Source organism: Muricoprocola aceti (genome assembly GCF_025567005.1).
Classification (GTDB): domain Bacteria; phylum Bacillota; class Clostridia; order Lachnospirales; family Lachnospiraceae; genus Marvinbryantia; species Marvinbryantia aceti.
In genome coordinates this window covers 1-41,356 of sequence record NZ_JAOQKE010000023.1, presented here as the reverse complement: position 1 = coordinate 41,356, position 41,356 = coordinate 1, and the positions used below count along the sequence as shown (strand labels likewise).

Here is a 41,356-nt window from a genome sequence, read left to right as displayed (position 1 = left end):
ATTTTCACCAAGGGATAAGTGCGCCCTTTTTTAGTCCTAAAATATAATCAATATTTTTTAAATTTCTTATTGACATTTATTAGCTGGACTTTCGGTTTTTCGTGCATCGGATGGATTTTTTGCTGATAGCAATTTTTGCACCCGTAGGCTGCGCTGTTTCCGCTGCAGAGTGTAAAATCCCCTCCCTCGATTCGCAGAGGAAGTCCCTCAACCAGCGCATCGGCCAGTTTTTTGCGGGCAGTTGCATAAATCTGCTGAACCGTTGTTCTGGCAATACGCATATATTCTCCGCATTGCTCCTGAGAAAAACCTTCACGGTCAATCAGGCGAATGGATTCATACTCATCCACATTCAGGACAATGGGAGTCAGTTCCTCGCCGCCACGAACCGGAACAAAACCATCATTATCCGGCAAACAACAAACTTTTCTGCATTTTCTCGGTCTTGGCATAGATTCACCTCCATATTATTTGCGGCATATGCCATTTATACGACCATTGTACATCTCCTTTTCCTATATGTCAACGGAATTATTGACATATGCTATAAATTGTTTTATACTATGTGTATTCAAGGAGGTGTACCCATGGATTTTTCATCCTATTTTCCAATTTGGAACAAACTGACACCGACCCAACAGCAGATTTTGGAGCGAAATGCAGTTTTACGAAAAGTGGACAAAGGGACTGTGATTCACAACGGAACTGTGGAGTGTACCGGTCTTCTGCTGGTAAGAAGCGGACAGCTTCGTGCCTATATTCTTTCCGATGAAGGACGGGAGATTAGCCTCTATCGTTTGTTTGATCGGGATATTTGCCTGTTTTCCGCCTCCTGTATGATGAACAGCATTCAGTTTGAGATCACCATTGAGGCGCAGAAGGATACCACGATGTGGGTTATTTCTGCTGACACTTATCAGCGCATTATGAAAGAGTCTGCTGTGGTAGCTAATTTTACCAACGAAATTATGGCTACCCGTTTTTCTGAGGTTATGTGGCTCATGGAGCAGATCATGTGGAAAAGCTTTGATAAAAGGCTGGCAGAATTTCTGCTGGAGGAATGCAGCTTAGAGGAAACAAACATCCTCAAGATTACCCATGAAACCATTGCGGGCCACATGGGCACCGCCCGTGAGGTAGTTACCCGAATGCTTCGCTATTTCCAGAACGAGGGTATGGTGAAGCTGGCGCGGGGCACCGTGGAGATTTGTGAAGAAAGGAGATTGCAGGAACTTTCTGATACATAGAAGACCTGTATCGTTGATGATGAAAATCGTATTGCTCACCGCCCTCGGCGTTGGGGGCGCGACCATTTTTGGAAGTCTCATTGGCTTTGTCTTTCGGAATATCTCCCACAAATTCTCCGACATAGTGCTGTCCTTTGCGGCAGGTGTTATGCTGTCTGCGGCTGTACTGGGACTGATTCTGCCATCTCTCAATTATGGCGGAACCCATGGGCTCCTCGTTTCCATCATCGGGATCTTTACTGGGGCGGTGTGCCTGAATCTCATTGATAAGCTGGTTCCCCACCTGCATAGGCTGGTGGGAACCGATACAGAAACACACCACAGCACCAACCTTGACAAGGTATTGCTGTTTGTCACAGCCATCGCGATCCATAACCTGCCGGAGGGGATTGCCGCCGGTGTCAGCTTTGGAAGTGAAGACACGGCGCAGGCGATGATGATCGCCTGCGGTATCGCCCTGCAGAACATCCCCGAAGGCATGGTGATCATTGCGCCCATGCTGGCAGCAGGCGTATCCCCGGTAAAAACCTTTGTCTGCGCCATGGTGACCGGGCTGATCGAAGTCGTCGGTACGCTTCTGGGATATTGGGCCGTAAGCATTGCTTCGGCCATTCTCCCCTTTGCTCTGGCCTTTGCGGGAGGAACCATGCTCTATGTCATCAGCGATGAAATGATTCCCGAAACCCATGCCCACGGCAGCGAGACCGGAGCAACCTATGCGCTCCTGGCCGGATTCTGTGTGATGCTGGTCAGTGATTTCTTTTTGGGGTAAAGTGTGATTCAGATGTTTGAAATGTTTGCTGCAGTCAGAGGATGAAAATCCGCCGCATCTCTACCAAAATTGTTGGAGAGATGCGGCGGTTGTTTATTTGTCCATTCCGCAGGCCGTAGCCGATTCAATGAGACAGCGATCATTGGTCACAGCATCATAGAAACGGAAGCCGCCGGAGAAGTTATAGCAGTCAAAGCCGTTTCCGGCCAGGATACGACAGGCAATGTAGCTGCGCAGACCGCTCTGACAGATGACGTAGACAGGCTTACGCTTGTCCAGCTCACCCAGCCGCTCCCGCAGCTCGTCCACCGGGATGTTAAAGAAGCCGTCAATGTGTCCGTGTGCGAATTCTTCCACAGTGCGGGTGTCCAACAGAGTTATGCTTCCGTCACGAGGAAGACGATCTGCATCTTCCAGATGCCATTGTTTCAGAACACCGTTTGCGATATTCTCAACCATAAAGCCAGCCATATTTACCGGGTCTTTCGCAGAGGAATAAGGCGGTGCGTAGGCCAGATCAAGATCCTTCAGTTCCGTGGCTTTCATTCCTGCCCTGATAGCGGTGGCCAGCACATCAATGCGCTTATCCACACCTTCATAGCCTACGATCTGCGCACCCAGCAGGCGATAAGTCGCCTTTTCAAAGACCACCTTCATTGTCATGACTTTCCCGCCGGGGTAGTAACCTGCATGGCTCATGGGCGACAGGATAACCGTATCAACATCCAGCCCTGTTTTTCTGGCGTTGGTCTCATTTACGCCGGTAGTAGCGGCAGTCATGCCAAAGATCTTGATGACACTGCTGCCTTGGGAGCCGGTATAATGGCTGTCTCCGCCACAGATGTTGTCCGCAGCGATTCGTCCCTGTTTATTGGCAGGGCCAGCCAAAGAGATCAGAGCATCCTGCCCGGTGACGAAGTGCTTCACCTGCACCGCATCGCCCACGGCATAGATGTCGGAAATGGAGGTTTCCATTCGGTCATTGACCACAATACTTCCTTTAATGCCCAGTTCCAACCCGGCATCCTTTGCAAGGGTGGTTTCGGGAGAAACACCAATGGCCAGGATTACCATATCCGCATGGAGAGGCTGTTCGTCTTTCAGCAGCACATCCACGCCGCCGTCCCTTTCCTCAAACCCTTCTACGGTATGACCAAGTGCCAGCTTTACACCGTGCTTGCGCATTTCATTATGGATGAAAGAAGCCATATCGGCATCAAAGGGATTCATAAGCTGTTTTGGACGCTGGACAATGATGACATCCATCCCCAGCTCTCGCAGGTTTTCTGCCAGCTCCAATCCAATGAAGCCACCGCCTGCCAGTACAGCGGATTTGGGATGGTTTGCATTGATGTAATCCTTGATATGGAAGGTATCCTCAACAGTACGCAGGGTGAACAGCTTATCAAGACCTACACCGGGAAGCCGGGGCTGGGTAGGCTTGGCTCCGGGAGAGAGAATCAGCTTGTCATAGCTCTCCTCGAACTCCTCACCGGTTTCCAGATTTTTCACGGAAACGGTTTTTTCTTCAGGATGAATCGCTGTGACCTCATGGCGCACATTCATGTTCACACGGAACCGGGAGAAGAAGCTTTCCGGGGTCTGGAGGGTCAGATCCGACCGATCGGTAATCACATCACCGATATAGTATGGCAGACCACAGTTGGCATAGGAGATATACCCCGAGCGCTCAAAAACTACGATTTCTGCTTGCTCATTCAGTCTGCGAATACGGGCGGCAGCGGTAGCACCGCCTGCCACACCGCCTACAATGACAACTTTCATATTATCGTTCCACCTTTCCTGCATAAGCGGAAATTCCGCCTATGTTTTTCACGTTGGTATAACCCAGCTGCTGCAAAACAGCAGCTGCCTGGCGGCTTCTTGCACCACTGAGACAGTGTACAAAGATGGGGGTAGCTTTATTGTCAATCATGCCAGCCACTTTGTCAATGGACTGCAAAGGAAGATTTTTACTGCCGGGGATATGCCCCTGCCGGTATTCGTCGGGGGTGCGAACATCCAGCAGGACTGCGCCATCCGTAGTGCTATATTCTTTGACACCCTGATTGATGTCAGGGCCTTTCAGGAAATCGAAGAATCTCATCTTTGCACCTCCTTACAGCATGGCGAGAATCTGAGCCTTAGGTCTGGCACCGGTGACTTGATTGACAATCTTTCCGTTCTTCATAACCACCAGAGTGGGTATGCTCATCACACCGAACTGCATAGCCAGTTCCTGTTCCTCATCCACATTAATTTTAACAACCTTGATATCGGAGCGCTCCTTGGCAATCTCCTCTACCAGAGGAACTACCATGCGGCAAGGACCACACCAGGGAGCCCAGAAATCCATCAGGACGGGCTTGTCCGAGTTCAAAACCTCTTGATTGAAATTGTTTCTATTAACACTGATAGCAGACATATTTATGTCCTCCTGTTTTCTTTTTTATGGCTTTATTATATCCAGTAGTCGTTTCTTGTTCTGTGATTTTATCACTTATCGCCGGTGACTGTTTCACCGGGCCAACTATTAATTCCGCCGATCTCAATGATATTGGTGTAGCCCAGTTTCACCAGTTTTTCAGATGCCTGCTTACTCCGATTACCGCTGCGGCAGTATACCAGAATCAGCTGATCTTTATCCGGCAGTTCAGAGATATCCTCTGTGCCAATGGATTCGTTGGCAATATTGATAGCACCGGGAATATGCTTTTCGCTATATTCCTGAGCAGTACGAACATCGAGGATGATGTATCCGGTTTCCTCCTCCATCATCGTAATAGCTTCCTCCATAGTAATCTGTCGATAGGTTTTTTCAGCGGATTGCGTTGCACAACCAGAGAGAAGCAGTAAAGTCATTAAAATGGGAATGATTCTTTTCATGTGTATACCTCCATATTTTGAAGATAGGGCAGCCGTTTCCAGCTGCCCTGTTTCCTTTTTTATGTTCTTGCCATTCCGTCTACACTGAGCACAACGCCCGTGATATAGGATGCTTCGTCAGATGCCAGGAACACAAATGCATTGGCAATATCCTCCGGCTGACCCAGGCGGCGCAGAGGGATCTGCTTGATGAGCGGATCAATTACTTCCTTGGGAACAGCCTTCATCATATCGGTCAGGGTAATACCGGGAGCGACTGCATTCACTCGAATACCCTTCGGACCCAATTCTCGGGCAAGGGAAACCGTCAGGCCATTGACAGCAAATTTGGATGCGGGATAAGCAAAGCCACTGGGCTGGCCGTAAATGCTGACCATTGAGGAGGTGGAAAGAATAACACCTTGACCTTTTGCAATCATGCACTCACTGGCGGCTCTTGTAGCATTGAACACGCCTTTTACATTCAGATCCATAACCTTATCAAAGGTTTCCTCCGTATACTCGGTAAAGGGAGTGCTTTCGGATACACCGGCATTGTTCACCAGAATATCAATGCAACCGTATTTTGAGGCAGCTTCTCGGAACGCATTGCGGACAGATTCCAAATTGGACAGGTTAGGACTGATTCCCGCAACTGTTGCATCAGGGTACTTTTCTTTCAGCTGCGCAACCGCTTTGTCAGCAGAACCTTGTGAGCTTGCGGTCAGGATTACCGTAGCACCTTCCTTCAAAAATTTGTCTGCGGTAGCGTAGCCAATGCCACGGCTGCCTCCGGTGATGATTGCAACTTTATCTTTCAGTCTCATAAGAATACCTCCTTGTGTTTTGTATTTGTAGTATAACCTGTTTCGGAGGCGCTCTCCGTGATAAAATCACATTTTTCCAAGAAGGAATGATAGAAAAATCATGCCCGTGCATAAATAAAAAGTCACAGTCACGCTCCGATTTGAAGTGTAGACTGTGGTTTTTATTTTACAGGTTCTGCACTTTCAGCCATCTTGATGATTTCGGAATCATCAATTTTGCTTGGAGTGTATTCCAGAACATAAGTGACTTCCGGAGAATAAGTCCAACAGAGAAATGCCGTGTCATCTTTCTTGTAAAGAGCGCCCGGCCAGTCCTGAATCATCATTTCCTCACAGCTGTCCATACTGTCAACCGGGAAAAGCACACCCAGGGCTTCTGTATAGACCTGATATGTTCCCTCATACACCGGCATATGATTTATTTCCGTGTACTGCGGACATTCAAGCCATTGTCTCGACCCATGTGGAGACGGTAGTATTGATGTCAAGGAAATAAAATCAAGTGCCAGAAAGCGGCGTATTTTGGTGTGCTACCCGTCAAGTAGACAATTAAAAAAACAAAAAATATTTTCTGCCCGGTGTTATGCCGGGCAGTTTTTATGCTGCTTCCAGCAGATGCTTTTCATAATACTCCTGTGGAGTTAAGATACAAAGATTTCTTTGTACCCGCTTATTTGTGTAATAATCTATATATTCTTCAATTGCTTTTATCAGTTCGTCCTTAGTTTTGTACTTTTTCCCATAATACATTTCACGTTTCATAATTCCCCAGAATCCTTCCATAGGTCCATTATCAATGCATCTGGCAACTCTTGACATACTTTGGCTCATTCCGGCATCAATTATCTTCTGGCGGAAGGTTTTGGAAGTATACTGGTAGCCTCTGTCAGAATGAAAAAGAGGTGTTGCTCCAGGATTCGCTGCTAATGCCTTATCAAAAGTATTAAAGACGAGCGGATTATCATTATGATCACTGTATTCATATGCCACAGGGCGCTTTCCACACAGATCCAATATGACACTCAAATATATTTTCCCCTTTTTTTCGTCATCACCAGTTCCATATTTAAATTCAGACACATCTGTAAGCCATTTTTCATTAGGTTTATCTGACTTAAACTCACGATTTAACACATTTTCAGCAATATAAGCTGGGTCTGAAGCTGGTTTTGTGCAGCAATTATATCTGTGTTTTATATAAGACTGAACTTTTTTCTTACGACATACTCGCAAGACCCTTTTATCATTGACATTTATGTTATAATCATGTGCAAGAGTGTCTCTGATGCGTCTATAGCCCATATCAGGATGTTCTCCATGAATTTTAAGAACCTTTTCCGCTATAAGTTCATTAAGGTCATCATTTTCGCTGTTAGCATGATTTTTCCATTTGTAGTAGGCAGCTCTATTGATTTTCAGAATTTCGCACATAGTACTGACCGGATACTCAGAATGCTCTTCAGAAAGCTCCTTTATAGCAATATATGAATCATGATGTCTTATTCTGCGCAGTGTCACCTCCTCTCGATTTCTTCTAGTTTTTTTAATAAATCAATCTCTATTTGTTGTCGTTTCTTTTCTGCTTTCAATAGTCTATTCTCAGCTCTGAGTTTTTCCAATTCACTCAGTTCATCCGCTGATTTATTACGCCCACGACCGTCTTTAAGACCATCGACACCTTTTTTGCTATACTTATTTACCCATGAATAAACCTGCCCATACGAACAATTAAATTCTTTTGCAGTCGCTGAATAATCATTTGAATGCGAGACACAATGCTCAACTATCCTTATACGCTCCTCAAGAGTTGTCTTTCTTGACTTGATATCTTTTGCCATGAAATAATCCCTAACCTTCCGTGAATCAGTTAATTCCTCATGACTATTATACTGCTTTACCCACTTTAAAACAGTACTTTCTGCGTGAATACCGTATTTTACAGCGATAGATTCGAAAGAACCACCTCCGGATAAATAGTCAGAAACGACTCTTTGCTTAAACTCTGCGGAATATCTACATAGATTGCTATTGTGGCGATCAAGAGCTGTTTCTCCATGTGCTTTGAAAACTGCATTCCATCTTTTTACTGTACCGAGTACAATGTCATATTTCTTTTCTAGGGAATAAAAAGAAGCTCCCTCTTCATGTTCCTTTAACACCTTCAATTTGAATTCCTTACTATATTTCTTTTTAGACATAAAAATACTCCTCATATGATAGATTTTGGATATTTCCATTGTCTACCATATGGGGAGCATATCATTTCCGGGCTTTTTCGGAGGTTGGGATTTGAAGCCAGACTTCTGAAGAAGCTCGGTTTTCTTATATGGAAACATATCTACTGCAAAATGTATGTCAGGTTGTAACCTCGGATTAGATGTCACGATTTGAGGCAGTGGATTAGATGTCAGGCATTTTGGGATGATTTTTGGAAAATGAAAAAGGGTGACAACCAATCCGGCAACTCGACCATTTGGAGAGGGTGCAGGCAGTGGAATAGATGTTAAGAGAGGCTATACAAATCGAAAATAGAGGAGAACAAGATATGGAAAAACTAATTACAATATATAATACAGAATACGCTATCCCAGCAGTGTTTTCTTATTCCCAAAAACACGAAAAAATGCCAGCGGTGATTCTATGCCATGGAACAGGATCACAAAAAAAGAAGTCGGTAATTTGTTTGCAGAAATGTCCAAAAGATTATTGAGCATCGGCATTGCTTCAATTCGTCTTGATTATGCAGGATGCGGTGATAGTAAGGCTTGCCAAACGAAATTAAGCTTTTGTGGAGAAGTGAATGATGCAAAAAAAGTTTATCAGTATCTTTACACGCAGGACTTTATTGACTGTAACAATATTGGTATTTTAGGATTTAGTCAAGGAGCCCGTGTAATGGCAGAGCTATTAAAAGAAGTCCATTCGATAAAATTTGCGATAAGTTGGTCTGGTGCATGTCATGATGGTATAGGAGTGTTCAAAGGATGGTTCGATGAGTATTATCAAGAAGCATTGGAAAATGGTTATGCAAAGATACCGATGTTTTGGCGAGAGAACTTGCTGTTTTCAAAAAATTTGCAAAATAAAACTGCTTGTGTAAGCAGCCTAAAGATGATATTCTTTTCATAGGCAGTTGTTGGGACTAAGCCCGTGTTTGAAGTTTGTTATTGGTGGTACTTTAACAATACTATCTTGGGCCAATCCTGTCACTGCCTTTTTTAGAAAAAGTAAAAAGCTGCGCCACAGCCTTGGCAGGCCATCGCGCAGCGATTTTGTTCAATTTCAGTTTGTAGAATTGGAATAGAATAAGCAGGACATAGGGGAGTGAAAGCCTACGTCCTTATTTTTCTGCTACCTATCCTTAATATACATCTCAATCAATTTATTCAAAAACACTTCAAACCTTTTATCGTCTTCCTCCGTCCTTTTAGACGAACCTTTCAAATGACGTTTTTTCTTTGCGTTTCTGGCTTTCTTCGCTAGATATCGCTCTATCAGCATTTGATCTATATTTTCATTTGTATACCATTTACCGCTCTGATGGATACCATAAGCACCTTTTCCCAGAATCATTGCCGCGACACCATAATCCTGCGTTACAACAATGTCTCCTTTCTGGCACAGACTGACCAGTTTAAAATCTACTGCATCAGCACCGGCTCCCACTGTGATTACTTCACTGTAATCTGAATATAAAACATGGTTTGTATCACATAAAAGAACAACAGGGATTTCATATTTCTTTGCTGTTTTTTCTACGATTGACACCACAGGACAGGAATCCGCATCTACTAATATCCTCATTTTTTCTTTCCTTTCGTCAGATCATAACTTTCCCCGATCATCCGCCAGATATCTTTATCAGGAACAGAGCCATCCAAGATAATAGAATTCCAGTGTGTCTTGTTCATATGATAAGCTGGGATCACAGATTCAAAAGCATTTCTCCAGAACTCTCTCCATTCCGGATCACATTTTACATTTATCCATACATAACCATCTTTATCATAAATAAGCGCAAATGTTTTCTTATTTCCCTTATGACGCATAACACACCAGTTATCATCATGAAAAGGATAATCTTCATATACATCTTGAAATGAATGGCAATATTGTATTGCCTCCTGCCTTGTCTGCATAGTTTCCTCTTTTCTTAACCTTCCTCTCCCCGGATCGGAGCATAGAAGATTAACAAATCTATATACTTTTCTCCGTCTCCCTGTTCTCTATAATCATATCGGATCATATAATCCCGAATACTATATCCCCGATACGGATCAGATAGGGTATAAAGTTCTCTTGTTGTAAAATCAATCAGTGAGTACCCTGTGCTTTCCAGATATTCATCATTATCACTGTTTACCTGATCTTCATAAAATTCACACACCTTATCCAGACAATCCTGACACAATTGATCTTTGAGAGTTTCACAGTCTATCGTATCTATCTCTCCAAGGTGTATATTGGGTTCCGCAATACATCTATCCGGTTGAGAGTGTGTCATAATAGAACCATAATCCTCTCCAAAAGAATTTACCATTGTGCTCATATACCCAGAATCAATCTTTTCATTTCCATCATTATCATATTCTCGGATCCGGGTGTCAGTGACTGACATATCGGCCCAATGGATAATCCCAATTGAATCGAATTTTCTATAATATTCCAGAAGTCCACCAGCCGGTGTTCCGCAAATAAAGCATTGTTCTTTACCGATTGATGATTGAAGAGACAGTTCAAAGTCATCATCAGATTCATAATCCATCTGATCCAACTGTTGTTTTGTTGTTGATGTTTTTGCAGGCTGCGTCTGACAACCACAAAGAGTAATCCCTAATATAAGTACAAAGCATAAAATATTACTTCTTTTCATAAAAACCCCCGAAGCTGAAATAAGGACGTACTATGCCATCCCTCAGCACAGACGTCCTTATTTTCTAATAATGCCCTGTATATACGCTTTTACCAGCTCTTTTTGATGTTCATCCATCGCATTCCAGTCAGAAAGCATCTGTTTCTGATCTGCTGTTAAATCAGGAATTTCTTCATCACCTGCAAAAAACTGGGCAAGGGTGATATCGAATCCCTCACATATTTTCTCAAGAGTCTGAATCGTTGGAACACTCTTCCTGTTTAGCAATGTAGAAATAGATGACTGGGCAATTCCAGATTTCTGAGCGAGTCTGTACCTACTAAATTTCTTTTTTTCACACAACTGCTCAATCCTGGCAATAATATAGTTCTCAGTTTGCAAGTATTCTACACCTCATTTCCGATATGATACCCTTATTGTACTTATAATTAAGGAAACTTATCAGATTGTATATTCCAATGCAAAATACTTAGGTATAACGAAGTATACAGGTAAAAAAATAAGGAACTACATTAGTATATCATATTTATTCCCTGTTCTGCATCAATTTACTCATGATGGTCTGATATTATTACTATCGTTATCAGGAATATCTATGTATTTATATGCTGCCTGTACCGGAATCAGAACCGCATCCGAAGCAACCAGCGCATTGATCGTCATCATTCCCAGGCTGGGCATACAATCGATCAGAATATAATCGTATCGTTCTCTTATCATTTCGATATAATCCTTCATGATCATTTCTCTGCTCATTACATTTCCCAGTGTCACTTCCAAAGCTGATAGTTCAATATTTGCTGGTAACAGATCCACCTTTTCCTCATGATGAAGGATTCCGTCATCCGGTTGTATTTCTTCCTCATTGATCACCGCCAGCATGATGGTTGCCAGAGTAATGCCAATATCATCCGGTTCCACATATCCAAGACTGGCAGTCAGACTTCCCTGTGGATCTGCATCAATCAACAGCACTTTTTTTCCTTCTTTTGCAAGACCAATCCCCAAATTTACGGTTGTCGTGGTTTTTCCGACTCCGCCTTTCTGATTTGTAACAGCGATTACTTTACACATTCTTCATTCCTCCGTTTCTTATTTGTCCCAGTATTGTTCCATCCATATTTTTAAGATTGCTACGATTTCACGCTTCATCATTTCCGGCGTATAGTTGTTTGGAAAATATCTGTGAAGCTATTCATTTGTAAATGTGACTCTTGTTATTTCTCCTTTTTTTATTTCACTGAGAATTTCCTGCATCTTTTCTAAAGTCAGCTTTCCATCTTTGCTCAATTTTTTTATTCGCTGTGCCTGAGAAAGAGAGGGCACTGACTGAGCATAATCCATGGCTTCGATTAGCTGTTTTTGTTCCTTTTCCTTTAATGCTGCCAGTTCAACTGCCGGATTGAAGGAAATCAGTTCATCGTCTAACTGCTGTAAAAGCTCTGGAATCAGGTTCGTAAGAGTAATATATCTTTGCACCTGCTTTGGACTTTCACCTGTTTCTTCTGCGATAATTTCCACTGTTCTCTTTCCTTTTAAATTGTGGTCGATTTGGCTACGCGGTCTTCCAGCAGTCCTTTTCATAGCATCATTCTTCATTTTGTAAGCAAAAGCTTTCTCACTGTAACTGATCCGTTCCCTTTGAAGATTAGAATCCACCATTTTTATAATGGCTTCCTCATCGTTCATAACCCGAATGATCACAGGCACTTTCCGATATCCAAGTTGCTGTGCCGCATATCTTCTTCTGTGACCAGAAATGATTTCGTATACACCATCTGGTACCGGCCTTACGATTAGCGGATTTAAAACACCATATTTCTTTATGCTGTCTTTCGGAAGATGCATATCTTTATCATCTTCAACCTTGAATGGATGATCTTTAAAAGATCTGAGCCTTTCAATCTCAATTTCAATTATCTGTTCATCATCAAACCGAGTGGCTGCTTCTTTTCCTGCCATTGAACTCCTCCTTTTCCTATAATCCAAACAAAAAATGCCCGTTCAGATTAGATTCTTATATTTGAATCTGATCCAAACGAGCATCTCGCTTGCCATGCCTTAGCATGTCAAAGGAAGCTCCAGTGGAGGTTTCTTTGACTTAGCTACAGCTAATGAAATATTCTATTGTTTCAGCTAATAGAAGTTTACAGAAGTTCCTTTCAGAGAAGGATTTTACACCGCTTTACCCTGTTTTACATCCCCAATCTGAGGTTTCAACAGGAACGAACCCCGATGTTAGCAGGAAGTTCAAATTATCCCGTTTGCAAAACAGTATTTTTAATTAGCTGCCAGCTAACGAAAATCGTTTCAAATTAGCTGGAAATTCATTCCCTGCCTGCCTTTTCTTATCTCATCGAAAAGAAAAAAACGGCTCATGATATAGCATTTTCTGCTAATCATTACCGCTTTTTTAGTAACCGTCCCCTGCGGGAATCGAACCCACAGCTAGCGCTTAGGAGGCGCTTGTTTTATCCGTTAAACTAAGAGGACATTACCGATTTTTGGCTTAAACACTGGGTTTTTGCCACTTTGGTTCGGTAACCGTTTTATGATTTTCAGCTAATTTTAATTAGCTGGATATCATCAGATTATTCATTTTATTAACAGTAGAGCATCCGCCAGAATGGGGAAAGCCACGGCTCCTTCTTAGGAGGCACTTATTCTATACATTAAATTAAGAGAACTTATCACTCTATTCTTCCGGGAAGTTAATGTATCCCTGAAGCCAGACATTTCCCTTGAATCTGCGACCTACTTCTGGATCACCCAACAGATCTGCTTCATTAATGCAGACATCCATCTCAATATCATTACAAAGAACCTTCATCTGATACAGATATTCCTTGCTGCGCATATTTCTCACTTTATGATATTTCAGGATCTCTCCCATGATCTGGTAATGGTCGCATTCCATACCAAACGGCATAAAGAATGTATCTACGATAGAAAATACATCCTCTGTCTGAATTCTTCTGGAAATCATACTGTAAGTATCCATTTCTTCCAGTGTCAGGCTCTCAATCGCATCCTGATCTCCGTTCTTTGCAGCATTGATCATCTGGGAACGGGTATTCAAAGCTTCTTTATCCGAAAGCACCTGCTCCGCATCTTTATACATCGGGAGCAATATTTTGCCATCAGAAGCCAATGCCGTCAACGATGTACTCAGTCGATTTCCTACACTCCATTTTACAAGACATGCACGCATATAGTCAACTGTATTTTGCACGTAAAAGATCAGAGAAGTTCCCAGCCGGTTATCTTCACAGACACCGGCAAAGGAATCTTCTCCTCCATGCTTTTCAATGGACAAATCTTCTTCACTGCTGACTGTATCTGTATGAAAATACGGGAAATAATAGTCCTGATGAAATCCACTTTCATCCAGTTCTCCACACACAGCCAGACCGAGTCCAGGTCCGAATTCTTTTCTGTACTCTACAAATGCCTGTCCATGATCCAGTCTTACTGCATTTCGCGTATCACAATTAAGACATACATCCCTGATCAGTTCATCTATGCCTTTTCTGTCTTTTATGTTACTAAATCCTACGCTGCGCAAAAAACTGTGCATAAATCTATCTCCCGTTATTCACAAATACCATGCCATTAATGCTTTGGAACAATCTTTTCAATACCGCCCATATATGGCTGCAGTGCCTTTGGAATATTAACACTTCCATCTGCATTCAAATTGTTCTCCAGGAATGCAATCAGCATACGTGGTGGTGCTACTACTGTATTATTTAAGGTATGTGCCAGATACTTCTTGCCATCTTTTCCTTTTACACGGATTCTCAGACGACGAGCCTGTGCATCCCCCAGGTTAGAACAGCTTCCTACTTCAAAATACTTCTTCTGACGAGGAGACCATGCTTCAACGTCACACGATTTTACTTTCAGGTCTGCCAGGTCACCAGAACAGCATTCCAATGTACGAACCGGAATATCCAGAGAACGGAACAGATCTACGGTGTTCTGCCATAATTTATCGTACCAGATCTTACTTTCCTCTGGCTTGCAGACAACGATCATTTCCTGCTTTTCAAACTGATGAATACGATATACACCGCGTTCTTCAATACCGTGCGCACCCTTTTCCTTACGGAAACATGGAGAATAGCTGGTCAGAGTCTTTGGCAGCTCTTCTTCCGGTGTCATGGTATCGATAAATTTACCAATCATAGAATGTTCACTGGTTCCGATCAGATACAGATCTTCTCCCTCGATCTTATACATCATAGATTCCATCTCAGAGAAGCTCATAACGCCATCTACAACAGCACTTCTGATCATGAAAGGCGGGATACAGTACGTAAATCCACGGTCAATCATAAAATCTCTCGCATAAGCCAGAACAGAAGAATGAATTCTTGCAATATCACCCATCAGGTAATAGAATCCATTACCAGCTACTCTTCCGGCAGCATCCATATCAATTCCATCAAAACGTTCCATAATATCAGTATGATAAGGAATCTCAAACTCAGGAACCACCGGTTCACCAAATCTTTCGATCTCTACATTTTCACTGTCATCTTTACCGATTGGCACAGATGGATCAATGATATTTGGGATTACCATCATGATCTTACGGATCTTTTCTTCTACTTCTTTTTCATCAGCAGACAGCTCAGCCATACGGTCAGCCTGTGCGGTAACCTGCTTTTTCACTTCCTCTGCTTCTTCTTTCTTACCCTGGCCCATCAGCGCACCGATTTGCTTGGATAATTTATTTCTGTTAGCCTGCAGAGACTGCAGTTCATTCTTGATATCTCTGTTCTTCTGATCCAGCTCGATCACTTCGTCTACCAGTTCCAGCTTGGACTCCTGAAATTTATTCTTAATATTCTGTTTTACAACATCCGGATTTTCTCTTACAAATTTGATATCTAACATATTCTATCCCTCTCCGTATCATAAACATTCATTGAATATCATACCGCATTTTTAAATATTCGTAAAGGAAAATTTATGGTTCATACTATATAGTTATGTAAACCAATTTATGCTTCGTTAATTTACATAACTATATAATTCATATTATTCTATGTTATTCACAATTTCGTTTATTTATGTGTGAATTATGTGATTTTCTGGAAAAATTTTCTTTTTGTTTTGGCAAAAAGTCCTTATACTTTACATAACTCACAAATTACACACATTTTACCCACTTTTTGTGGATAATTCTCTTTTTTTATTTTATATATCTTCTTCTCTTTTTCTACAAAAAACGACTTTTTATTTTTTAATTCTACTTTTATTACGTTATTTTTACTAAATTATCAAAATACATGTTGAAAAACAATCTCATATTCAAAGTGCTATTCTTGTTTATAACTTACTTATTCACATGTAAGAAGCATATGAGAGTGCAAGTTTCTATAAAACAAAAAAAGTCATGCACATTTTTTTCTGTGCACAACTCTTTTTTATTCTACATACATATTTACCGCTTGTCTTAGTGCTTCCTTCTCTTCTTCTCCAAGAACAATATAAGACTCACCTTTTACAATTTCCTTAATATAAGTATAGCATCCTTCCCTGCTGTGGATCGCATTTAACACAAATCCACTATTTTCCTGATCTAACATGGCCAATGCAAAACTCAGCTTTCCGCCCATTTCTTTAAATGCATCGTATTTCACAATTGCTGTTTTATTCAGCGTATGAAGCTGTATCTCCTTTAACTGCCTGATCTGCTCCATATGATTTTTGCTGGATTCCATCAACATATCGATTTCATTGATATTTCTCAGAATCGTCTTTTCCAGAGAAATTCCATCTTTTCCACGCATAAAGCTCTTATATTTCTTCATAAAGCGATCAATTTTAAAAGAATTCTTGACCTGCAACACAAAAAGTATGACAATCATGACCATCATCAGGATAAGGATATATCCAGGATCGATGATCAGATCATTTAAAATAGAATTTTCCATGTTTTCTCCTCTTAATTAATGGATTCCAGTAAAAACAGTATTCTCTCCAGTTCATCATTGGAATAATACTCAATGGAAATCCGTCCTTTGTTATTAGATCTGTGATCCACAGTTACTTTCGTACCTAAAATTGCTTTGATCTTTTCTTCAATGTCCTTATAGATAAAGGAATTTACTTTCTCAGCCTTTTCTTTCTTTACTTCTGGCTTCTGAATCAGTTTCACCATTTTTTCTGTTTCTCTGACACTGAGTTTTTCATCAAAAATCTTCGTTGCAATATTATATTGCACATCAGGATCCTCAATGGTAATCAAAGTTCTCGCATGACCTGCAGATATCATGTCATCAATCATCATCTGTTGAACTCTCTTATCCAGTTTCAGTAAACGCATAGAATTCGTCACTGCTGTTCTACTCTTGGACACCTTTTCTGCGATCTCATCCTGCTTGAGGTGAAATTCTTCCATCAGATTCTTATATGCCATTGCTTCTTCAATTGGATTCAGATCCTCACGCTGAATATTTTCAATTAAAGAAATCTCCATTACCTGTTGATCACTATAGTCTTTGATGATAACCGGAATCTCTTTAATGCCAGCCATTTTTGCTGCTCGCCATCTTCTCTCCCCTGCAATGATCTCGTAATGATCTCCTTTTTTCTGTACGATCAGTGGCTGAATCACTCCATACTGTTTAATCGAATCTGACAATTCCAGCAGTGCATCTTCATTGAAGTTTTTTCGTGGCTGTTCTCTGTTCGGCTCCACTTCTGTAATCTTCAGTGTCTCGACACCTTTTTTCTCTACAATCTTCTCAATAATCACCGGTTCTGTCTCTTTTTTTACCGGTGCCTTTTTATTTCCCGCTGGAATCAACGCATCCAGGCCTTTCCCCAATCCAGATTTTTTTGCTACCATTCTTCTTCTCCTCTATGTATCACTTCTTCTGCCAGCAATCTGTAACTTTCTGCACCTGCTGACTTTGTATCATACAGATTAATCGGCATTCCATAACTTGGTGCCTCAGCCAGTCGGACGTTTCGTGGAATAATTGTTTTATAAATAGTCTGGTTCAGATTATTCTTCACATTCTCCACAACCTGAAGTGACAGGTTTGTTCTGGCATCATACATGGTAAAGACCACACCTTCCATCTCTAAAGATGGATTCAATCTTTCCTGTACAAGATTGATCGTATGAATCAACTGGGTCAATCCCTCCAGTGCATAGTATTCACACTGAATCGGGACTAGAACAGTATCTGCCAGACACATGGAGTTAATAGTCAGCATACTAAGTGATGGCGGGCAGTCAATAATGATAAAATCATAATTATCTCTAATAGGTGCTATTGCTTTCTGCAAAATATATTCCTTTTCTTCTTCTCCTATCAATTCGATCTCTGCTGCAGACAGATTGATATTAGATCCTATCACAGACAAATTTTCTATTACTTCTTTCTGCAGACAATCTTCCACACTACTTTCCCCTAAAAGTAGTTCATACACCGTGTTCTCAATGGCATCCTTATCCACTCCAAGTCCGCTGGTCATATTTCCCTGAGGGTCCATATCAATTGCCAACACTTTTTGTCCCGCTTCAGCCAGACATGCTGCAAGGTTGATTGCTGTTGTAGTTTTACCTACGCCACCCTTCTGGTTCGCAACTACAATTGCTCTTCCCATATCATTTATCCCCTTTTATTTCTACAGTTTCTAATTTTTAAATTGTTTGATTTCTATAAGAAAGTATATCATAGATAGAAAATGAAATCTATACAAAGAATAAATGTTTCACGTGAAACATTTATGAAAAATGATAACTGTTCAGAACTCACTGTTCTGTGAAGTATTTTGGCATGAAAATACCAAAATTTCGATATATGTATGCCAAATTTTCATTGCATGAGACGATTTTACTGAATTTTGCCCTCGTATCTATGAAAGCACTTAACAGATATGAAAAATGTTGTTTCACGCATCAAAAAATGTTTCACGTGAAACATTGAGACATTTTCGTATAATTTTCTCTTTTTTGAAAATTTCATTGTATACCTGGAAGAATTCGTTTATACTATAATTATATGGTAACTATTCAGAACCTACTGTCCCGCAAGGTACTAAACAGTTACGTTATATGATATAACATGTTTATCCAAAAATGGAGGATCTTATAATGAAGAAACGTTTAGAGACATTACTAAAGCTTGGTATCTTTGCTGGCATTGTTATGTACTTTGCTAACAAGTTTGTTGAATCTTCCGCTTTACTTCGAAAATTATTAAAAATTAATTCTGGTTATTATTATAACTGGAAACATGGTTCGATTTATTATACAAAACAAGGACATGGTGATCCACTTCTGCTGATTCATGATCTTTATCCAAGTTCATCCAGCGCAGAGTGGAATGAGGTAATCGAGGATCTTTCTCAGTCTCATACTGTCTATGCTATTGATTTACCAGGATGTGGCCGTTCCGCAAAGCCTCACATCACCTATGTGAATTACTTTTATACACAACTGTTATCTGACTTTGTAACTGACGTTATACAGGAGCCGACCGCTGTCACGGCCACAGGTATCTCCTCATCCTTTGCTACTATGGCAGCACATTTATATCCGGACAAATTTACCAAATTAACCTTTATAAATCCTCAGAGCCCATCACAGTTGGCAACGATTCCATTAAATACAGCCAAATTTACCAAATCCATTATGAATTGCCCTATTCTTGGTACTTTCCTGTATTATATTTTCTGTTCTGAGAATGAAATCGAATATAACTTTACTGAAGAATACTTTTATAATCCATTTCTGGTATCTTCTAAAGTTATGCATACTTACTATGAATCTGCGCATTGGAATCAGGGAAGCGGACGTTTTCTGCTCGCCAGCCTGCATGGAAATTATATAAATGCAAATGTGAATCTTGCATTTTCCAGTCTGACGCAAGATACTCAACTGATCTTTGGTAAAGAACTGGCAAATGCAGAAAATATTGCTGCATCTTACCAAAAGTTAAATCCAGTAACCAAAGTTTCTTATATTTCTAAGACGAAAATGCTGCCACATTTGGAAGCACCTGCGAAATTATTATCATTACTTTGAAATCTAGTACAGCGTACAAAAATTAACTATACTAATAGCGCAGAATGTATTTTCATTCTGCAAAGAAAAAAGAGGAGAATCATAAAATTTATGATTCTCCTCTTTTTCAGGGTATTTGTTTAAGACAATGGCTCTCTTGATGGCATTCCAGCTTTTCTTGGATATTTTTTTGCCGTTTTTTCATGCTTTTTTATGATTACCAGCGATCTTTCAATATCACTGCCTTCCAACTGGAATTTTACAGTATGATCCAGCTTACCTCCCAACAGGAAAATTGCTTTTTTTGCCTGTTCCAGTTCTTCTTCTATCTTTCCTGACTTATAGGAAACAAATATTCCATTCACTTTTGTATACGGTATACAATATTCGCTAAGAGAAGATAAATTAGCTACTGCTCTTGAAACAACCAGATCGAACCGCTCCCTGTATTCGGCTTCTTTCGCAAAATCTTCTGCTCTTCCATGTATTGCTGTAATATTGTCCAGCTGCAGTTCTTCTATGACATGATTTAAGAATTTTACACGCTTTCCAAGAGAATCCAGCAATACAATCTTCAAATGTGGAAAAGCAATCTTTAATGGTAATCCAGGGAATCCTGCCCCTGTTCCCACATCCATAACAGATGTTACAGCAGACAGATCCACCCCCCTTACCAAAGCAAGACTATCCTCAAAATGTTTTTGCAGAACTTCCTGAAAATCTGTAATACCAGTGAGATTCATAAAAGAATTCCATTCCACAAGCAATTCATAATAGCGTACGAACTGTTGCTGCTGCTCTGTGGATAAAGTCAGATTCATTTTTTCACAGTTTTCCAGAAATTTTGTCATATCGTATGATTCAAATTCCGACATAGTTACCTCATTTCTACTATTTTTGAAATCTATATATACATTACTTATATTGCAGATATTGTATCTATACAGATACAATATCTGTCGTTATTTATCATTTTATGTATTTTTATAGATACATTTTTATCTTTGTATACAAAGTGCTTTATATATACATTTTTATTTATTCTTCATGTCTCGGATGCCGATTCATCTGTTCCATATAGATCAAAAGGACAGAAATATCTGCCGGTGAAACTCCTGAGATTCTGGAAGCCTGTCCAACAGAAATTGGACGGAATAAATTCAATTTCTGCTGTGCTTCGATACGAAGTCCATGAATCTCTTCATAACAGATCGTTTCAGGGATCTTTTTGTTCTCCAGCTTCTTAAACTGCTCTACCTGCTTTAACTGGCGCTTGATATAACCTTCGTATTTGATATTAATATTCACCTGTTCATCCACACCACGATTTAGCAGTGGACGTTCCGGATCCAGTTCTGCCAGCATCTCATAATCCAGTTCCGGTCTGCGAATCAGTTCGCCAAGTGTCGTTCCAGTCTTCAGAGGGGTACTGTTATGTGCCTCAAGAAATGCCTGAACCTTTGGATTAGCTCCAATATTGAGATGTTCTACACGTCTGGTCTCTTCTGCGATCTGTTTTTCCTTTTCCAAAAGCTGCTGATAAGTCTCATCATCAATCAGTCCTATCTTATGTCCCAGAGGCGTCAGACGCTGATCAGCATTATCCTGACGTAAAAGCAGACGATACTCAGACCGGGAAGTCATCATACGATATGGCTCTTTATTATCCTTTGTAACCAGATCATCAATCAATACTCCAATATAGGACTCTGAACGGTCAAATACCACCTGTTCCCGACCAAGCGTCTTCAGTGCAGCATTAATTCCTGCAGCCAGCCCCTGTGCGGCGGCTTCCTCATATCCTGAACTTCCATTAAACTGTCCTCCACTGAATAATCCCTGAATATTCTTAAATTCCAGCGTTGGCTTCAGCTGTCTTGCATTGATACAGTCATACTCAATGGCATAGGCATTACGCACAATCTCTGCATTCTCCAGTCCTGGCACAGAACGATACATCTCAATCTGCACATCCTCCGGCAGAGAACTGGACATTCCCCCTACATACATCTCATTCGTATAACGTCCCTCTGGCTCTATAAATACCTGATGTCGGTTTTTATCTGCAAACCTTACCACTTTATCTTCAATAGATGGGCAGTAGCGTGGCCCGGTTCCTTCAATCATGCCGGAATACAATGGGGAACGGTCCAGATTGGCCCGAATGATCTCATGCGTCTTCTCATTAGTATAAGTCAGCCAACAGGATACCTGATCAATCTGTACCTCTTCCGGATCAGTAGAAAAAGAAAACGGCACTACCCTCTTATCGCCAAACTGCTCTTCCATCTTGGAGAAATCAATACTTCTTTTGTCAATACGCGCCGGTGTTCCCGTTTTAAACCGATACATTTCAATTCCATGAGCCTTCAGAGAATCTGTCAGATGATTGGCCGCCTGAAGCCCGTTTGGACCGGTGTAATTACTGATATCTCCGTAAATACATCTGGCTTTCAGATAAGTACCTGTACACAATACACACGCTCTGCAGTGATATACTGCACCGGAAAATGTTTTCACACCGGTCAGAACACCGTCTTCCACAATGATCTCTGTTACTTCAGCCTGCTTGATGGTCAGATTAGGCGTATTTTCCAGAGTTTTTCTCATCCTGCTGCTATAGTCACGTTTATCTGCCTGTGCTCTCAATGAATGCACTGCAGGCCCTTTAGAGCCATTCAGCATCTTAGACTGAATAAATGTATGGTCAATATTTTTTCCCATTTCTCCACCCAGTGCATCAATCTCTCTGACCAGATGACCTTTGGAGCTTCCGCCTACATTGGGATTACATGGCATCAGTGCAATACTGTCTACGCTGACGGTAAACATCACCGTTTTCAGCCCCAATCTTGCACAGGCAAGCGCAGCTTCACAGCCTGCATGTCCTGCCCCTACTACCACCACATCTGTAGTTACTTCTAAATGATTCATTTTCTTGTCCTCTTACTTACTTTCCCATACAGAATTTGCTGAAAATCTCATTAACCAGATCTTCTCCTACTGATTCTCCGGTGATGCTGCCAAGTTCTTCATATGCATTCATCAGATCAATGGAGAAGAAATCTTCCGGCATCTGATTCTGAATGCTTGTCATTACCTGTTTCAGACTCTCCAGCGCTTCTGACAGCGCTGCTTTCTGTCTCATATTTGTAATATATATCTGATCATTAAAAGAGAGATTCCCATCATAAAACATATCTTTGATCGTCTGCTCCAGCCGGTCAATTCCCTGTTCCTCTTTTGCCGATATCGGTATCACCGGCTTATCCAGCCTCTCACGGATCATCTCTTCTGTCGTCACCAGATCCAGATCCATTTTATTCAAAAGCACAATTGCCTTTCTGTCACGGATCAGTTCCATAATCTCTTCATCGTTTTCATCCAGTTGCGTGGAGGAGTCTGCCACATAAATAACCAGATCTGCATCTTTTGCATAGGTCTTTGCCTTTTTTACACCAATCTTCTCTACTACATCTTCTGTTTCCCGGATACCTGCGGTATCGATAATATTCAGACTGATTCCAGACAGACTCATCTGCTCTTCCAGCACATCTCTGGTAGTTCCAGCAATATCCGTTACAATAGCTCGTTCTTCCCCTAGAAGAACATTCAACAGAGAGGATTTCCCGGCATTTGGCTTTCCTACAATGACGGTTCGTATCCCCTCTTTCATGCGTTTTCCATTCTCAGCAGAAGCAATCAGTGATGTGATCTTTTCTATCCATTGCTCTGTCTGCTCTTCCAGCTGCTCCGGATATCCATCCAGACTGATATGTTCTGGATCATCCAGCGCTGATTCAATATAGGCAATATGATAAATAATCTTTTCCCGTATCTCCCTGACCGCTTTCAACACAGATCCTTTTAACTGACTGACAGAGCTTTTCAGTGCATATTCATTCTTGGCATTGATCACATCTATCACAGCCTCTGCCTGAGACAGATCAATTCTGCCATTCAAGAATGCTCTCTTCGTGAATTCTCCTGGTTCAGCCAGTCTTGCACCCTTGCGGGTTACCAGCTCCAGAATCCGATTCATGGCGTATACGCCTCCGTGGCAGTTGATCTCTACGGTATCCTCAGAGGTAAAGCTCCTCGGACCTCTCATAAGCATCACCAGGACCTCATCCAGAAACTCTTCTCCGTCTCTGATGTATCCATAATGTATCGTATGTGTCGGCATATCTGCCAGCTTCTTTCCATTTCTGGAATCATATATTTTATCTGCAATCTCTACCGCATCCGGTCCGCTGATACGTACAATACCGATACCAGAACTGGTCATTCCAGTCGAGATTGCTGCAATTGTGTCTGCGTGAAACATGAAGCACTCCTCCTAAAATATCTTAAACAGTATAGCAGATTTTATTTTATAATACAAACCACAAATCCTTATTTTTATTGCTTTTTCCGTATCTTCTGTGTTACACTGTTAACAACTCATTGAATTATTGTAACTATTCAGTACCTTCACAGTTACATATTATTATGATAAGGAGATTATACAAATGGGCACAACTGAAAATAATGAAAATATGGAAGAATTTGATACCGTCACTCTGGAGATGGATGACGGAAGCGAAGTAGAATTCGCAATCCTGGATGAATTCGAGATAGATTCTGAAAAGTTTGTATTACTTGGTGAAATCGAAGGGGACAGCGTAACAGATGATCCGGAACATATGTTATTCATGAGATCTGAAGCAGATGATACCTGTACCGATGAAGAGATCGTTCTCACCGTCATTGATGACGATGAAAAATACAACGCTGTTGTTGATTTCTATACCGAGCTTGACTAAGACAAAATGAGGGCGGGAACCATTGGTTCCCGCCCCATTGATTTAACGGTTATTATTTCTCTTTAATGTAACAACGACTTTACGGTAAGGTTCTTCTCCTTCACTGTGAGTAGTTACATAAGGATCGTTCTGCAGTGCAGAATGAATGATTCTTCTCTCGTAAGGATTCATCGGTTCAAGGAATACCGGCCTTCTTGTTCTCTTTACCTTGTATGCAATATTCTTTGCCAGGTTTTCCAGTGTTTCCTTTCTACGGCTTCTGTAGTTCTCAGTATCTACTTTCACACGTACATAACCAGATTTTCCTTTGTTGACTACCAGACTGGTCAGATACTGAAGAGAATCCAGTGTCTGTCCTCTCTTACCGATCAGGACACCCATATCCTCTCCGGACATCTCCACAGTCAATACTTCATCTTCAAATTCTACATGTACTTCTACTTCCATCTCAATGGATGCAAATACATCTTTCAGGAATTTTACTGCCTTTTCCTTTGCTTCTTCCTTTTCTTCCGGAGTCAGCGGTACAACTTTACGTTCTTTTTTTACTTCAACTGGAGCTTCCTGCACCGGTTCTGCTGCTGGCTCTGCTGCAACGGTTGTTTCTTCCTTTACTGCAACAGGCTCTTCCTGACGGAATTCTTTTCGTTCAGGTCTTTCTTTCTTTTCCTTTTTGAATTCCTTCTTGTTTTCTTTGAACTCTTTTTTCTCTTTTTTAAATTCTCGTTTTTCTTTCTTTGCAGGTTTTTCTTCTTTTACTTCCTCTTTCAGAATATCTTCCACTGCAACTTTCTTTCTTGCCTTGATGATCGCTTTCTTGCTTCCGAATCCAAGGAATCCTGTACTTCCTTCTTCGATTACTTCGTATTCGATATTATCACGGAATGTTTCCAGCTTCAAAGATGCTTCCAGGATTGCATCTTTCACCGTTTTGGCGGTGACGGTAATATATTCTTCCATTGTTCGAATCTCCCTCTACTTTTTATAGCTTTTTGCGTTCTTGTTCGTCTTTTCATTGTACTGCTCTACCATTCTTGCTTTGGATGCAATACTTCCAGGTTTTGCAGCCTTGTTATAATATTCTGTAGAATCCTTCATACTCTGAAGTCTCTTTTCGTTTTTGTTGCGAATAGCCTCTTCATCTTCCACTACCGGATTCTGAAGGTTCTTCAGGTTCTTCTTTGCCTGGCCACTGATATTTTCCGGACGCAGCCCCTGTTTAACGCGCTTCTCATTGTATTTTTCCATGTTCTGTTTTACCATCTCTTCGATGTCTACTTTTTCCATACGCTTATTTACAATGAGCTGAATCACGCATCTTACTGCCGAACTTGCTACCCAGTAGATACCGATACCAGTGGAAAATGTAAAGCAGAAAAATACAGACATCAATGGCATCATCGTATTCATGGTCTTCATAGAAGAATTCATTGCGCTGTTGGCATCATCTCCAGTTGTTTCCGGCTGAGGAATCAGCTTGGTATTCAGATACTGAGTCAGACCTGCAAGTACCGGAATCAGAATGGCAATGACAAGTGCCAGCCACTGATGATTTGCAAAACTGTTTTTAATAATAGCGAACGGTGAGTCTGTAATATTAATTGTTAAAAAGCTGTTTACATGTGCAGCCTGTGCTGCGGTCTGTTCGATTACAGTCTTATAATCCGGAAATTTATCTGCAAACGCCGCCCAGTTCGCCGGTGTCATACTATGCAGAATATCTACCACAGAATCACTGGTAAATCCTACTTTATCCAGATTTACTCTGGCATTGGTAGCAAAATCAGACAGAAATGTCTGCATCTGAGCAGATGCCAGTACATCATTTACCAGTGCGGTATACATCTCGTATACACTCTTTACATATGCAGGCACTTTCCAGATAACCTGATACATAGCGAACAGAATCGGCATCTGAATCAGCATTGGCAGGCAGCTTCCCATTGGTGAGATACCGTATTTTGCATACAGAGCCTGCTGTTCTTCCTGCATCTTCATCATAGAAGCCTGGTCTTTTTTGTTCTTATACTTCTTGGCAATTGCCTGAAGCTCTGGATTCATAACCTGTGTCAGCTTTGATGACTTCTGCTGTTTGATCGTCAGTGGAAGCATTAATACATTGATCACAATGGTAAATAAGATAATACACAGACCGATGTTCTGAATATTAAATGCCCCACTCAGGAATAAGTAAAGTGCATTAATGATAAAACCAAGAAGCGTGGCTACTGGTCCTATAATAAACACATTACTTTTGGTAAGTACTGTTGTTTTCAAATTTTTTTCCTCCTAAAAGATAAGAATTCATCCGGAACCGGATCGATTCCACCATGTGAAAAGGGATTACATCTTAATATTCTCCAGGCTGCCAGAATACTTCCTTTGATTGCACCGTGCTTCTGTATCGCTTCTAATCCATACTGCGAACAGGTTGGCACATACGGACATCTGGTTGTCTTCATCGGCGATAAATACTTCTGGTAAAATCTGATCAAAAGAATCAATAACTGTTTCATCTGATACCTAGTTTCCCTCCCAGGTGCAGTAATGCACTCTCTATTTCATGATAGCTTTTCTCCTTCGCGGAAGGTCTTACGATTACGACTAAATCGTACCCTGACTGAAATTGTTCTTCATTCAGACGGTAACTTTCTCTTACCAGTCTGGTAAGGTGATGTCTCACTACGCTGTTTCCTACTTTTTTGCTTACAGATATTCCCAGGCGATTCCTGGTTCCAGCATTCTGTAACGCATACATAATTAAATACTTATTTGCCTGCGATTTTCCCTGATGATATACCATCTGAAAATCACGATTCTTTTTTAAAGACTCTGAAAATTTCATATTTTCGTGTTTTTTCCCCTTAATATGAAGAAAAGGCCACAAAAATGCGGCCTATGCTGATAAAACTTTTCTTCCTTTTGCTCTTCTTGCAGCTAATACTTTTCTTCCGCCTGGAGTACTCATTCTGGATCTGAATCCGTGTACTTTAGATCTCTGTCTCTTCTTAGGCTGAAATGTCATCTTTGCCATAGTTCCGGGCACCTCCTTCTTCTAACCAAACATTTATCATTATTGGTAATTATTCTTCAATTTACGTAGAAAAACATCATTTCAATTATATTCATAAAAACAGGGTTCGTCAAGTAATTTATCTTGATTTATAAAAAAATTATCACAGCTTTTCAATCCGCCTGTGGTTGGGCGCACTCCTGCTGGTTCTCCAGTTTTATGTGGATCGTGTGAATATTCCCCACAAAGTTATCCACATTGTGGGGATAACTTGTGAATAACTCGGTGATAACGTGTGTATAAATAAATCTTGTCCACGAAATGCCTTGTATTTACGCATGTGGATGATGTGTACAGCTCCATTCACAAATTCACATTTTCCACTTCACAATCCACATGAGCCACATTTTTTTGTAAATAATGTGTGTATAACCACCATTTTTCCATAAAAAAGGGGTTTTACACATAATTATACACATTCCTTTAAACTTTTGATTGCGCATTAATGGAATTTGGTTTAATATTATAAACAGAGATTTTATGTGCAAAAGGAGAATTTTCATGAATGTAATAGAAGAAAACTGGGATGCTATTCTGAATCATGTTATGGTCGAACATGAAGTGTCAAAGGTATCCTTTGATACCTGGTTACAACCGTTAAAAGTCCACAGTTTTGAGAATAATATTGTAACTATTCTGGTCGATGACCAGATGAAGATCAATTATATTCAGAAAAAATATACGCTTCCTATAAAAGTAGCCATCGCCGAACTGACCGGTCTTGACTGCTCTTTGGACTTTATTCTTCCTGAAAATATAAAGACACAGGAAACAAAAGCGAAAGATGTGGAAAAAACAAATCTGCTTTTAGAAAAGGCGAATTTGAACCCACGTTATACTTTTGATACATTTGTGGTAGGAAAAAATAACAATTTTGCACATGCAGCTTCCCTTGCAGTGGCAGAATCACCGGGTGAAGTATATAATCCGCTGTTTATTTACGGAGGTGTTGGACTGGGAAAAACCCATCTGATGCATTCCATCGCCCACTTTATTTTAGACCAGGATCCGGAAAAAAAGGTACTCTACGTGACCAGTGAGACCTTTACCAATGAGGTAATTGACAATATCCGAAGCGGTAACAGTGCTGCTATGTCCAAATTCCGCGACAAATACCGCAATATTGATGTTCTCCTTATAGATGATATTCAGTTTATTATAGGAAAAGAATCTACACAGGAAGAATTTTTCCATACTTTTAACGATCTTCACAGCGCAGGAAAACAGGTCATTATCTCCTCAGATAAGCCGCCAAAAGAGATGATCACCCTGGAAGACCGCCTGAAGTCCCGCTTTGAATGGGGCCTGATCGCCGATATTTCCTCTCCGGATTACGAAACACGTATGGCCATTTTGAAAAAACGGGAAGAACTGGATGGCTATACCATAGATAACTCCGTCATCGAATATATTGCGACCAATGTGAAGTCCAACATCCGTGAACTGGAGGGTGCTCTGAACATTGTCGTTGCTTTCGGTAATTTAAATAAGAGGGAAATCAATCTGGAACTGGCCAAAGAAGCCTTAAAAAACATCATTTCACCAGATGAAAAGAAGGTCATTACGCCTGAATATATTCTCGATACCGTCAGTGAGCACTTCCATGTCTCCAAAGATGACATCAAGGGTTCCAAGAGAAATGCAGAAATCGTTCTTCCAAGACAGATCGCCATGTATCTCTGCAGAAAAATGACACAGATTAAGTATAAAGAACTGGGAACACTCCTTGGCGGCAAGGATCATTCCACGATTATCCATGGCTGCAAGACCATTGAAGATGAGATTGCAACAAATGATAATATCCGTAATACGGTAGATATTTTAATAAAGAAGATTAACCCAAATTAGAGTTATCCACACTTATCCACCTTGAAAAAGGGGAGTTTTGTGAGTTTCTCACATAGTTATACCGTCGTTTTTTCCCTTAAATACGGGGGAAAAGGCACTTATCTACAAATCCACAGACCCTATGACGACGGCTACTAATCTTTTTTAATTACATACGCACTAAGCTGAAAGGAGCATCGGCTATGAAAATCGTTTGTTCTAAGTCCGAATTAATGAAAAGCATTAACATTGTGATGAAGGCTGTGCCTTCCAAAACCACAATGCCAATTCTGGAATGCATCCTGATTGATGCTTCCAAAGGAGAAATAAAATTTACCACCAATGATATGGAGCTTGGTATTGAAACTATTGTAAAAGGAGAGATTGTGGAAAAAGGTGTGATTGCCCTGGAAGCAAAGCTTTTTTCTGAAATTATCCGTAAACTGGCTGACAGCGATATTACCATCTCGACAGATGACCGTTATCAGGCGTTGATAACCTGTGAAAATTCACAGTTCAACATTTCCGGTAAAGCAGGAGATGATTATCCGTATCTTCCTTTTGTGGAAAAAGATCATTCTATCAGTGTGTCTCAGTTTACTCTGAAAGAAGTCATTCGTCAGACCATTTTCTCTATTGCACAGAATGAAAATAACAAGATGATGACCGGTGAGTTGTTTGAAATCACAGATAATATCCTGAAAGTCGTATCTCTGGACGGTCATCGCATCTCAATTCGTAAAATCGAATTGAAGGAGAACTATGAAAACCGCAAGGTTGTCGTTCCAGGAAAGACACTCATCGAAATCAGTAAAATCTTATCTGGCGAAGTAGATGATGTTGTCAACATTTACTTTACCAGGAATCATATTCTGTTTGAATTCGATGATACAATTGCAGTTTCCCGTCTGATCGAGGGAGACTATTTCCGCATTGATCAGATGCTGTCCAGTGATTATGAGACCAGGATCACTATTAACAAAAGAGAAATGCTGAATTGTATCGACCGTGCTACGCTGCTGATTAAAGAAAGTGACAAGAAACCAATTATCATTGGTATTGATGATACCAACATGGAACTGAAGATTAATTCTCAGATCGGTTCCATGAATGAACACATTGCCATTGAGAAAGAGGGCAAAGATATTCTGATTGGATTTAATCCAAGATTTCTGATTGATGCTCTTCGTGTTATTGACGATGAGAATATCCATATTTATCTGGTTAATTCCAAGGCGCCATGTTTTATCAAGGATGAAAAAGAAAGTTATATTTACCTGATTTTACCGGTTAACTTTAATATATAATACCAGGGGAATAAATCAAAGACTACGATATCCGAATGTTTGATAGAATTGTGAGAGTGCGAAGCACGGAACAATTCGTGGTATTATAAACTGAGAAAGGAACAAAAATGGAAACCATAAAATTACGTGAGGAATATATCAAGCTTGGACAGGCTCTGAAGGCTGCCGGTTTGGCAGAATCCGGTGTGGATGCCAAGTTTGTCATACAGGATGGACTGGTGAAAGTCAATGGCCAGACAGAACTGCAGCGTGGTAAGAAGCTGTACGATGGTGATGAAGTGGAATTTGAAGGCAGCATCATCAAGATCGAAAAATAAGCTGGTGCATATATGATAATTGATTCTATAAAGCTTGAAAATTTCCGTAATTATCCATCGCTGAAGTTAAAATTCGATTCGGGGACCAATATTTTTTACGGAGATAATGCCCAGGGAAAGACTAATATTCTGGAGTCCGTCTATGTATGCGGGACGACCAAGTCACACCGCAGCAGTAAGGACAGGGAGATGATTCGGTTTGAACAGGAAGAATCTCATATCCGGATGAAGATCATCAGGGGAGGATCTCCGGTAAAGATTGATATGCATCTGCGAAAAAATAAAACCAAAGGGATTGCCATCAATGGTGTTCCGATCCGAAAAGCCAGCGAGCTGTTTGGTGTGGCGAATTTTGTGTTTTTCTCTCCGGAAGATCTGAATATTATCAAAAACGGGCCTGGGGAGAGAAGAAGATTTGTGGATATGGAGCTTTGCCAGTTAAGCAGAGTCTATATGCATAATCTGGCAAATTATAATAAAATAGTGAATCAGAGAAACAAATTATTAAAAGAGATAGGTTTCAGACCTGATTTTATGGATACACTGGATATATGGGATATGCAGATGGTGGAATATGGCAGAAAAGTGATCGAAGAGAGAGCAGTATTTATCAGCAGGCTCAACGAGATCATGAGAGAGATCCATGGAAAGCTGTCTGGTAACCGGGAAGAGATTCTGGTTACCTATGATGCAAATGTACAGGCGGAAGCATTTGAAGAGACCCTGCGAAGAAACAGAGACCGGGATTTAAAGTTTAAGGTATCCCTGATCGGACCGCATCGGGATGATATTGGTTTTCAGATCAAACATGTGGATATCCGCAAGTTTGGCTCTCAGGGGCAGCAGAGAACCGCTGCATTGGCTCTGAAATTATCAGAAATTGAACTGGTCAGGCAGGAACTGGGGGATACCCCGATTCTATTGCTGGATGATGTGCTGTCTGAACTGGACAGTCACCGCCAGGGGTATTTGCTGGACAGTATCCATGATATTCAGACTCTGATCACCTGTACCGGTCTGGATGATTTTGTGGAAAACCGATTCCAGATCAATAAAGTGTTTCATGTAGTAGACGGAAAAGTGTTGGAATAGATAGGAGGATGTATGGGAACAGAAGTAAATCATGAATATGGAGCAGACCAGATTCAGATTCTGGAGGGGCTGGAAGCAGTCAGAAAGAGACCTGGTATGTACATCGGAAGTACTTCACTTCGTGGACTTCATCATCTGGTCTATGAAATTGTGGATAACGCAATTGATGAGGCCCTGGCTGGGTTTTGTAATACCATTGATGTAACGATCAATGAAGATAACTCTATTACGGTCATCGATAACGGACGTGGAATTCCGGTAGGAATTAATCATAAATCAGGAAAGCCGGCGGTAGAGGTTGTATTTACCATTTTGCATGCCGGAGGAAAATTTGGCGGTGGCGGATATAAGGTATCCGGTGGACTTCACGGGGTAGGAGCCTCAGTAGTAAACGCCCTTTCCGAATGGCTGGAGGTTACCATCTACAAAGAGGGAAAAGTCTACAACCAGCGTTATGAAAGAGGTCATGTCTGCTATCCGTTAAAAGTGATTGGAGAATGTGAAAAAGAAAAATCCGGCACTATGGTAACCTTTTTGCCGGATAAGCAGATTTTTGAAGATACGGTTTTTGACTATGACACCTTAAAACAGCGCCTTCGTGAAATGGCTTTTCTGACCAAGAATGTAAAGATTATTCTCAGGGATAAACGAGAAGGTCAGGAGATGGAAAAGACCTTCCACTATGAGGGAGGAATCAAGGAGTTCGTTACATACCTGAACAAAGGCAAGACTCCTCTGTATCCGGATATTATTTACTGTGAAGGAACCAGAGATGATGTATACGTAGAAGTATCCATGCAGCATAATGATTCTTACACAGAAGGATCCTACAGTTTTGTAAATAATATTACCACACCGGAGGGTGGTACTCATCTGACCGGTTTTAAGAATGCCTTAACAAAGACATTTAATGCTTATGCGAGATTAAATAAACTGATCAAGGAAAATGAGACGCTTTCCGGAGAAGATATCCGGGAAGGTCTGACTGCGATTGTCAGCATAAAGATTGGAGAGCCACAGTTTGAAGGCCAGACCAAGCAGAAGCTGGGTAACAGCGAGGCAAGAGGTGCGGTAGACAGTATCGTATCTGAGCAGTTGATGATTTATCTGGAACAGCACCCACAGGTGGCCAAGATCATTCTGGAGAAGTCCATTCTGGCTCAGAGGGCAAGGGAAGCAGCCAGAAAGGCCAGAGAGCTGACCAGAAGAAAATCAGCACTGGATGGACTTTCCCTTCCGGGAAAACTGGCAGACTGCTCAGATAAGGATCCGAAAAACTGTGAGATTTACATCGTAGAGGGAGACTCTGCGGGAGGTTCTGCAAAGACAGCCAGAACCCGTGCCACCCAGGCAATTCTGCCGCTACGTGGTAAGATCTTAAACGTAGAAAAGGCCAGACTGGACCGCATTTATTCTAATGCGGAGATCAAAGCCATGATTACCGCTTTTGGTACCGGTATTCATGATGACTTTGATATTTCCAAGCTGCGTTATCATAAAATTATTATTATGACTGATGCCGATGTAGACGGTGCTCATATCAGTACTTTGCTGCTGACCTTTATCTATCGGTTCATGCCGGAACTGATCAAGCAGGGACATGTCTATCTGGCACAGCCGCCTCTGTATAAGCTGGAGAAAAATAAAAAAGTATGGTATGCCTATTCTGATGAGGAACTGGATCAGATCCTTCAGGAAGTAGGACGTGACCAGAATAATAAAATCCAGCGATACAAAGGTCTGGGAGAAATGGATGCAGAACAGCTATGGGAGACTACTATGGATCCGGAAAAGAGAATTCTGCTGAGAGTCAATATGGACGAAGATTCTACTTCTGAGCTGGACCTGACTTTCACCACACTGATGGGAGACCAGGTAGAACCAAGAAGAGAATTCATTGAAGAAAATGCAAAATATGCAAAAAATCTTGACATTTAGGAGGAACGATCGTGGAAGATAATATTTTTGACAAAGTACATGAAGTCGATCTGAAAAAGACCATGGAACAGTCTTACATCGAATATGCCATGAGCGTTATCGCATCCCGTGCGCTTCCTGATGTAAGAGATGGATTAAAACCGGTTCAGCGAAGAGTGCTTTATTCCATGATAGAGTTAAATAACGGGCCTGACAAGCCGCACAGAAAATGTGCCCGTATTGTCGGCGATACCATGGGTAAATACCATCCTCATGGGGACAGTTCCATTTATGGAGCCCTGGTTAATATGGCACAGGACTGGTCTACCCGTTATCCGCTGGTAGACGGCCACGGTAACTTTGGTTCCGTGGATGGTGACGGTGCCGCAGCGATGCGATATACCGAAGCACGATTAAGCAAGATCTCCATGGAGATGCTGGCGGACATCAATAAAGATACGGTAGATTTTGCACCGAACTTTGATGAAACAGAAAAAGAACCAACCGTGCTGCCATCCCGCTATCCGAATCTGTTGTGTAACGGAACTACCGGTATTGCAGTAGGTATGGCAACCAATATCCCTCCTCACAATCTTGGAGAGGTAGTCAATGCGGTCATTAAGATCATTGATAACCGTATTGAAGAAGGCAGAGATACTGAGATCGAAGAGATCCTGAAGATTGTGAAAGGACCGGACTTCCCAACTGGTGCCCAGATTCTGGGAACCAGAGGAATTGAAGAAGCATATCGTACCGGACGTGGCAAGATCCGTGTCCGTGCAGTGACCAATATGGAGACATTGCCAAATGGCAAGACCCGGATCATCGTTACAGAGCTGCCTTATCTGGTAAATAAAGCCAGATTGATTGAAAAGATTGCAGATCTGGTAAAAGAAAAGAAAATCGATGGTATCACAGCGCTGACAGATGAATCCAGCCGAGAAGGTATGCGGATCAATATCGAACTGCGCCGTGATGTAAATGCCAACGTAATTTTGAATCAGCTCTATAAGCATACCCAGCTGCAGGATACTTTTGGCGTGATTATGCTGGCTCTGTATAATAACCAGCCAGTGGTCATGAATCTTCTGCAGATGCTCACCTATTACCTGAAGCATCAGGAAGAAGTGGTAACCAGAAGAACCAGATATGATCTGAATAAAGCAGAAGAGCGTGCTCATATTTTACAGGGATTACTGATTGCACTGGATAAAATTGACGAAGTCATCCGCATTATCCGCGGATCCAGAAGCGCGGCCAGTGCCAAGGAATCTCTGATGGAACGCTTTACTCTGACAGATGTACAGGCACAGGCTATCGTAGATATGCGTCTGCGTGCACTGACCGGACTGGAAAGAGAAAAGATCGAGAATGAGTATGCAGAGCTGCAGAAAAAGATCTCAGAATTAAAGGCTATTCTGGCAGATGAGAATTTGCTTCTTGGTGTGATTAAGAAAGAACTGGAAGAGATTCGTGACAAATATGCGGATCCCAGAAGAACATCCATTGGATACGATGAATCTGATTTTTCCATGGAAGATTTGATTCCACAGGAAGAAGTGGTAGTCACTATGACGAAGCTGGGTTATATCAAACGTATGACCAGAGATAATTTTAAGAGTCAGAATCGTGGTGGCAAAGGAATCAAGGGTATGCAGACGCTGGATGATGACTATATCGAAGAACTGATACTGACAAATACCCATGCGTCCATTATGTTCTTTACTAATAAAGGACGAGTCTATCGTCTGAAGACCTATGAGATTCCGGAAGCATCCAGAACTGCAAGAGGAACTGCAATCATTAATCTTCTGCAGCTTCAGCCGGAGGAGACGATTACTTCGATTGTGACTATGAAAGAATATCGTGAGAATGCATATCTGTTCATGGCTACTAAAAATGGTATGGTGAAGAAGACTTCTCTGGATGAATACCAGAATATGAGAAAAACTGGTCTGACAGCCATTAATCTGCGGGAAGATGATGAACTGATTGAAGTAAAATATACCGATGGTGATCAGGATATATTCCTGGTAACCAAGTATGGACAGTGTATTCGTTTCCATGAATCAGATGTAAGAGCAACCGGTAGAGCTTCTATGGGTGTAATTGGAATCAATCTGATGGATACCGATGAGGTAGTGGGTATGCAGCTGTCCAGTCAGGGAGAATATATGCTGACGGTATCTGAGAATGGTATGGGTAAGCTGACAGATATCAATGAATTCACAGTTCAGAATCGTGGAGGAAAAGGTATTAAATGCTATAAGATCGTAGAAAAGACCGGTAATGTAGTTGGTATGAAGATCCTTAGCAGAGAAAATGAAGTCATGATGATCAATACGGATGGTATCATCATTCAGATGCCATGCAGTGATATTTCCATACTGGGAAGAGTGACATCTGGAGTAAAACTGATGGATCTGAAGAATGGAATTACAATTGCAAGTATTGCAAAAGTAAGAGAATCCTCTAAAAATGAAGAAGAGGCATCAGAAGAAAGTCAGAACGAAACAGAAAATGCAGGAGAAGAGACTGAAGAATAAAAGATTCAGATAAGAAAAGGACAATAAGTACTCTGTTTCAGGGTACTTATTTCCTTAATCAAGCAAAGAAATGAAGAGCGATAAAACCACAAAATGGAGATAGAATTATGAAGTTACGCAGAATGACTGCTGTCTTTGCCTCAAAATTTATTGCAAAGATCTGCAGAATGCTTGGAAAACAGGGGGTTACTTGGGCAGGAAAAATAGCCCTGATGATTGATCCTGCTATTTTATCGGAGCTGGCAGGAGATGTACGAGAAAAGATTTTTGTAGTCTGCGGAACAAATGGAAAGACAACAACGAATAATCTTTTATGTTCCACGCTGGAAGCACAGAATAAAAAAGTAGTGTGTAACCACACCGGATCCAATATGCTGAATGGCTGTGTGGCAGCCTTTGTTCTGGCAGCAGGATGGAATGGAAAACTGGATGCGGATTATGCATGTATTGAGGTAGATGAGGCTTCTGCACTTCGTATTTTTCCGCATTTTAAACCAGATTATTGTGTGCTGACCAATCTGTTCCGTGATCAGCTGGATCGTTATGGAGAGATAGACATTACCATGAATCTGGTAAAAGAGGCCATGAAGATGGCACCTGACATGAAAGTGATTGTCAATGCAGATGATGCATTGTCTACTTATGTTACCATGGAAAGTGGTAACGCTTATGCGACTTATGGAATTGGTGAGAAAGTATTCGAAGAATCGATCAATGAGATCAAAGAGGGACGGTTCTGTAAAAAATGTGGGGCAAAGATGAACTATCATTTTTATCATTTCAGCCAGCTGGGAGATTATTACTGCAGTAACTGTGATTTTAAACGTCCGGAGATTAAATACAATGCTTCTCATATTGAGACCGGAAAGCATCTTGCTTTTGATGTAGAGGGACGCCACATTGAAGCAAATTATCGGGGATTTTATAATATTTATAATATTCTGGCAGTCTATGCAGCAGCAAGAGAGGCTGGACTGGAAATACCGAATTTTGTAGAGGTACTGAAAAAATACAATCCGGAAAATGGCCGAAATGAGCATTTTTCCATCGATGGAACAGAAATTATCCTGAATCTTGCCAAGAATCCGGCAGGTTTTAATCAAAATATTTCAGCAGTTATGGAAGATACTTCAGAGAAAGATCTGATTATTCTCATCAATGATAATGACCAGGATGGAACAGATATATCCTGGCTGTGGGATGTGGACTTTGACCGTTTCCAGGCAGACAATATAAACAGTATTATTGTAAGCGGTATTCGTTGTCAGGATATGAGACTGAGATTAAAATACGTGGACATTTCATCCAGTCTGGAGCCGGATGTAGAAAAGGCAATCAGAGACCGGATTGAACATGGATGTAAGAATCTCTATGTGCTGGTTAACTATACCGGTCTTTACAGTACGCATAATATTCTGAAGAAAATAGAAGCAGAATATAGCGGAAAACAGGGGTGAAGAATATGAAGATAACAATTGGACATTTATATCCGGATCTGTTAAATCTGTATGGAGACAGAGGGAATATCCAGTGTCTCATGAAACGCTGCCAGTGGCGTGGAATAGAGGCAGAGACTATCTGTTATGAAATCAATGATGAGATAGACTTTTCTAAGCTGGATATTATACTTCTGGGAGGTGGATCAGACCGTGAGCAGATGCTTGTATGTGATAAACTGAAAAATATCAAAACGTCTTTTCAGACCTATGTAGAAGATAATGGGGTAGTGATCGCTATCTGTGGTGGTTTTCAGCTTCTTGGAAATTATTATGCGACAGCAGAAGGAAATATCGAAGGGCTGGGTATCATTGATCTGGATACAGACAGAGGTACAGACTACCGGCTGATTGATAATATTGTACTGGAAAGTGATCTGGTTTCTATGCCGGTAGTAGGATTTGAGAATCATGGCGGCAGAACCAATATCAAGAATAATAAGCCTTTTGGAAAAGTGATTTATGGAAGTGGTAATGATGGAAAAAGTGGTTATGAAGGTGTAGTATATAAAAACGTCATTGGTACGTATCTTCACGGACCACTTTTGCCAAAGAATCCGGAAGTAGCAGATTATCTGATCCAGAAAGCGCTGGAAAGAAAATATGGTGAGCCGGTGGTTTTAAAAGCATTGGATGATACTGAAGAGAAAGAAGCAAATGCTTATATCTATAACCGATTCAAAGGGAAAGTAAGCAAGCCACAGAATCAGGAACAGCTTGTATAGGCAATGAAAAAAACTGTAAAAAACTTTCAAAAATGATATTGACAAATATAAATAGATTTAGTATAATGACTCATGCGTCAGTGATTGATGCATATTTTGAATATCAATAATGAGAATTCAGAATCCGGAGAAATACTCAAGAGGCTGAAGAGGCGCCCCTGCTAAGGGTGTAGGTCGTTTGCGCGGCGCGAGGGTTCAAATCCCTCTTTCTCCGTTAGTCAGCTACAAAAATTTAAAAAAGTAGTTGACAAGCAAGAACAGATATGATAATATATAGAAGTTCGCTTGAAGAACCGAGACGAAAAAGCAACTTGAAAAAAGTTAAAAAAGTAGTTGACAAAGTTCTGAAAAAGTGATAAAATATCAAAGTTACTGCTGATAAGCAACGAGATAAAGAACCTTGATAATTGAACAGTGAAACAACCTTGAAAGATTCTAAAAAAGTTTTATCATTCAAGGAACTGACCTTATAAAACAGTAAAAGGGATAGATTAGCTAGTATGTTGATTTTGAACTGGATTAAATTTATTTTGAGAGTTTGATCCTGGCTCAGGATGAACGCTGGCGGCGTGCTTAACACATGCAAGTCGAGCGAAGCACTTAAGAAAGATTCTTCGGATGAATTCTTTGGTGACTGAGCGGCGGACGGGTGAGTAACGCGTGGGTAACCTGCCTCATACAGGGGGATAACAGTTAGAAATGACTGCTAATACCGCATAAGCGCACAGTGCTGCATGGCACAGTGTGAAAAACTCCGGTGGTATGAGATGGACCCGCGTTGGATTAGGCAGTTGGCGGGGTAACGGCCCACCAAACCGACGATCCATAGCCGGCCTGAGAGGGTGAACGGCCACATTGGGACTGAGACACGGCCCAAACTCCTACGGGAGGCAGCAGTGGGGAATATTGCACAATGGGGGAAACCCTGATGCAGCGACGCCGCGTGAGTGAAGAAGTAATTCGTTATGTAAAGCTCTATCAGCAGGGAAGAAAATGACGGTACCTGACTAAGAAGCCCCGGCTAACTACGTGCCAGCAGCCGCGGTAATACGTAGGGGGCAAGCGTTATCCGGATTTACTGGGTGTAAAGGGAGCGTAGACGGCCGTGCAAGTCTGATGTGAAAGGCTGGGGCTCAACCCCGGGACTGCATTGGAAACTGTATGGCTGGAGTGCCGGAGAGGTAAGCGGAATTCCTAGTGTAGCGGTGAAATGCGTAGATATTAGGAGGAACACCAGTGGCGAAGGCGGCTTACTGGACGGTAACTGACGTTGAGGCTCGAAAGCGTGGGGAGCAAACAGGATTAGATACCCTGGTAGTCCACGCCGTAAACGATGATTACTAGGTGTTGGGGGACATGGTCCTTCGGTGCCGCCGCAAACGCAGTAAGTAATCCACCTGGGGAGTACGTTCGCAAGAATGAAACTCAAAGGAATTGACGGGGACCCGCACAAGCGGTGGAGCATGTGGTTTAATTCGAAGCAACGCGAAGAACCTTACCAAGTCTTGACATCGAGAGGACAGAGTATGTAATGTACTTTCCCTTCGGGGCCTCGAAGACAGGTGGTGCATGGTTGTCGTCAGCTCGTGTCGTGAGATGTTGGGTTAAGTCCCGCAACGAGCGCAACCCCTATCTTCAGTAGCCAGCAATTCGGATGGGCACTCTGGAGAGACTGCCGGGGATAACCCGGAGGAAGGCGGGGATGACGTCAAATCATCATGCCCCTTATGACTTGGGCTACACACGTGCTACAATGGCGTAAACAAAGGGAAGCGAGGGAGTGATCCGGAGCAAATCCCAAAAATAACGTCTCAGTTCGGATTGTAGTCTGCAACTCGACTACATGAAGCTGGAATCGCTAGTAATCGCGAATCAGCATGTCGCGGTGAATACGTTCCCGGGTCTTGTACACACCGCCCGTCACACCATGGGAGTCGATAACGCCCGAAGTCAGTGACCCAACCGAAAGGAGGGAGCTGCCGAAGGCGGGATTGGTAACTGGGGTGAAGTCGTAACAAGGTAGCCGTATCGGAAGGTGCGGCTGGATCACCTCCTTTCTAAGGATAAACAGAATCAACGAAGTAGAGATTGTTTCACTGTTCAGTCATCAAGGATGACAAAATTTCTGGTGGCGATGCGCTTAGGGGACACACCCGTTCCCATCCCGAACACGATGGTTAAGACCTAAGCGGCCGATGGTACTGCACTGGAGACGGTGTGGGAGAGCAGGTGGCCGCCAGATTAAGAAAAAAGAAGCATTGCTTCTTCATATAGATACAGATAGCGGGTCAGATGAAACCATTTGGTTGATTAGGAAAAGGATTTGCGAAATGATGACCATCACAAACGGCCTGATATCAACCCAATCAGCAGGGAAGTGCTGTTATGATAGCTGGTTTTACCAGTGATTTAAGATCAGAAAGAGGTTTTTGGTTTTAAATGACTGATAAATATTCAGTCACAAATGAAATTTGTACCTTGAAAATCGCATATGGAAAATACAAAATATCAAATGGTTAAATCGAAAGATATTAACCATGCCGATAGAGACATCCGAGGAAGTTATCTTTAAGAAGGTAACAACCAAGAGAATAGTAAAAGTTTAGTAAACATTTATGAACTCTATAAAAACCCAG

General features: G+C 41.4%; 39 protein-coding genes, 2 tRNA genes, 2 rRNA genes and 2 pseudogenes. 16 read left to right on the top strand and 29 right to left on the bottom strand.

The genetic code is table 11. The annotated features are described in order from the left end of the window. Positions 1-47: 47 nt before the first annotated feature. Positions 48-452, bottom strand: a complete 405-nt coding sequence (locus OCV47_RS13735; RefSeq protein ID WP_262655639.1) for a DUF134 domain-containing protein — start codon at positions 450-452, stop codon at positions 48-50. 135 nt (positions 453-587) lie between these two features. On the opposite strand from OCV47_RS13735, the gene OCV47_RS13730 reads away from it, so the two are divergent. Beyond that, complete coding sequence (locus OCV47_RS13730) at positions 588-1,247, top strand: Crp/Fnr family transcriptional regulator (protein WP_262655638.1); 660 nt, start codon at positions 588-590, stop codon at positions 1,245-1,247. Positions 1,248-1,263: 16 nt separating this feature from the next. After that, positions 1,264-2,019 carry a ZIP family metal transporter gene (locus OCV47_RS13725; RefSeq protein ID WP_262655637.1) on the top strand — a complete coding sequence of 252 codons (756 nt, stop codon included), beginning with the start codon at positions 1,264-1,266 and terminating at the stop codon, positions 2,017-2,019. Positions 2,020-2,112: 93 nt separating this feature from the next. Here the strand turns inward: OCV47_RS13725 and OCV47_RS13720 are convergent, their stop codons facing one another. From OCV47_RS13720 to OCV47_RS13685, 8 genes are all read right to left on the bottom strand, one after another. Further along, the gene (locus tag OCV47_RS13720; RefSeq protein WP_262655636.1) at positions 2,113-3,804 is read right to left on the bottom strand and encodes an FAD-dependent oxidoreductase; all 1,692 of its coding nucleotides are present in this window, start codon (positions 3,802-3,804) and stop codon (positions 2,113-2,115) included. Between the two features lies 1 nt (position 3,805). Beyond that, on the bottom strand, positions 3,806-4,126 hold the full coding sequence (locus tag OCV47_RS13715; RefSeq protein ID WP_262655634.1) for a rhodanese-like domain-containing protein: 321 nt from the start codon (positions 4,124-4,126) through the stop codon (positions 3,806-3,808). 12 nt (positions 4,127-4,138) lie between these two features. After that, positions 4,139-4,444 (bottom strand): thioredoxin, encoded by a 306-nt coding sequence (gene trxA, locus OCV47_RS13710; RefSeq protein WP_154433132.1) that lies wholly within the window; start codon positions 4,442-4,444, stop codon positions 4,139-4,141. 71 nt (positions 4,445-4,515) lie between these two features. Continuing rightward, a complete protein-coding gene (locus OCV47_RS13705) occupies positions 4,516-4,905 on the bottom strand; it encodes a rhodanese-like domain-containing protein (protein ID WP_154433131.1) in 390 nt (129 codons plus the stop codon). Between the two features lie 59 nt (positions 4,906-4,964). Beyond that, positions 4,965-5,711 carry an SDR family NAD(P)-dependent oxidoreductase gene (locus OCV47_RS13700; protein WP_154433130.1) on the bottom strand — a complete coding sequence of 249 codons (747 nt, stop codon included), beginning with the start codon at positions 5,709-5,711 and terminating at the stop codon, positions 4,965-4,967. A gap of 161 nt (positions 5,712-5,872) precedes the next feature. After that, a complete protein-coding gene (locus tag OCV47_RS13695; RefSeq protein ID WP_205840000.1) occupies positions 5,873-6,124 on the bottom strand; it encodes a DUF4367 domain-containing protein in 252 nt (83 codons plus the stop codon). 184 nt (positions 6,125-6,308) lie between these two features. Next, complete coding sequence (locus OCV47_RS13690; protein ID WP_262655633.1) at positions 6,309-7,229, bottom strand: IS3 family transposase; 921 nt, start codon at positions 7,227-7,229, stop codon at positions 6,309-6,311. Further along, positions 7,226-7,909 (bottom strand): transposase, encoded by a 684-nt coding sequence (locus OCV47_RS13685; RefSeq protein ID WP_262655632.1) that lies wholly within the window; start codon positions 7,907-7,909, stop codon positions 7,226-7,228. The genes OCV47_RS13690 and OCV47_RS13685 overlap by 4 nt, the downstream gene beginning before the upstream one ends. A gap of 442 nt (positions 7,910-8,351) precedes the next feature. On the opposite strand from OCV47_RS13685, the gene OCV47_RS13680 reads away from it, so the two are divergent. Beyond that, a complete protein-coding gene (locus OCV47_RS13680; protein WP_262655631.1) occupies positions 8,352-8,840 on the top strand; it encodes a serine hydrolase family protein in 489 nt (162 codons plus the stop codon). Positions 8,841-9,062: 222 nt separating this feature from the next. On the opposite strand, the gene OCV47_RS13675 is transcribed toward OCV47_RS13680, so the two are convergent. From OCV47_RS13675 to OCV47_RS13620, 12 genes and pseudogenes are all read right to left on the bottom strand, one after another. Further along, complete coding sequence (locus OCV47_RS13675; RefSeq protein WP_262655630.1) at positions 9,063-9,515, bottom strand: YaiI/YqxD family protein; 453 nt, start codon at positions 9,513-9,515, stop codon at positions 9,063-9,065. Beyond that, positions 9,512-9,850 carry an MmcQ/YjbR family DNA-binding protein gene (locus OCV47_RS13670; protein ID WP_154432774.1) on the bottom strand — a complete coding sequence of 113 codons (339 nt, stop codon included), beginning with the start codon at positions 9,848-9,850 and terminating at the stop codon, positions 9,512-9,514. Before OCV47_RS13670 ends, OCV47_RS13675 begins: the two co-directional genes overlap by 4 nt. A gap of 14 nt (positions 9,851-9,864) precedes the next feature. Then, positions 9,865-10,584 carry a hypothetical protein gene (locus OCV47_RS13665; RefSeq protein ID WP_262655629.1) on the bottom strand — a complete coding sequence of 240 codons (720 nt, stop codon included), beginning with the start codon at positions 10,582-10,584 and terminating at the stop codon, positions 9,865-9,867. Between the two features lie 57 nt (positions 10,585-10,641). Next, entirely contained in the window at positions 10,642-10,965 is a 324-nt protein-coding gene (locus tag OCV47_RS13660) for a helix-turn-helix domain-containing protein (protein ID WP_262655628.1), read from the bottom strand. A 222-nt stretch (positions 10,966-11,187) separates the two neighbouring features. Further along, a pseudogene (locus OCV47_RS13655) lies at positions 11,188-11,658 on the bottom strand (ParA family protein); the annotation flags it as partial. Positions 11,659-11,676: 18 nt separating this feature from the next. Next, positions 11,677-12,546: pseudogene (locus OCV47_RS13650) on the bottom strand (ParB/RepB/Spo0J family partition protein). Between the two features lie 459 nt (positions 12,547-13,005). Continuing rightward, positions 13,006-13,077 (bottom strand) — tRNA-Arg (locus tag OCV47_RS13645). A gap of 202 nt (positions 13,078-13,279) precedes the next feature. Next, on the bottom strand, positions 13,280-14,161 hold the full coding sequence (locus tag OCV47_RS13640; protein WP_262655626.1) for a DUF3881 family protein: 882 nt from the start codon (positions 14,159-14,161) through the stop codon (positions 13,280-13,282). 35 nt (positions 14,162-14,196) lie between these two features. After that, a complete protein-coding gene (serS, locus tag OCV47_RS13635; protein WP_256298397.1) occupies positions 14,197-15,486 on the bottom strand; it encodes a serine--tRNA ligase in 1,290 nt (429 codons plus the stop codon). 533 nt (positions 15,487-16,019) lie between these two features. Continuing rightward, positions 16,020-16,529: a DUF4446 family protein gene (locus OCV47_RS13630; RefSeq protein WP_117449805.1), complete on the bottom strand. Its 510-nt coding sequence runs from the start codon at positions 16,527-16,529 to the stop codon at positions 16,020-16,022. Positions 16,530-16,540: 11 nt separating this feature from the next. Next, positions 16,541-17,446 carry a ParB/RepB/Spo0J family partition protein gene (locus OCV47_RS13625; protein ID WP_262655624.1) on the bottom strand — a complete coding sequence of 302 codons (906 nt, stop codon included), beginning with the start codon at positions 17,444-17,446 and terminating at the stop codon, positions 16,541-16,543. Continuing rightward, the gene (locus tag OCV47_RS13620; RefSeq protein WP_256298402.1) at positions 17,440-18,213 is read right to left on the bottom strand and encodes a ParA family protein; all 774 of its coding nucleotides are present in this window, start codon (positions 18,211-18,213) and stop codon (positions 17,440-17,442) included. Before OCV47_RS13620 ends, OCV47_RS13625 begins: the two co-directional genes overlap by 7 nt. Before the next feature lie 490 nt (positions 18,214-18,703). On the opposite strand from OCV47_RS13620, the gene OCV47_RS13615 reads away from it, so the two are divergent. Beyond that, the gene (locus tag OCV47_RS13615) at positions 18,704-19,636 is read left to right on the top strand and encodes an alpha/beta fold hydrolase (RefSeq protein ID WP_262655623.1); all 933 of its coding nucleotides are present in this window, start codon (positions 18,704-18,706) and stop codon (positions 19,634-19,636) included. Between the two features lie 119 nt (positions 19,637-19,755). On the opposite strand, the gene rsmG is transcribed toward OCV47_RS13615, so the two are convergent. From rsmG to mnmE, 3 genes are all read right to left on the bottom strand, one after another. Beyond that, positions 19,756-20,490 carry a 16S rRNA (guanine(527)-N(7))-methyltransferase RsmG gene (rsmG, locus tag OCV47_RS13610; RefSeq protein WP_331481309.1) on the bottom strand — a complete coding sequence of 245 codons (735 nt, stop codon included), beginning with the start codon at positions 20,488-20,490 and terminating at the stop codon, positions 19,756-19,758. Between the two features lie 163 nt (positions 20,491-20,653). Next, positions 20,654-22,549 carry a tRNA uridine-5-carboxymethylaminomethyl(34) synthesis enzyme MnmG gene (gene mnmG / locus OCV47_RS13605; RefSeq protein WP_117449809.1) on the bottom strand — a complete coding sequence of 632 codons (1,896 nt, stop codon included), beginning with the start codon at positions 22,547-22,549 and terminating at the stop codon, positions 20,654-20,656. Between the two features lie 16 nt (positions 22,550-22,565). Next, positions 22,566-23,942: a tRNA uridine-5-carboxymethylaminomethyl(34) synthesis GTPase MnmE gene (gene mnmE, locus OCV47_RS13600; RefSeq protein ID WP_262655622.1), complete on the bottom strand. Its 1,377-nt coding sequence runs from the start codon at positions 23,940-23,942 to the stop codon at positions 22,566-22,568. Positions 23,943-24,126: 184 nt separating this feature from the next. Between mnmE and OCV47_RS13595 the strand changes: the two genes are divergently transcribed. Then, on the top strand, positions 24,127-24,420 hold the full coding sequence (locus tag OCV47_RS13595) for a DUF1292 domain-containing protein (RefSeq protein ID WP_262655621.1): 294 nt from the start codon (positions 24,127-24,129) through the stop codon (positions 24,418-24,420). A gap of 42 nt (positions 24,421-24,462) precedes the next feature. On the opposite strand, the gene jag is transcribed toward OCV47_RS13595, so the two are convergent. Genes jag through rpmH form a run of 5 tightly spaced genes read right to left on the bottom strand, consistent with a single transcriptional unit; the run spans position 24,463 to position 27,454 of the window. Next, positions 24,463-25,380, bottom strand: a complete 918-nt coding sequence (gene jag, locus OCV47_RS13590; RefSeq protein WP_262655619.1) for an RNA-binding cell elongation regulator Jag/EloR — start codon at positions 25,378-25,380, stop codon at positions 24,463-24,465. A 15-nt stretch (positions 25,381-25,395) separates the two neighbouring features. Continuing rightward, the gene (locus OCV47_RS13585) at positions 25,396-26,697 is read right to left on the bottom strand and encodes a YidC/Oxa1 family membrane protein insertase (RefSeq protein WP_262655618.1); all 1,302 of its coding nucleotides are present in this window, start codon (positions 26,695-26,697) and stop codon (positions 25,396-25,398) included. Beyond that, a complete protein-coding gene (gene yidD / locus OCV47_RS13580; RefSeq protein WP_117449814.1) occupies positions 26,694-26,936 on the bottom strand; it encodes a membrane protein insertion efficiency factor YidD in 243 nt (80 codons plus the stop codon). The genes OCV47_RS13585 and yidD overlap by 4 nt, the downstream gene beginning before the upstream one ends. Next, a complete protein-coding gene (gene rnpA, locus OCV47_RS13575) occupies positions 26,933-27,265 on the bottom strand; it encodes a ribonuclease P protein component (RefSeq protein ID WP_117449815.1) in 333 nt (110 codons plus the stop codon). Before rnpA ends, yidD begins: the two co-directional genes overlap by 4 nt. A 51-nt stretch (positions 27,266-27,316) precedes the next feature. Continuing rightward, positions 27,317-27,454 carry a 50S ribosomal protein L34 gene (gene rpmH / locus OCV47_RS13570; protein WP_117449816.1) on the bottom strand — a complete coding sequence of 46 codons (138 nt, stop codon included), beginning with the start codon at positions 27,452-27,454 and terminating at the stop codon, positions 27,317-27,319. A 540-nt stretch (positions 27,455-27,994) separates the two neighbouring features. On the opposite strand from rpmH, the gene dnaA reads away from it, so the two are divergent. From dnaA to rrf, 11 genes are all read left to right on the top strand, one after another. Next, the gene (gene dnaA, locus OCV47_RS13565; RefSeq protein ID WP_117449817.1) at positions 27,995-29,341 is read left to right on the top strand and encodes a chromosomal replication initiator protein DnaA; all 1,347 of its coding nucleotides are present in this window, start codon (positions 27,995-27,997) and stop codon (positions 29,339-29,341) included. A 182-nt stretch (positions 29,342-29,523) separates the two neighbouring features. After that, positions 29,524-30,627, top strand: a complete 1,104-nt coding sequence (gene dnaN / locus OCV47_RS13560; protein WP_262655617.1) for a DNA polymerase III subunit beta — start codon at positions 29,524-29,526, stop codon at positions 30,625-30,627. Positions 30,628-30,734: 107 nt separating this feature from the next. Next, on the top strand, positions 30,735-30,944 hold the full coding sequence (locus OCV47_RS13555; protein ID WP_117449819.1) for an RNA-binding S4 domain-containing protein: 210 nt from the start codon (positions 30,735-30,737) through the stop codon (positions 30,942-30,944). Positions 30,945-30,956: 12 nt separating this feature from the next. Further along, entirely contained in the window at positions 30,957-32,036 is a 1,080-nt protein-coding gene (recF, locus tag OCV47_RS13550) for a DNA replication/repair protein RecF (protein WP_117449820.1), read from the top strand. A gap of 12 nt (positions 32,037-32,048) precedes the next feature. After that, positions 32,049-33,974 (top strand): DNA topoisomerase (ATP-hydrolyzing) subunit B, encoded by a 1,926-nt coding sequence (gyrB, locus tag OCV47_RS13545; protein ID WP_117449821.1) that lies wholly within the window; start codon positions 32,049-32,051, stop codon positions 33,972-33,974. A gap of 11 nt (positions 33,975-33,985) precedes the next feature. After that, complete coding sequence (gene gyrA, locus OCV47_RS13540) at positions 33,986-36,499, top strand: DNA gyrase subunit A (protein ID WP_262655615.1); 2,514 nt, start codon at positions 33,986-33,988, stop codon at positions 36,497-36,499. A gap of 107 nt (positions 36,500-36,606) precedes the next feature. Further along, positions 36,607-37,956: a MurT ligase domain-containing protein gene (locus OCV47_RS13535; protein ID WP_256298422.1), complete on the top strand. Its 1,350-nt coding sequence runs from the start codon at positions 36,607-36,609 to the stop codon at positions 37,954-37,956. A 5-nt stretch (positions 37,957-37,961) separates the two neighbouring features. Beyond that, the gene (locus OCV47_RS13530) at positions 37,962-38,720 is read left to right on the top strand and encodes a type 1 glutamine amidotransferase (protein WP_117449825.1); all 759 of its coding nucleotides are present in this window, start codon (positions 37,962-37,964) and stop codon (positions 38,718-38,720) included. A gap of 126 nt (positions 38,721-38,846) precedes the next feature. After that, positions 38,847-38,934, top strand: a tRNA-Ser gene (locus OCV47_RS13525). Between the two features lie 312 nt (positions 38,935-39,246). Next, a 16S ribosomal RNA gene (locus tag OCV47_RS13520) occupies positions 39,247-40,777 on the top strand. A gap of 67 nt (positions 40,778-40,844) precedes the next feature. Further along, positions 40,845-40,962: ribosomal RNA gene (gene rrf, locus OCV47_RS13515) — 5S ribosomal RNA — on the top strand. The last annotated feature ends 394 nt before the right edge of the window (positions 40,963-41,356 follow it).

What these genes read in the sequence shown, in the direction of transcription:
- jag (WP_262655619.1), bottom strand. Translation starts at nt 25,380, where the DNA reads ATGGAAGAATATATTACCGTCACCGCCAAAACGGTGAAAGATGCAATC.
- OCV47_RS13665 (WP_262655629.1), bottom strand. Translation starts at nt 10,584, where the DNA reads ATGAAAAGAAGTAATATTTTATGCTTTGTACTTATATTAGGGATTACT.
- OCV47_RS13695 (WP_205840000.1), bottom strand. Translation starts at nt 6,124, where the DNA reads ATGCCGGTGTATGAGGGAACATATCAGGTCTATACAGAAGCCCTGGGT.
- gyrB (WP_117449821.1), top strand. Translation starts at nt 32,049, where the DNA reads ATGGGAACAGAAGTAAATCATGAATATGGAGCAGACCAGATTCAGATT.
- OCV47_RS13535 (WP_256298422.1), top strand. Translation starts at nt 36,607, where the DNA reads ATGAAGTTACGCAGAATGACTGCTGTCTTTGCCTCAAAATTTATTGCA.
- OCV47_RS13685 (WP_262655632.1), bottom strand. Translation starts at nt 7,909, where the DNA reads ATGTCTAAAAAGAAATATAGTAAGGAATTCAAATTGAAGGTGTTAAAG.
- rnpA (WP_117449815.1), bottom strand. Translation starts at nt 27,265, where the DNA reads ATGAAATTTTCAGAGTCTTTAAAAAAGAATCGTGATTTTCAGATGGTA.
- OCV47_RS13705 (WP_154433131.1), bottom strand. Translation starts at nt 4,905, where the DNA reads ATGAAAAGAATCATTCCCATTTTAATGACTTTACTGCTTCTCTCTGGT.
- OCV47_RS13615 (WP_262655623.1), top strand. Translation starts at nt 18,704, where the DNA reads ATGAAGAAACGTTTAGAGACATTACTAAAGCTTGGTATCTTTGCTGGC.
- OCV47_RS13555 (WP_117449819.1), top strand. Translation starts at nt 30,735, where the DNA reads ATGGAAACCATAAAATTACGTGAGGAATATATCAAGCTTGGACAGGCT.
- OCV47_RS13715 (WP_262655634.1), bottom strand. Translation starts at nt 4,126, where the DNA reads ATGAGATTCTTCGATTTCCTGAAAGGCCCTGACATCAATCAGGGTGTC.
- rsmG (WP_331481309.1), bottom strand. Translation starts at nt 20,490, where the DNA reads ATGTCGGAATTTGAATCATACGATATGACAAAATTTCTGGAAAACTGT.
- mnmG (WP_117449809.1), bottom strand. Translation starts at nt 22,549, where the DNA reads ATGAATCATTTAGAAGTAACTACAGATGTGGTGGTAGTAGGGGCAGGA.
- OCV47_RS13630 (WP_117449805.1), bottom strand. Translation starts at nt 16,529, where the DNA reads ATGGAAAATTCTATTTTAAATGATCTGATCATCGATCCTGGATATATC.
- OCV47_RS13730 (WP_262655638.1), top strand. Translation starts at nt 588, where the DNA reads ATGGATTTTTCATCCTATTTTCCAATTTGGAACAAACTGACACCGACC.
- yidD (WP_117449814.1), bottom strand. Translation starts at nt 26,936, where the DNA reads ATGAAACAGTTATTGATTCTTTTGATCAGATTTTACCAGAAGTATTTA.
- dnaA (WP_117449817.1), top strand. Translation starts at nt 27,995, where the DNA reads ATGAATGTAATAGAAGAAAACTGGGATGCTATTCTGAATCATGTTATG.
- OCV47_RS13595 (WP_262655621.1), top strand. Translation starts at nt 24,127, where the DNA reads ATGGGCACAACTGAAAATAATGAAAATATGGAAGAATTTGATACCGTC.
- OCV47_RS13670 (WP_154432774.1), bottom strand. Translation starts at nt 9,850, where the DNA reads ATGCAGACAAGGCAGGAGGCAATACAATATTGCCATTCATTTCAAGAT.
- serS (WP_256298397.1), bottom strand. Translation starts at nt 15,486, where the DNA reads ATGTTAGATATCAAATTTGTAAGAGAAAATCCGGATGTTGTAAAACAG.
- trxA (WP_154433132.1), bottom strand. Translation starts at nt 4,444, where the DNA reads ATGTCTGCTATCAGTGTTAATAGAAACAATTTCAATCAAGAGGTTTTG.
- OCV47_RS13700 (WP_154433130.1), bottom strand. Translation starts at nt 5,711, where the DNA reads ATGAGACTGAAAGATAAAGTTGCAATCATCACCGGAGGCAGCCGTGGC.
- OCV47_RS13735 (WP_262655639.1), bottom strand. Translation starts at nt 452, where the DNA reads ATGCCAAGACCGAGAAAATGCAGAAAAGTTTGTTGTTTGCCGGATAAT.
- dnaN (WP_262655617.1), top strand. Translation starts at nt 29,524, where the DNA reads ATGAAAATCGTTTGTTCTAAGTCCGAATTAATGAAAAGCATTAACATT.
- OCV47_RS13720 (WP_262655636.1), bottom strand. Translation starts at nt 3,804, where the DNA reads ATGAAAGTTGTCATTGTAGGCGGTGTGGCAGGCGGTGCTACCGCTGCC.
- OCV47_RS13530 (WP_117449825.1), top strand. Translation starts at nt 37,962, where the DNA reads ATGAAGATAACAATTGGACATTTATATCCGGATCTGTTAAATCTGTAT.
- OCV47_RS13680 (WP_262655631.1), top strand. Translation starts at nt 8,352, where the DNA reads ATGCCATGGAACAGGATCACAAAAAAAGAAGTCGGTAATTTGTTTGCA.
- OCV47_RS13620 (WP_256298402.1), bottom strand. Translation starts at nt 18,213, where the DNA reads ATGGGAAGAGCAATTGTAGTTGCGAACCAGAAGGGTGGCGTAGGTAAA.
- OCV47_RS13675 (WP_262655630.1), bottom strand. Translation starts at nt 9,515, where the DNA reads ATGAGGATATTAGTAGATGCGGATTCCTGTCCTGTGGTGTCAATCGTA.
- OCV47_RS13725 (WP_262655637.1), top strand. Translation starts at nt 1,264, where the DNA reads ATGATGAAAATCGTATTGCTCACCGCCCTCGGCGTTGGGGGCGCGACC.
- OCV47_RS13640 (WP_262655626.1), bottom strand. Translation starts at nt 14,161, where the DNA reads ATGCACAGTTTTTTGCGCAGCGTAGGATTTAGTAACATAAAAGACAGA.
- OCV47_RS13625 (WP_262655624.1), bottom strand. Translation starts at nt 17,446, where the DNA reads ATGGTAGCAAAAAAATCTGGATTGGGGAAAGGCCTGGATGCGTTGATT.
- rpmH (WP_117449816.1), bottom strand. Translation starts at nt 27,454, where the DNA reads ATGGCAAAGATGACATTTCAGCCTAAGAAGAGACAGAGATCTAAAGTA.
- recF (WP_117449820.1), top strand. Translation starts at nt 30,957, where the DNA reads ATGATAATTGATTCTATAAAGCTTGAAAATTTCCGTAATTATCCATCG.
- mnmE (WP_262655622.1), bottom strand. Translation starts at nt 23,942, where the DNA reads ATGTTTCACGCAGACACAATTGCAGCAATCTCGACTGGAATGACCAGT.